Below are 55882 nucleotides of genomic sequence, written 5' to 3'. Positions count from 1 at the left end.
CTTAGCGACATCGCGGCCATTGGCTGACACGCTCCGTCATCTGAAACACGCTCCGTCATCTGAGCTTGAAAGCACGCGTCGCCCGCATCAGCCGGAATGCCTGCTCGGCAGCGTTCGCCAGCAGCGTGTCGGCGTCACGGATCGCGTCTTCGAGGGAACACGGTCGGCACAGAATGCTGAAGAAGGCATCGATGCCGATGTCGTGGGTCGCCTCTGCACCTGCTCCGATCGTTCCGGCCAAGGCGATGACGGGCAGATTGTGACGTTTCGCGCGCCGGGCAATCTCGGCTGGTATCTTTCCAAAGCTCGTCTGACCATCCAGGCCACCCTCGGCTGTCATGACGATGTCGGCGTTTGACAGCCGATGATCGAGATCCATATACCGCAGGATCAGGTCGAAGCGCGGATGCAGCCGGGCTCCAGCAAAGGCGTGAAGTCCGGCGCCGAGTCCCCCGGAAGCTCCTCCGCCGACAAGCGGCGTCACGTCGACGCCGAGGTCGCGGCGAACGACGTGAGCGACATTTTCCATGCCCTGCTCGAGCAAAACCACCTGATCAGGTGTTGCACCCTTTTGCGGGCCGAACACCCGAGCGACGCCTCTCTCGCCGAGCAGCATGTTGTAGGGATTTACCGCGACGTCGACACGAACATTCGAAAGGCGATGATCACGACTGGAAAGATCGACACGAGCTAGCGATGAGAGGGCCGAGCCGCTCCCCGAAATGGGACGGCCGCCGCCATCGAGCAGACGCACGCCTAATGCTTGGGCCATGCCGGTTCCTGCATCGTTGACACCCGAGTCACCGCAGCCGATCAGAATTCTTTCCGCGCCAAGATCGAGCGCAAAACGAATCAACTCACCAACCCCATAACTTGTAGTGCGGGTCGGGTCACGCATGTCAGTGGGGACGAGCCGGAGCCCGGCAGCCGCCGCGATTTCCAGAACTGCAGTCCGTTTCTTTCTTCGCCCGAGAAAACCGACATTGGCCGCCACGGGTTGTCCCACCGGTCCCGTCACTGTGACGGAATGCAGCTCGCCATCAGACAATTCAACAAGGGTCCGCGTAAAATCCTCGCCCCCATCCACCATTGGAAGGCCCAGGATCTTTGCTGTCGGAACGGCATTGCGAACGCCGCGCGCCAATGCAGCGATGACATCACGAACGCCGAGGCTCTCCTTAAAGCCGGAGGGTGCGACCAATACTCGAAGCCGTCTTCGTTTCGTCAATCCTTTCTTTTTCGACATTCTACGGCTCTCCAACAAGTTGCAGATGGAGCGTGTTGAGCAGGGCTCCGGTGGCTGGCCACACGGTGACCGCGAACACGACGATGAGGATGAACTGCATCGGCAGCAGGATTGAGCTGAGCAAGGCGAGGTCTTTCGGGCCGTAGCCTTCCTCGTCGACCCCCGCGAAAAGCGCCACCGGTTTCGCGCAGATCGCGAGGGTTTGGCAAAAGCCGGTCGCCGAGACGAGGACAAACATTGCCAGGAGAGGGTCGAGCCGCGCTGTCGATGCGAGCATCAGCGCCGGGGGCAGCAGCACCGAGACACGCGCCGTGCGACTGTGGATCACGAGATGACTGAAAAGCCCAAGCAAGGCTAATAAGGAGATAAGCGCCAACGGACCCAAGCCGGTGCCGCGCAGCGGATCGACAGTCGTCTCGATCAACCACCGATTGAGGCCTGATGCCGTCAGGCCGTCTGCCAAGCAGATCGTCGCCGCCAGAAACAAGAGCAGCTTCCACTCCGCACTCTTGATTGCATCGCCAAACGCCACGGAGCCTACTCTAGGAAGTGTGGCCAAGAGAGCGCCGCCAAGAGCGACAACGGTGGCATCAAGTCCGTGGACAGGTTCGGTCAGCCACGCGGTGACAACCCCGCCGGCGATCCAGAGTATCGGCTGCCGTGCCAATCCGGCACCGCCACTAGTCACCGTCGTTGGCTGCAAAAGGGTCATCCGCCGTTCGACCGGCGACAGGAAAAGCCGGAGCAGGCATTCGACCGAAAGGAAGGTGCTTACGGCCGCAAACGGCAGGCCGAAAGCGATCCATTCCAGATAGCTTACTTTCACACCCGAGAGGCGGCCGACCATTTCGATCGCCAGCAGATGGGCACCGGCGCCGACGGGCGATGCAATGGCCGAGAGCAGGATAACAGTGGGGAACAGCAGCGCGAAGGCCCTTCGCAACCGGGCGCTTCCACAGCGTCCCGCGATCGCCTGAAAGGCGGGGATCATCAAAGCTGCGCGACCTGAGGTCGACGGAATGACGAAGGCTGTGGCGATCATGACGGCCGTCAAGGAATAGGCGATTGCGCGAACCGATCGCATGCGCCCCGTCACGAGGCCGAGAACGCGATCTGCGACCCCACTCGCCTTGAAGGTGGCCGCCAACATGAAGGAGGCAAGCAATAGCCAGATCAACTCATCGCCGAGCGCATGAAACAGCGCGCCTGGATCACGGTTGACCAGCAGCGCCATTGCCAGCCCGGCGGCGATCGCAACGAAGGTGTCGTCGAACGGCGTCAGGGTCCACCCGATGATCGCGACAAGCAGGATCTCGAGCGCTCGCCGGGCGTCGGACGGGAGCGCGGAGAGGCCGAATTCAATGATGGCCACACACAGGGATACACAGGTTCCGATCAGTGCGGCTCGCCATATCGGCCAGAGCACCGGCGGTGTCCTTTCCCGAAGGGTGGCGTCACTGTCGGTCCGAAAATCTACTTGTGCCAACCGAAACCTCGTCTAGTTCGCCGCCAACGTGGCGATGAGGGCGTCGCACACCCTCCGCTCGAACTTAGGAGGTTCCGATTAGACGCTTGCGAGGGCTCCGGTTAGAATTTGGTGAGAGGCATTATCCGATCGCCGGCAGGATTACCGCATGACCGTTCGAGGCCGCATCTTCCTATTTCAAATCGTCATTCTCGCCCTTGTCGGACTGATTTCAGGACTGGCATTCGCAACACTCCAGCTGACAGAGGAATTCGTCCGCCGAATCGACAGCGTCCACGGGCGGTTCGAGGCGCTCGCCGAACTCAATGGGCAAGCCAACAATTACACCGAGCAACTCGCTGAAGTCTTGCTGCTTGGGCCCGAGCAAATGCCGGATTTCGAAGCGGCACGAGAAGCAGTGAAATCCGGATTCTACAAGCTGGAGGGCGCCACTCGCGAGGAACTCGGTGCTCTCGGATATTGGAGCGATAGACGCCAGGAGGAGGCCGAACTCAGATTCGTCGGTCGCGTCAAGGCGCTGTTTGAGGCGATCGATCGGGCCGCCCAGCGACTGTTCAGCCAGCGAACAAAGGGGGATCCAAAGGGCATCGTAGACGCCTTCCGCAACGATGTGGAGCACCGATTAGAGAACGATCTTGAAGAAATGATTGAAGCCGCTTTGCACGATGAGCGCAGGGAGGTTGGAGAGGAACTCGCCGGCGTCCGTGGCGCACAATGGCGGCTGCTGCTGCTGACCGGCGGCTTCGCTGCGTTGCTCATGCTGGGCAGTCTGGGGTTCGGCCTGGTCCTGCGACGATCAATCGCCACACCTGTGCGTGAACTGAACGAAAGCGCCAAAGCCATCGCTGCAGGCAAGCTCGACCATCGCGTTTCCGCGACCGGACGCGACGAGTTCGCTTCCCTCTCGCGAAGTTTCAACAGCATGGCCGAGGCTCTCGAGATCGAACGTGCTGCTCTGATTTCGGTACAGGACCGCTTGGAGGCGGAGGTTCAGTTGCGCACCCGTGAACTGCGGAAAGCCAATGAGCAACTGAGAGCGATCGATAGCCGACGCACACAATTTTTTGCGGAGGCAAGCCACGAACTCCGCACGCCGTTGACGATTCTCCGCGGAGAGGCCGACGTTGCCCTCCGCGGCCAACCGCGTGTTCGATCTTACCGCGAAGCTCTGAGCCGAATCCGCAATTGCGCTGAAGATATGGCTCGCAACCTGGGGGACCTTCTGGCATTCGCCCGCTCCGAAGCTGAAAATTTCAGGTTCTCCTTGCGCAACATCGATACCGGTGAGGTTGTGAAGGCGGCCGTTCAGGAGGCTTCCGTACTCGCAGGTCCCAAGCAGATATCCGTTGACCTGTCGCTCAACCCAGACCATTGCCTCATTCGGGGTGACGCCCAGCGCCTAAAGCAAGCGCTGCTGATCGGCTTCGACAACGCCATAAAGTACTCAAAGCCGTATCAGACAATAGCAGTCGAGATGGCTGAGCGTCATGGAATGCTTGAGATCGCCATCCGCGACAACGGTTCAGGGATCGATGCCAACGATCTCCCGTTCGTGTTTGACCGATATTATCGCGGGCGTGTCGGCGGGAGGTCCGCAGCCGACGGCCTTGGTGTTGGCCTCGCGATCGCCAAGGAGATTATAGACGGGCACAATGGCACAATCGGCCTTGAAGGAATTGAGCCTTCGGGAACCCTCCTCAGAATCAGACTGCCGCTGGTACATCGCACCCATGATTCGAATCCTGATCGTTGAAGACGACCGGCGTGTCTCCGACTTTCTCCGCCGGGGGTTGGAGGCCGAAGGCTTCCACGTGAGTGTCGCGGAGGACGGTCGCGAGGGACTAGCCATTATTCGTACGGATCCATTCGATCTCGTGATCCTGGACCGTCTGCTTCCCTACCTGGACGGCCTTGAGCTGTGCCGGATCGTGCGATTGGAGCAGTGGCCGGTTCTCATCCTGATGCTGACCGCGAAGGAGACAATTCAGGATCGCGTAGATGGGCTCAAGGGCGGTGCCGACGATTACCTGACGAAACCGTTTGCGTTTGATGAACTGGTGGCCAGGATTGACGCGCTGCGCCGACGCCGTCAGGGTGCAGTGGATCGACAATTGCTTCGAGTGAGCCGCCTCAATCTCGACACGAGCGCTCGTCGTTTTGCGGACGGCGACCGGGAAATCAGCCTTACCCGACGTGAATTCGACCTTCTGCATTTTCTCATGCTCAACGCGGGGAAAGTGGTTAGCCGCGAGCGCATCCTCAACAATGTCTGGTCATACAGCTTCGAACCCGGGACGAAGATCGTGGAGGTATACATTCGCTATCTGCGTGCGAAGCTCGGGCCGGATGCATCGGCCAGCATTCAGACAGTTCGTGGGATCGGCTACATGCTGGTCGAGCGGAAGCCATAGAAGGTAGAGCGAAACTCTTTATCGCACCGTTCTCGCCACTCGCTGGAAACCTCCTCTTTCCGCAACGCCGCTTCCACCGCTTGTTTCCGAATAGGTGTTCATCGGCTCCCTTCCATGCTGCCGGCGCGCGCCGTCCACCCGCCGTGGGCATTGCCCCGCCGCGGTTCCCCTTTCCACCCGCCGCGGTTCCCCTTTCCATTTGTGTTCGGGCTTGGGCGGCGACACCGATTTTGGCGGCCGTTAACCGCTTTCGTAATTCACGGCCTCTACCCCCAGGCCTGCAGCCACCCAGTCGGGGAAGCCGCCTTCGAACCGGCGCGGGGCCCAGCCTCGTGCCCTGAGGATTGCCAAGGCGTCGGGCGAAAGAACGCACTGGACTCCACGACAATAGGCGACACGGGTGAAACAAGAGATGCCAAAATGTTGGAGTTCGTTGTTCGTGCGGCCGTCGTTGGAATCGGCGCGACAGCCCTGATGGACCTCTGCGGATGGTTTCTGAAGCGAATGTTCGCGATTCCACCGCTTGATTACGCCTGGGTCGGCCGCTGGATCGGGCACTTTCCACATGGACGTTTTGCACATGCGAATATCGCACAAGCTGCCCGCGTTCGCGGCGAAACCGCCATTGGATACCGCCATTGGATGGAGTGCGCATTACGCGACCGGCATCGTATTTGCCGCAGCGCTGATTGGAGTGTGGGGCCTCGACTGGGCACGGCACCCGACAGTGCTTCCGGCCCTGTTGGTCGGCGTCTGCACCATCGTCGCCCGTTCTTCGTGATGCAACCGGCTTTTGGGATCATCGCGGCTTCGAAAGTTCCCAACCCGCGCACTGCGCGCCTGCGCAGCCTTATGGCCCATCTGTCTTTCGGGGTTGGGCTGTACGTTGCAGCATCGCTTTCGGCATTGCTACTTCCGGCCTGATGGGCCGCCCGCTTGCACCTCGCGCCGCCTTCCGCTATAGAGCCGCCACCCGCGTAGACACCCTTGGAGGCAACGCGGCGGAAGGCCGCCTTCCCGCATGATCCCGAAAAGTGGATTCCGGTTTTCGGACCAGGTCATGCGTTAGCTATGTCGGCTTTCGACGTTTACGGCCCCGGCACGTTGCCGGCCGCGAACGCTCCAGAACAACGCGAAAGGAAATGCCATGAGCCACGATACTTACGAGCTCAAGGCCGAAGCGCGCGAACAGGTCGGTAAGGGGTCCGCCCGTGCAGTTCGCCGCAACGGTAAAGTGCCTGCAGTGATTTACGGCGACAAGCAGCCTCCCCTGGCGATTGCGCTGACCTACAAGGACATCTACTACAAGATCCATGGCGGCGGGTTTCTGACCACGGTCGCCACGATCGATGTCGACGGCAACAAGATCCAGGTTCTGCCCAAGGATTTTCAGCTCGACCCGGTCAAGGATTTCCCTGTCCATGTCGATTTCCTGCGCATCGGCAAGGATACCGAAGTCAACGTCGATGTGCCCGTGCACTTCATCAATGAAGACAAGTCGCCCGGCATCAAACGCGGCGGCGTGCTCAACATCGTGCGCCACGAGGTCGAGTTCCACTGCCCGGCCAATGCGATCCCGGATTTCATCACCGTCGATCTCACCGGTACCGATATCGGCGATTCGATCCACATTTCGGCCGTCACCTTGCCGGCCGGCGTCAAGCCGGTGATCTCCGACCGCGACTTCACCATCGCGACCATTGCCGGCTCCTCGGCGATGAAGCCGGAGGCTGCGGAAGAGACGACTGAAGCGGCTGCGCCCGAAGCGGCTCCTGCCGCCGAAGAGAAGTAACCCCTTCCCGCCCGGAGGCGACGATGCTTGTCTTTGCAGGCCTCGGCAATCCGGGCGCGAAATACGCCAACAACCGGCACAATGTCGGCTTCATGGCGGCGGACGCGATCGCCCGCCGCCATTCCTTTTCGCCTTGGTCGAAGAAATTCCAGAGTCTGATTGCCGAAGGCACGCTTGCCGGCGAAAAGGTGATCCTGATCAAGCCGCAGACCTTCATGAACCTGTCCGGCCAGGCGGTCCGCGAAGCCTTGCGCTTCTACAAGCTCGGCCCTTCGGCGCTAACTGTCTTTTATGACGAGATCGACCTTGCCGCCGGCAAGGTGCGGGTCAAGGTCGGTGGCGGTTCCGGCGGCCACAACGGCATCCGCTCCCTCGACCAGCACGTCGGCAAGGATTTTCGCCGTGTGCGCATCGGCGTCGGCCATCCCGGCGTCAAGGAAATGGTGCACGGCCATGTGCTTGGCGATTTCGCCAAGGGCGACCGCGAATGGCTGGACGTGCTGCTCGACGCAATCGCCGATGGTGCCGGATTGCTTGCCAAGGGCGACGACAATTCGTTCATGAACCGCGTGACGCTGGCGCTGCGCGACAAGCTCACGCCGACGGACGACGACGATCGCCCGCCGCCCAAGGCGCCAAAGGCGCAAAGCCACGTCCGCCAGGCGCGGCCGCAGCAGCCGGCGGCCAAGCTGCCCGAAACCGGCCCGATGGCGGCCATGCTGAAGAAGCTTTTTGGCGGCAAGGACTGAGCCATGGATCTGGATGACATTCAGGAATTGGTCCGTCTCATCAGACAGAAGTATGTTGATTATTTCGTCACCGCTGCCGGCGAACTTGCTCGCAACAGCCAAGGATCGCATGCGACCGAAATCAAGTTTTCGAACGTCGATTCCTTCTATCGAAATTTCATCGCGGTTGATTTCGTCAGTGATGACGGACAGCCAAATCCGCAATTCATCAACAGCGATTCCTATGTGAAATTCTCTCCGGATATTCACGCCGGGATGGGTGGAATGGATGTCCTCATCTCACCTTTCAGGTGGGATGAGGTTCATTTTAAATTCCCTATAAATGAGCTCGACGGCGATCTCTTCGACGAATGGTTTCGCGGCTGGTTCGATATCGATAGCGAGCGTGAAACATCGGAGACCGTCGGAAACGTCATTCACAGTGCGCAATTGCTCGAGGGGCAACTGACCATCGATTTCGGAACCGCTGAGGTCGACGCGTTCTGGCATCTTCTGCAAATACTGAGCAGGTCCGGCGTTCGTTCGTTGGCGATAGGCACCGATGACATCGCGCAGCGTCTGAATTGAATTGCGCCTTGACGATCATCGGGGCTTTCGCCCATAGCCCTGATTAAATTTCGATTTCCCGATAGGACCAGACAAAAATGGGTTTCAAATGCGGCATCGTTGGCTTGCCCAATGTCGGCAAGTCGACGCTCTTCAATGCGTTGACCAGGACGGCGGCGGCGCAGGCCGCCAATTATCCGTTCTGCACCATCGAACCGAATACCGGCGAGGTGGCGGTGCCCGATCCGCGCCTGCAGAAGATCGCCGCGATCGGCAAGTCGAAGGAGATCATCCCGACCCGCATCTCGTTCGTCGACATTGCCGGCCTGGTGCGTGGCGCCTCCAAAGGCGAAGGGCTTGGCAACCAATTCCTCGCCAACATCCGTGAGGTCGACGCCATCGTCCATGTGCTGCGCTGCTTCGAGGATGACGACGTCACCCATGTCGAGGGCCGCATCGATCCTGTCGCTGATGCCGAGACCGTCGAAACCGAATTGATGCTTGCCGACCTCGACAGCCTTGAGCGCCGCATCGTGCAGATCCGCAAGCGTGCCGCCGGCAAGGACAAGGAAGCAGCGACCGCACTTCCGATGATGGAAGCGGCGCTTGAACTGCTGCAGGCGGGCAAGCCCGCCCGCATCCTGCTCAACGGCATCTCGGCTGAGGATCTACGCATCCTGCAGGGGCTGAATCTCTTGACCTCACACCCGGTGCTTTACGTCTGCAACGTCGCGGAAGCCGATGCCGCCACCGGCAACGCGCATACCAGGGCGGTCGAGAAGATGGCCGCCGCGCAAGGTGCCCGCACCGTTGTGATTTCCGCGGCGATCGAGGCCGAGGTCGCCCAGCTCTCGGACGAAGAGGAAATGGAATTCCTGGCAACGCTCGGTCTGGACGAACCCGGCCTGAACAAGGTCATCCGCGCCGGCTACGAGCTGCTCCAGCTCATCACCTACTTTACCGTTGGCCCCAAGGAGACACGCGCCTGGACCGTGCACAAGGGCGCCAAGGCGCCGCAGGCGGCAGGCGTCATCCACACCGATTTCGAGCGCGGCTTCATCCGCGCCCAGACCATCGCCTATGAGGACTTCGTCAGGCTAGGCGGCGAAGTCGCGGCCAAGGAGGCCGGCAAGGCGCGCGACGAAGGCAAGGAGTATGTCGTCCAGGACGGCGACATCATGCTGTTCAAGTTCAACACCTGAACCGGCGAGGGAGCCCAATGGTCACCATTGCCGTCGCTCGATGACAAACTTCAAAGCAGGGTGTCGCAGTGCCTCTTGCGCTGCTTGACGGGCCATCGTGCGGGGTCTAAGGGGCCTCTGCACCGGCCTCGCGCCTCGCCTGCCCGTGTCCGTGCGATGTGACTGACGCGCCCCCTCCAAACGAACGCTCTTTGGCAACAGCAAGGGAGACCCGGCGATGATCAAGGCCTTCGTCGTCGACAATGATCGCCTGCGCCTGGTCGACGATCTCGTGCAAAACAGCGACACTGTCGTCTGGGTCGACCTCTTCAACCCGACAAAGGAAGAAGAGACGACAATCGAGACCTGGCTCGGCATCGCCGTTCCGACCCGCGAAGAGATGGAAGAGATCGAGATCTCGAGCCGTCTCTACGTCGAGGACGGCGCCTACTTCATGACCGCCATTCTGCCTGCGCAGACCGAGGTGAACGATCCCTTGATGTCGCCGGTCACCTTCGTGCTCGCCGGAAGCAGGCTGATCACCGTGCGTTACCACGAGCCGAAGGCGTTCAAGACCTTTCCGCTGCGCGCCGAGAAGGTGGCGACCGGCTGCACCAGCGGCGACACCATCCTGATCGGACTGCTGGAGGCGATCGTCGACCGCCTCGCCGACATTCTGGAGCGCGCCGGCCGCGACGTCGAGGCGATCTCGCGCGACATCTTCGAGGCACGCTCGACCAAGGTTTCCAAGCGCAACCGCGACTTCCAGGAGCTGTTGAAAGGCATTGGCCGCAAGGAGGACCTCGCCTCCTCGATCCGCGACAGCCTAATCTCGCTGCAGCGCCTTGCCGGCTTTCTCGCCCATGCCTCCACGCAAAGCAGGATGAGCAAGGATACCCGCGCTCGCATCAAGACCTTGTCGCGCGACGTGCTGTCGCTCGCCGACCACGCCACGTTCCTGTCGCAGAAGATCAGCTTCCTGCTCGACGCGACGCTCGGCATGATCTCGATCGAGCAGAACGCCATCATCAAGATCTTCTCCGTCGCCGCTGTCATCTTCCTGCCGCCGACGCTTGTCGCTTCGATCTACGGCATGAATTTCGACATCATCCCTGAGCTCAAATGGCACTTTGGCTATCCCTTCGCCATCGGCATGATGGTGCTTTCGGCAATCCTGCCCTTCTGGTATTTCCGCCGCCGCGGCTGGCTATAGGGTCGTCAATACCGCGCTGCGGCTTGGCGCAGCGGGCTGGCGCAATAGAAATTGCTTGACCAAATGCCGCCCTGCCTGCATCCGGGACCCGGACCCGTAGCGATCGTACAATCCTGAACAGGATTTCCAGACCATGACCGCAAAAACCTGGGCTTATGAGGATTTTGTCGAGGGCGCTTCGCTCGACCTCGGCACCAAGCTGGTAAGCGCCGCCGAAATCATAGAATTCGCCAACGAGTTCGATGCCCAGCCGATGCATCTCGACGAGGCCGCGGGCAAGGCCAGCATCCTCGGCGGGCTGGCGGCTTCGGGCTGGCACACCTGCGCCATGTTCATGCGCATGCTGTGCGATGCCTTCCTGCTCGACTCGACCTCCCAGGGCGCGCCGGGCGTCGACCAGGTCAAATGGAAACGGCCGGTCCTGGCCGGCGACCTGTTGACCGGCAGCACCACCGTCCTTGCCAAGCGAGTGTCCAGATCGAAACCCCGCCTTGGCCTGGTGACCATGCGCAGCGAGTTGTTCAACCAGCGCGGCGAAGGTGTTTTCGAGCTCGAAAACACCGTCATGTTCCTCACCCGCGAGGGCAGTGCGTGAGCCTCGACGAATTCTTCTGCATCGGTATCACCGTCACGCTCGGTTCGCATCGATTCGAACCGGAGGCGATCAAGGCGTTCGCCCGCAAATACGATCCGCAGATATTCCATATCGATGAAGAGGCGGCGAGGAACAGCATATTCGGCGGGCTCTGCGCCTCGGGCTGGCACACCGCCGCCACCTGGATGAAATTGAACCTCCAGGCTGGCATAGAGGCAGAGGTCGCCCGCTGGCCCGGTCCCGGGCCGGTGCCCGAATTCGGTCCCTCGCCCGGCTTCAAGAACCTCAAATGGCCCAAACCTGTCTATGCCGGGGAAACCGTGACTTTCACCCGCACCGCGCTGGCCCATCGCCCCATCGCCTCGCGACCGGGCTGGCGGCTGCTGACGCTCCGCTCGGAGGCCTTCGATTCGAGCGGCGACAAGGTCATCGAATTCGAAAGTGCCGTGCTGGTGAAGGTGGAGTGAGCGGAGTTCTTCCCTTCTCTACAAGAAGGGGAGAAGGAAGAAACGCTCAATGCCCCTCAAACCCGATCAGCGTCCTCACCGGTACGCCGAGCGCCTCTAACCTCTCGCGGCCGCCAAGGTCCGGCAGGTCGATGACGAAGCAGGCGGCGAGGATGTCGGCGCCGATCTGCCGCAATAGCTTGACGGCCGCCTCGGCCGTGCCGCCGGTGGCGATCAAATCGTCGACGAGGATTACCTTCTCGCCTGGAGAAACACCGTCTTTGTGCATCTCCATCTCGTCCAGCCCGTATTCCAGGCTGTAGGCGACGCGCACCGTCTCGGAAGGCAACTTGCCCTTCTTGCGGATCGGCACGAAGCCGGCCGAGAGCTGGTGGGCGATGGCGCCGCCGAGGATGAAGCCGCGCGCCTCGATGCCGGCGATCTTGTCGATCTTGAGGCCGGCATAGGGATGCACCAGTTCGTCGATGGCGCGGCGGAAGGCCCGCGCATTGCCGAGCAGCGTGGTGATGTCGCGAAACAGGATGCCCGGCTTGGGATAATCCGGAATGGTGCGGATCGCGGCAAGCAGCGTCTCTTCGAGCGAGGATTTCATCAAGCGGCTCTCCGGGCCTTTCAGATTCGGCTGAAGACGTGAAGGGAATGGGCCAATCGTAACCCGGTGCAGCTAAGTCCGGCTACCGCCATGTGACGCCTGACGGAAAATTGTCCGGCAAAAGGGCCACTCTGCGCCGGCAGCGATGAATCGACATGCCTGCAATGAGAAGGGCGTCTTTCGACGCCCTCGCATTCTCGTAAATCGCAGGGCTCAGTGCGCCACGCCGGCCCACACCTTGCGCTTGGTCAGGTAGACCAGTGCGCCGAACAGCAGCAGGAAGACCAGTACGCGAAAGCCGGTCTTCTTGCGGTCCTCGAGGTGTGGCTCGGCCGCCCACATCAGGAAGGCCGACACGTCACGCGAATACTGGTCGACCGTCTGCGGCGCGCCGTCATCATAGGTTACCTGGCCGTCAGAGAGCGGCTTCGGCATCTTCAGCGACACGCCGGACAGGAAGTACGGATTGTAGTACGTGCCTTCTGGTATGACCATGCCCGCCGGCGGCTGCTGGTCGTAGCCGGTCAGCAGCGAGTGGATGTAGTCGGGGCCGCCCTGGGCATACTGGGTAAAGATATCGAAGACGAAGCGCGGGAAGCCGCGTTCGACCCCGCGCGCCTTTGCCAGCAGCGACATGTCGGGCGGTGCTGCGCCGCCATTTGCCGCCGCCGCCGCCTCCACATTGGGGAACGGCGCCGGGAAATGGTCGGACGGCTTGCCGGGACGATCGAACATGTCGCCGGCATCGTTCGGTCCGTCATGGATCGTATATTCGGCCGCCAGCGTCTTGATCTGCGCATCCGAATAGCCAAGGCCCACCAGTGTACGGAACGCCACCAAATTCATCGAATGGCAGGCCGAGCAGACTTCCTTGTAGACCTTCAGCCCGCGCTGCAGCTGGGCCTTGTCGTAGGTGCCGAATGGCCCGGCGAAGCTCCAATCCATTTCCTCCGGTTCGTGTATCGGGAAATGCGTCGGCGCCGCCTCATTGTGCGCCTCTTCCTGGGCGCTGGCTCCAGTGCTTGCGGCACCCATGCCCGCGGCCAAAAGGCCAAGCAGCGCCAGCGAGGAGAGAATCTTCTTCATGCCAAATCCCCTTGAGATTCTCTGACGCGCCGTCACCGTCTCGAGCATGACCTTGTCCGAGTACCGGTTTCCACTTTTCGGAATCATGCTCAGCCCTTGGTTTCCGGCGCGGTCGTGGCGCCGGCAGGATGTCCACCGCCGCCCTTGTTCTTCTCGAGCACCGCCTCGGTGATCGAGTTCGGCAGCCGCCGCGGCTTTTCGATCAGCCCGAGCACCGGCAGCGCTACCAGGAAGAAGGCGAAGTAGAACAGCGTCGCCATCTGCGCCATGAATACATAGCTGCCCTCGGCCGGCTGCGAGCCCAGCCAGCCGAGCAGGATGGCGTCGGCCACGAACAGCCAGAAGAACAGCTTGTACCAGGGCCGGTAGACTGCCGAGCGCACCTTCGAGGTGTCGAGCCACGGCACCAGGAACAGCATGACAATCGCGCCGAACATGCAGAGCACGCCGCCGAGCTTGGAGTTGATGGGCCCGATATTGAAGGTGATAGCGCGCAGGATCGCGTAGAACGGCAGGAAGTACCATTCCGGCACAATGTGGGCCGGCGTCTTCAGGGGGTTGGCAACGGTGTAATTGTCCGGATGGCCGAGATAGTTCGGCAGATAAAAGACGAAATAGGCGAAGACGAACAGGAACACGATCATGCCGAACCCATCCTTGATGGTCGCGTAAGGCGTGAAGGCGAGCGTGTCGGTCTTCGATTTGACCTCGATGCCGGTCGGATTGTTCTGGCCGACGACGTGAAGCGCCCAGATGTGCAGCACGACAACGCCGGCGATCATGAACGGCAGCAGGTAATGCAGCGCAAAGAAGCGGTTCAGCGTCGGATTGTCGACCGCGAAGCCGCCGAGCAAAAGCTGCTGGATCCAGTCGCCGACCAGAGGTATGGCGGTGAAGAAACCGGTGATGACGGTGGCGCCCCAGAAGCTCATCTGGCCCCAGGGCAGCACGTAGCCCATGAATCCGGTCGCCATCATCAGCAGGTAGATGATACAGCCGAGGATCCACAGCAGCTCGCGCGGCGCCTTGTAGGAGCCGTAGTAGAGCCCGCGGAAGATATGGATGTAGACGGCGACGAAGAAGAACGACGCGCCGTTCGAATGCAGGTAGCGCAGCAGCCAGCCCGAATTCACGTCGCGCATGATCTTTTCGACCGAATCGAAGGCGAGAGTGCTGTCGGCCGCATAGTGCATGGCCAGCACGATACCGGTCAGGATCTGCGCCGCCAACATAAGCGCAAGGATGCCGCCGAAGGTCCAGGCATAGTTCAGGTTGCGCGGCACCGGATAGGCGATGAAGCTGTCATAGACCAGCCGCGGGAGCGGCATGCGGGAATCGAACCAGCGTCCGATACCGGTCTTGGGCGTATAGGTCGAGTGTCCCTCGCTCATCGAAATATCCCTTGCCTCAGCCGATACGGATCTTGGTGTCGGAAACGAATTGAAACACCGGCACCGCCATGTTCTCCGGCGCCGGTCCCTTTCGGATGCGGCCGGCCGTATCGTATTGCGAACCGTGGCATGGGCAGAACCAGCCGCCGAAATCGCCTTCCTGGCCGAGCGGGATGCAGCCGAGATGGGTGCAGACCTGGACCATCACTATCCAGGCTTCCTTGCCCGGCGTGGTCCGGTTGGCGTCGGTTGCCGGCGCGTCGGCCGGCAGGTTGGCATTGCGGGCAATTGGATCCTTGAGTTCGGCGAGATTGACCGCCTCGGCGTCCTTCATCTCCTTTTCGGTGCGGTTGCGCACGACAACCGGCTTGCCGCGCCACTTCACGACGAGCGACATTCCCGGCGTCAGCGAGGAGACGTCGACCTCGACCGAGGCGAGCGCCAGCGTCGAGGCATCCGGGCGCATCTGGTCGATGAATGGCCAGGCAACGGCGCCCGCGCCGACCACTGCGGCCATGCCGGTGGCGACGTAGAGAAAATCACGACGGTTGGGATCCTGGGTGTCGGTTGCGCTCACGGGTGCCTGATCCTTTCGCCTCTTCCGTGCCGGCGGCCGAGCCTTGTTCCCCGCTCAATCGCGCCGGCCCGACAGCGCATGGCGAACAGGCTAGCGAATTCCTCCGGCATTTGGGACTTGGGTTTATGCGTGAAGCCTGTTTTTGTCCAGACGGGTGAAGGCACAAGGGCAGATTGTCGCGGGGGCGTAATTCGCACGGCGGAACGATTGGAAAACAGCAGCAAAACCAAATGGCTGCGTTCGCCTCGACAGCTGGCGCTGGCCCGGTTTATCCTCGGCCTATGGCGCATGTCATAGACCGCGGCAAATGGGCCGAAGCGCCCGACCGCTGGCCCGACCACTGGCAGGGCGAGCTGCAAGGCGGAGCTTACGGCTCCCGCAGCTGCCTGATCTTCAACTACCTGCCCGAGATCGGCGGCGGCCCCAGGCTGCACAGCCATCCCTATTGCGAGATTTTTATTATCCGGACCGGCACCGGCCTGTTCACCGTCGGCGACCGGCAGATCGAGGCCACCGCCGGCCAGATCCTGGTCGTACCGCCGAACACGCCGCACAAATTCACCAATGTCGGGCCCGGCCCGCTGGAAACCACCGACATACACGAGAACGGCAGCTTCATCACCGAGTGGCTGGAATAACGCTTCTCAAACCAGTTCCGGTTCGGATCATGCGCTGGCGCCGAGCCTGGCCAGCACGGCGTTGGGAATGTTGTATTCCCGGATCACCGCGTCGTGCTTGCGAAGGCCGCAGAGTTCGCGCTGGATGAAATACCCGTGCACCGCTTCGGCTGCATCCCTGAGCAGCCGGGCGCGGTCGACATCGTCGCAATTCTCGCGCAGCCTCGTCAATGTTTCCTCGACGCGCCGGCCGGCGCGGCCGAGCGCGGCCGCCTTCTCGCCGAGGATTTCATGGCCAAGCAGGTCCAACGCGCTCTCCTGCGCGCCGGACCGTCCGAAATTCGATGGCATTCTCACCGCCATGGTCTACTCCGGTCTTTAGAAACTACTCCGCCGGCCGGGTCTCGGCCAGCGCGCTCTCCTCGTTGAACAGGAAACCTCCGGACTGCCGCTTCCACAGCCTGGCATAGAGCCCGTCGAGCCCGACCAGCTCGTCATGCGTGCCTTGCTCGACGATGCGGCCCTCGTCGAGCACCACCAGCCGGTCGAGTGCCGCAATGGTCGACAGCCGATGCGCGATGGCGATGACCGTCTTGCCTTCCATCAGCCTTGCCAGATTTTCCTGGATCGCCGCCTCGATGTCGGAATCGAGCGCCGAGGTCGCCTCATCGAGCACCAGGATCGGCGCATCCTTGAGGAAGACGCGGGCGATCGCCACGCGCTGGCGCTGGCCGCCGGAGAGCTTGACGCCGCGCTCGCCGACATAGGCCTCGTAGCCGATACGATCGCGATTGTCGCGCAGACCGAGGATGAACTCGTGCGCCTCGGCCTTCTTCGCTGCCGCGACCACCTCGGCGTCGGTCGCTTCCGGCATGCCGAGCTTGATGTTGTCGCGCAGCGAGCGGTGGAAAAGTGCCGTATCCTGGCTGACGACGCCGATATTGGCGCGCAGCGAATTCTGCGTGACCCTGGAGACGTCCTGCCCGTCAATGGTGATCTTGCCGCTCTCGAGGTCGTAGAGGCGCAGGATCAGATTGACCAAGGTCGTCTTGCCGGCGCCGGACGGGCCGACCAGGCCGACCTTTTCGCCCGGCCGCACGACGAGGTCGATGCCGTTGAGCACGCCGGACCCCTTGCCGTAGTGGAACTCCACATTGCTGACGTTGATGCGCCCGCCGCCGACGACAAGCTCTTTCGCGTCCGGCGCATCGGTCAGGCCGAGCGGCTGTGAGATCAGCGCCTTGGAATTCTCCAGCACGCCGAGGTTCCGCAAGATGCCGTTGAGCTGCATCATCAGCCGGCCGAGCAGCATGTTCAGCCGCAGCACCAAAGACAGCGTGAAAGCCACGGCGCCGACTGTGATCGCACCCTCGACCCAGAGATAAACGGCAAAGCAGGCGATCGCCGTGATCATAATGCCCGACAGCATCGTCAGCGCCATGCGCACGCCGGTCAGCCTGCGGGTGAACGGGCGCAGCGCGTCGAGATAGATGTCGAAGCCGTTCCTGATGTAGCGGTCGTCGCCATCGGCCGAGAACAGTTTCAACGTCTGCACGTTCGAATAGGAATCGACAAGGCGGCCGGTGATCATCGAGCCGGCTTCGGCGGTGGCTTCGGCATGTTTGCGGATTGCCGGCAAATAGCGCCTGGCCAGAAAGCCGAAGGCGGTAATCCAGATCACCACCAGCACCGCCAGCCGGAGATCGAGCCCGGCGACCAGCGCCAGCGTCGTCACCGTATAGACGACCATGAACCAGACCACCTCGATGAAGCTTTCCATCAGATCGCCGGTCGCCTGTCCCGCCTGCCAGACCTTGGTCGCGATACGCCCGGCAAAGTCGTTCTGGAAGAAGGCGTAGGATTGGCGCGAGACATGGCGATGCGCCTGCCAGCGCACCAGATTATAGAAACCCGGCGTGATCGTCTGCTCGTCGACCAGCGCCGACAGGCCGACGACAATGGTGCGGATGACCAGCACCACCGCGATCATGAAGACAAGTTCCGGGCCGGCGGCAGTCCACAGAGCGTGCCAGCTGCGTTCACCGGGAAGCTGGTCGAGGATGTCGACCAGCCGCCCGACGAAATAGAACAGTCCGGCTTCGACCAGTGGCGCGATGCCGCCGATCACCAGCATGGCGAAGAAGGCGATCTTCGCCTGCCCGACATAATGCCAGAGGAAACCCCTGACGCCGGCAGGTGGGCGAAGGTCCGCAGGCTCGCGGAATGGATAGACCCAGTTCTCGAACCAGCGGTAGATGGCAGTCATCATTCGGCGGCTTCACCCTTGGCGATTGCATCGTTGGCGGCTGCATCGTTGGCGGAGGGGCCGTCGTCGAGCAGGAAGCCGCCCGACTGGCGCTGCCAGAGCTGGGCATAGAGCCCGCCGCTGGCAACCAGTTCCTCATGCGAACCTTCCTCGATGACGCGGCCCTTGTCCATAACGACGAGCCGGTCCATGGCGGCGATCGTCGACAGCCGGTGCGCAATGGCGATGACGGTCTTGCCTTGCATCAGTCTGTAGAGGTTCTCCTGGATGGCCGCCTCGGCCTCGGAATCGAGGGCGGAGGTCGCTTCGTCGAGGATAAGGATTGGTGCGTCCTTCAGCATGACACGGGCTATGGCGATGCGTTGCCGCTGGCCGCCGGACAATTTGACGCCGCGATCACCGACATGCGCGTCGAAACCCTTTCGACCGTTAGAATCCGACAATCCGGCGATGAAATCCAGCGCCTCGGCGCGCCGCGCCGCCTCGATCAGCATCTGGTCGCTGGCGTCCGGCCGGCTATAGAGGATATTCTCGCGCACCGAGCGATGCAGCAGCGAGGTGTCCTGCGTGACCATGCCGATCTGGGCGCGCAGCGAGTCCTGCGTCACCGCCGCAATGTCCTGGCCGTCGATCAGGACCTTGCCGCTTTCGAGGTCATAGAAGCGCAACAGAAGATTGACCAGCGTCGACTTGCCGGCACCCGAACGGCCGACGATGCCGACCTTCTCGCCCGGCTTCACCGTCAGCGACAGGCTTTCGATCACGCCCTTCTGCTTGCCATAGTGGAAGCGGATGTCCTCAAAACGGATCTCCCCCTTGGTCACGGCAATATCGTTGGCGCCAGGCCGGTCTTCGACGAGGCGCGGCAGCGAGATCGAGGCGATGCCGTCCTGCACCGTGCCGATATTCTCGAACAGCGTGGACATCTCCCACATGATCCATTGCGACATGCCCCAGAGCCGAAGCACGAGGCCGATGACCAGGGCGACGGCGCCGATCGTCACGACTTGGCCGAGCCACAGCCATAGCGAGATTGCAGTGACCGAAAACAACAGCAGCGAATTCAGGACGTAGAGCAGGCCGTAGAGCTGCGTCACCAACCGCATCGACCGGTAGACTGTATCGAGAAAGCCGGCCATACCGTCCTTGGCGAAGGATGCCTCGCGCCGCGCATGCGAGAACAGCTTGACCGTCTGGATGTTGGAGTAGCTGTCGACGACACGGCCGGTCATGGTTGAGCGCGCATTAGCCTGCTCCTCGCCGACCTTGCCCAGCCGCGGGATGAAATAGCGCAACAGCAGGACATATCCGGCAAGCCAGACGGCAAGCGGCGCAGCCAGCCGCCAGTCTGCCGAGCCGACAATGAACAGCATGCCGAGAAAATAGACGACGATATAGTTGAGCACATCGATGAGCTTGATGACGCACTCGCGCACCGCGAGCGCGGTCTGCATCAGCTTGGTCGCGATGCGCCCGGCAAACTCGTCCTGATAGAAGCTCATCGACTGCTTGAGCAGGTAACGATGCACCTGCCAGCGGATACGCATCGGATAATTACCCATCAGCGTCTGCTGGTTGAGCAGCGAATGGAACCAGACCGTCGCCGGCAGCGCGAAAACCACGATGAAGGCCATCCCGGCCAGCTTCAAGCCTTCGGTCTGCAGGAACGTCTCGCGATTCTGTCCGGACAGCCAGTCGACGATCCGGCCCATGAAGCCGAACATCCACACCTCGGCAAGGGCGATGGCCGTCACCAGTACCGCATCGAGAGCGATGTAGGGCCACGCGCCGCGCGTATAATGCACGCAGAAGGCGATCAGTGTCCGCGGCGGCTCGACCGGCTCCTTGGCAGGGAACGGATCGAGCCTTTTTTCAAACCAGCTAAACATAGAGATGCTCACAATACCTGTTTCCGCTCACGCGGCACGCGAACGGACGGGGTGCCCAGACCGCATGGCGTCAAGGACCGGCGATACGGAATCGTCCGCCTCGCCGGTCCTGCTTCGCGCTATATAGGTTGTCGCGGGCCTTTCGCCGACAGTCTCGTTTGACGATGCTGACGACGTTTTGACGATCCGGATTTTCGCGCTGGTTTTTGCACCAGGCCGGATCAGCCTGATGATCCGGCGCACCAGCGACGGCCGGCTATAGTCCGGAACGGCGCGCGAGAAATCGACGTCCGGCAGCATACCGCGATGCGGACGCCGGCGGGTCTCGGCGTGAACCGCCGACGAGTAGGTCTCGCCGATCAAAAGCGCCCAGGTCGCAGTCTTCCGCTCGTGCAGGCTTCTTGAGCCGGGTATTCTACAGGGATCGAACATCGGTCCGTCCTCCAGTTGAAGATGCAGGTAGAAGGGTGAACCAACCCAGGCCGCGGGCACGCGCGGCGCGGCAAAGGTGGCATCGGTCGAAGCGTGTTCAGGTGGGGCGTTCAGCCCCTTCCACAGCTTGAAAAACATCGCAGGATTCCTTCAAAGGCCGAAAAAGGTTTCGGCGGGAATCGGTGCGATTGAAGTCTAGAAGGTCAGGAGAATCGTCGTACCGAAACCGCCGTCGGGCTGGTAAGCCCACGAGAGGGGTGGTGGATGTGCATGGCCATCATGAATTACCCCTCCGTCGGTTCGGGTTGACAATGCTGGCCGTATAACCGACTTCGCAGAAAATGACCACCCGCCAGTCCAGGAATTTCCGAAACCGCGAGAGCTCTGTGGCTGATCTGCCACTTATTAGAAAGACGCGGAAATGAACGACCGTCTCCGCATCGCGCTCTACCAGCCTGATATCGCCGGCAACACCGGGACAATCCTGCGCTTCGCCGCTTGCCTCGGTCTCGGCGTCGACATCATCGAACCGGCGGGCTTCCCGCTCGGTGACCGGGCGCTGAAACGGGCCGGCATGGACTACCTCGAAATGGCGGCGCTCACCCGGCACGTCGACTGGCACGCCTTCGAGGACTGGCGCAAGCTTGCCAAGCGGCGGCTGGTGCTGCTGTCGACCAAAGCCACGACCCCTTACACCAGCTTCGCCTTCGGCGATGACGACATTCTTCTGTTCGGCCGCGAATCCGCAGGCGTTCCGGATCTTGTTCATCAAGCGGCGAATGCCCAATTGACCATTCCCATGCAAGACGCTGCGCGCAGCATCAACGTCGCGCTTTCCGTCGCCATGGTGGCGGGTGAAGCCATCCGGCAACTCGGATAACGGCACTCCGTCTCCCGTCATCCTGGCCCAGGCGCACATCACCATCTCCTTGGTTTGCAGATCCCGGGTTTCTTCGCTACAAGCTCAACTTAACTTTAGGTCAAGCGAAAAAATCGGAACGGAAAAAGAGGGATGGCACCGGTAACGGAATTGACGGTCGGCCAAGTGGCCATGCGCAGCGGTGTGGCGGTGTCGGCGCTACATTTCTATGAGGCCCGCGGGCTGATCCGCAGCCACCGGACGTCAGGCAACCAGCGGCGCTACGGCCGCGACGTGCTGCGCCGTGTCGCGATCATCAAGGTAGCGCAGGAGGTCGGTATCTCACTGGCCGAGATCGGCACGGCCCTTGCGTCACTGCCTGAGGGCCGGACGCCGACGCGCGAGGATTGGAACTTGCTTTCGACCGCCTGGCGCGACGGGCTCGACCACAAGATCGCCCAGCTGAAGAAACTGCGCGACGGGCTGACCGACTGCATCGGCTGCGGCTGCATGTCGATCGACAAGTGCCCGTTGAGGAACAAGGGCGACCGGCTGGCAAGGGAGGGGACCGGGGCGCGGCGGCTGATTGTTGCATCCTAAATGGAAGCAGTGCGATTATGGTGCGATACGGAAGGGAACCTCAGTGCTGGGACATCTAATCCAAGCAGAAGAAGAGACACAGCTCATCGTGATCTATCGGATCGATTCCGGCGGCATGCCAACGCCCTATACGTCCTTGAGCTTCGATGAGGCGCAGAAAATGGGCTTCGAAAAATTCGGCAAGCTACTTGGTGAGAACCTAATTCTAGATTCTCCAAAATTGCGCGATCTATTTTTGTCGTGACATCCCTTAATCTGCTGCCGGCAACCGTCGTATCGTGAACTCGATCACGTCGCCCGGCCGCTCGAACCAGCTTTCGATCTCGGTCCAATAGGCCTGCTTGGGAAAGCGCTCGAACCATTCCTTCGCCTTGAGACGAGCGTCGGAGCGCGGCAGCACGAAGGTCTCGCGCAGGAAGCCGTCGCGCGGCATGCGCGCGTTCTCGGCGCGCGAACGGTCGAGCCTCTTCTTCAGGCCATCCAGCGGCGGTCTTGCCGGGGTGCGCACGAAAGAACTCCATTCACACTTGACCCTTGCACCCAAGAGATTAGGGATCGCGGCCGGAAAAGACGAGTCATTTGTCGGGCGCGCCCGCAACCGGAGACAGGATTTGCAACGACCCGAGATACCGGCGGGGCTGCCAGCCGACATCGAACAGAAGAAGACGAAGGCACGGCTGTGGTTCGAGACGTTGCGCGAGCGCATCTGTGCCAGCTTCGAGCAGATCGAGCAGGACCTGCAGGGGCCGCAGGCTAGCTGGTCGCCCGGCCGCTTCGAAAAGACGCCGTGGCAACGCGATGCCGGCAAGGGCGGCGGCGGTATCATGTCGATGATGCACGGCCGCGTCTTCGAGAAGGTCGGCGTCCACACCTCGACCGTCCACGGCGAGTTCTCCCCCGAATTCAGGAAGCAGATGCCGGGCGCCGAAGAGGACCCCTCCTTCTGGGCAAGCGGCATTTCGCTGATCGCCCATCCGTGGAACCCCAACGTGCCGGCCGTGCATATGAACACGCGCATGGTCGTCACCTCGCGCCAGTGGTTCGGCGGCGGCGCCGATCTGACACCGGTGCTCGACCGCCGCCGCAGCCAGGACGACCCCGACACGATCACCTTCCACAGAGCGATGCAATTTGCCTGCGAGAAGAACGCGGCGATCGCCGACTACGTGAAATTCAAAGCCTGGTGCGACGAGTACTTCTACCTGCCGCACCGTGACGAGCCACGCGGTACCGGCGGTATCTTCTTCGACTGGCTGCATTCGGATGAGGACAAAGGCGGCTGGGACGCCGATTTCAACTTCGTCCAGGACGTCGGGCGATCTTTTCTCGTCGTCTACGAACATCTGGTGCGCGCCAACTTCAATGACAACTGGACCGATGGCGACCGTGACGAGCAGCTCATCCGCCGCGGCCGTTATGTCGAATTCAACTTGCTTCACGATCGCGGCACCATCTTCGGGCTAAAGACCGGCGGCAATGTCGCCTCGATCCTGTCCAGCCTGCCGCCAGAAGCGAAATGGCCGTAAAATCTCGGTGAGCACGACGTGAGCCGCAATCGGGTCCAAATCCCCAGAATTTGACGGCGAATGTGGCGCAAGACGCGCCAGAAAATATCTTTTTCGTCTAATATATCATTGTAAAGATTGGGCTATTTGTCGCGTCGGGCCGGGAAACGCCGGCGGTTCTTTACTCCCGAGAGCCGCGACCCGACGTGACCGGACGGCCCATGATTGAATCGGGCACCTTTCCCAAGCGGTGCCCGTATTTTCCAGGAGAGCATGCCATGCGCAAGCTTATTATGACCGCAGCCGCCACTGCCGTTCTCGCCTCTGGTACTGCCGCATTCGCTGCGGTCAAGCACACCACCGGCACGATCAAAAGCTTTGATGGAACGGCGATGAGCCTAGTTCTGGATAACGGAGCCACCTTTACGTTGCCCCAGACCTTCAAGGATCCTGGCCTGAAGGTCGGCGAAAAGGTCCGCGTCACGTGGGATATGAGCGGCAAGGATAAAATTGCCGAGGCAGTCAAGATCGTGAAGTGATGTCCTGCCCGCTGGAGCAAGACGAGGTCTTACTCCTGGGTGGCGTAAGAGGGCGGAGCAGCGATGCTCCGCCTTTTCGCAACCCGATCACCAGAGGGCCGCGTGTCGGCTTGGACGCACGGCACTCTAAGGCAACCAAAACCGTTCGATCGTGTTATGCTTAGCTGGCCAGCGTGTAGCCCGGATACCGTACGCGGTTTCCGGATCGCGCAATCAAAGGTCTGGAGCTTCCGTGTCAGTGCGCTGCGCGGCGCTCCAAGGAGGAGATGAGGAGAAGCCGATGAAGGAATTCCATTGCGGGTCGCTCGTACCCGGCTGCGAGTGGCACACACGCGCCGAGGAGGAGGCTGAGGTCATGCGCCGTGCCGTCGAGCATCTGCGCGAGACGCACGGCGAGACGGTGATCCGCGAGACGATGATCGAGGCGATCCGCTCGCGCATCGAAAAGGTCCGCGACGCAGCGTGACGGTCAGGATTCGAGTGCCTCCGCGGCGCGCTTGAGCAGCGCGCCGCGATCAAGCGCAAAACCGGACTCGACCCATTCCTTTTCGAGATTCTTCAACGTTGCACCAAGCTTCGGCCCCGGTGATGCGCCAAGCGTCGTCAGATCGGCGCCCTTGACCGGAAAAACAGGGTTTTGCCATTTTGCAGCGAAGGCAAGCAGGCGCGAGAAGCCGCCGGCTTCGAGCAGTGCGTCATTGTCTTCGACCGCGCGGGCTCGAGCGGAAGCGAGCAACAGCCGCAACCGGTCGACAAAGCCTTGGCGGTCGCCAAAATAAAGCCTTTTCGCCAACTCTCCTTCAGTCGTTTTCGGATCGACGGCAGCCGTGATCGCCCAATTCCGCAGCCGGCTTGCTTCGCTCACGGAAAGCCTCAATCTCTCGGCAAGCGTTTTCATGCGCGCGGCATCCGGCGGCACGATGGATTCCAGCCTGAGCAGCGGGTCCGGCGCCCAGGCCAGGTCCTTCTCGGTCTTGGTCAGCCCGTGGATGGCATCGATGCCCCATTTCTCGCTTTCCGGCAAAACGGCGGTCAGAACGCCGGCCTGGCGCATCCACAGCAGCGCCCGCGACGGATCTGGCGCCGACAGCAATTTCTTCAATTCCCACCAGACGCGCTCGACCGAAAGCTGGTCGAGCCCCTGCTTCAGCCGAGCACAAGCCTTCAACCCTTCGGCATCCGGCCTACCGTCGCCATACCATGCGAAGAAACGGAAGAAACGCAGGATGCGCAGATAATCCTCGCGGATACGGGCTTCCGGATCGCCGATGAATCGCAGCCTCCGCGCTTCGATATCGGCGATACCGCCGACCAGATCGACGACCGTTCCATCGGCTTCGGCATAGAGTGCATTGATGGTGAAATCACGCCGCTCAGCGTCGGCTTTCCAGTCGCGGCCGAACGACACTTTGGCGCGCCGGCCGTCGGTTTCGATATCGGCACGCAGCGTGGTGACCTCATAGGCCTTGCCGTGGCCGACCGCGGTGACTGTGCCATGCTCGATGCCGGTCGGTACCGTCTTGAAGCCTGCCGCCTCGGCGCGCCGGATGGTTTCCTCGGGCACCGTGGTGGTGGCGATGTCGATGTCGGCGACCGGCTGGCCGATGAGCGTGTTGCGCACCGCACCGCCGGCGACACGCGCCTCCTCGCCGCCATCAGTCAGCGCCGCGAGCAGGCGCTGCAGGTGGCGTTCGCCGAGCCACCCGGCCTTGCCCGCGATCGACACTGGATCGCTCACGAATAGAGCCTTTCATAAAGCGTACGGATGATGCCCGCGGTGACGCCCCAGATGCGCTGGCCGCCATAGGGCATCTCGTAATAGAACCATTCGAGGTCGTTCCACATGCGACTGTCTCTGGTGTGGTTGGCGGGGTCCATCAGAAAGCCCAGCGGCACCTCGAAGACGGCATGGACTTCGTCGGAATTCAGCGTCAGGCTGAAACCGGGCCGCACAATCCCGAGCACCGGGGCGATGCGATAGCCGCTGCCGGAAACGTAGTCCGGCAGACGGCCGACGATCTCGATGTAATCCCTATCGAGACCGATCTCCTCGAATGTCTCGCGCAACGCCGCCGCTTCCGGGCTCGCATCGGTTTGATCGATGGTACCACCGGGGAAAGCCACCTGCCCCGAATGGTTGCGCAGCTTTTCGGCCCGCCTGGTCAAAAGGACCGTGGCTTCATGGCCATGATCGACCACCGGGATCAGCACGGCGGCATCGCGCAGCGCCTTGGCCAGCTTCAGCCTGGGATGGCCCGGATTGAAGCGGTGGTCGCCAAAATCGTCGCCGGCATGCGCCAGCGGCTGCGCCGCGACGCGCTGGCGAAACCCGGCAACGGAAAACGGCAACGGCATCACCTGATCCATCATAGGCGGTCCATCATGCGCTCAGCCGTTTCAGTTTCTCAGCCGGCATGATTGGATAGACCTCGCCTTTGGAACGGACGGCAAACATCCTCTTGCCACCGATGTCGATCTCTTCGCCGTGCTCGACCAGCTCGTACATCACCGGCCGTGCCACCAGCGCCTCCAGCCGCCCGCGCACCAGCACATAAGGCTTCAGGCCACCTGTCTCGTCCTCATCGACGAAGCGCAGCGGGTGTCCCGCCCCAGCCTCGACCACGTCGCCGACATTGGTGCGAAAGGTGATGATTTGTCCGTCGCCGGCGCCCGACACGTCCATCTCGACGGCAATGAAGGGCGCGTCGGCGACGCGGATGCCGACCTTTTCCACCGGCGTCACCAGGTAAGTCCTGCCGTCCACGTCCTTGCGCAGCACTGAGGAAAAAAGCTGCACCAGCGGCATCCGGCCGATCGGCGTTCCCAGATAGAACCAGGTGCCGTCCTGCTTGATTTCCATGTCGAGATCGCCGCAAAATGCCGGATTCCAGCGTTCCACCGGCGCCGGCCCCTTACCGGCGCGCGTCGCGCGCGAGACCAGCGCTTCCAGCCCCCGCGCCTCGGTCGCGGCCGTCAGGCTCTCTTCACGATGGTCGGCGGCTTCCGTCATGGTCACGAAATAGTCACTGTTGTTCCGCTTGTCAGCCTAAGTCTGTGATTTAAGTTCATTGCAGGCGCATGCGAAGCCGAATCGCGGCATTCTCTGCGGCACCAAGGTGCCAAGCGGTGTTTCCAACAGAAGGATCGATGCTGCATGAGCGTTATGATCAAGGAAAGCCCAATCAGCGAAAAGGACATGGTGGCGCAGGCCGAGAAAGCGCTGGCCGACATTTCGAGGGTCCGTGACGGCGTCGGCCGGGTCATTTTCGGCCAGGAAAGCGTCGTCGAGCGCACGCTCGTCGCATTGCTGGCCGGCGGCCATGCACTGCTGGTCGGCGTGCCCGGCCTCGCCAAGACCAAGCTGGTCGAAACGCTGGGCATCGTGCTCGGCCTCGATTCGCGCCGCATCCAGTTCACGCCCGACCTGATGCCATCCGACATTCTCGGCTCCGAAGTGATGGAGCAGGATGAATTCGGCAAGCGCTCCTTCCGCTTCATTTCCGGGCCGATCTTTGCGCAACTGCTGATGGCCGACGAGATCAACCGCGCCTCGCCACGCACCCAGTCGGCGCTGCTGCAGTCGATGCAGGAATACCACGTCACCATTGCCGGCGTGCGCCATGATCTGCCGTCACCGTTCCACGTTCTGGCGACGCAGAACCCGCTGGAGCAGGAAGGCACCTATCCGCTGCCGGAAGCGCAGCTCGACCGCTTCCTGATGCAGGTCGATATCCTCTACCCCGAGATCGAGGCGGAGCGCCGCATCCTGCTGGAAACCACCGGTATCGAGGATGCCAAGGCTGAAAACGTGCTGCAGCCGGCGCGGCTGAAGGACATCCAGACGCTCATCCGCCGTATGCCGGTGCCGGAAAGCGTCGTCGAGGCGATCCTCAAGCTGGTGCGCTCAGCGCGCCCCGGCCAGGGCAACGCCGATACCGACAAGCACGTCGCCTGGGGCCCAGGCCCGCGCGCCAGCCAGGCGCTGACGCTGTGCACCCGCGCCCGCGCCCTCTATGACGGCCGGCTGGCGCCGTCGGTCGACGACGTCCGCGCGCTGGCCGAGCCGGTGCTGCAGCACCGCATGGCGCTTACCTTCGCCGCCCGCGCCGAGGGCACCACGGTTCGCGATGTTGTGGCGAAGCTCGCGAAAGGGATTTGATGGCGCGCATCGGTGAAGCGCAGGCACCGGCAGCGACGCGCGATGCGCTCGCCAGAGGCCGGTTGCGGGCTTCGTTGGTGCCGGACCTGCTGGTCGAGGCGCGCCGCATCGTCAACACGGTAATTGCCGGCTGGCATGGCCGCCGCAAGCGCGGTATCGGCGAGAATTTCTGGCAGTTCCGGCCCTATGTCGAAGGCGATTCCTCGCGCATTGACTGGCGCCGTTCCGCTCGCGACGACCACACCTATGTCCGCGACCGTGAATGGGAGGCTGCCCACACGGTGTGGCTGTGGGCCGATCCCTCGCCTTCCATGCTCTACAAATCGACCGGGGCCAGCGTTTCCAAGGAATCGCGCGCCCTGGTGCTGACGTTGGCCATGGCCGAGCTTTTGTCGCGCAGCGGCGAGCGCATTGCCTGGCCGGGCCTGACCGACCCGTTCACCGCCCGCAATGGCGCCGAGCGCATCGCGGCGCAACTGATGCACGCCGGCGACCTGCCGGCAAAGCCCGATCTATCCGGCATTCGCCGGTTCTGCGACATCGTCCTCGTCAGCGATTTCCTCGACCCCGTCGAGGACACTATTGCGTGGCTGGACGTTCCCGCCCGCCACGGCGTGCGCGCCCATCTGGTCGAGGTCGCCGATCCGGCCGAGGAAAGCTTCCCCTATGCCGGGCGCACCGAATTCACCGATCCTGAGACCGGCGACAAGCTGACCGCCGGCCGCGCCGAAATGCTGGGCGAGGAATATCGCCTGCTTTATGCCGCCCGCCGCCAGGAACTGGCCGCCTGGTGCAAACGGCTTGGCTGGAGCTTTACCGTCAATCATACCGATCGCCTTGCCTCCGAGGCGCTGGTGCGCATCCACATGGCGATGACCGCCGAAGGCAGCTTTGCCGGGAGGGCCCGCGCATGAGTTGGCTGCCGCTCTCCTTCGGGGCGCCGATGGTGCTGTGGGGCCTGCTGGCGCTGCCGGTGATCTGGTGGCTTCTGCGGCTGACCCCGCCCAGGCCGCAAGCCGAGGTGTTTCCGCCGCTCAGGATTCTCGCCCGCGTGCTGAGGCGCGAAGAAACGCCGCAGCAGAGCCCTTGGTGGCTGACGCTGCTCAGGCTGCTGATGGCCGCGCTTGTCGTGGCAGCACTTGCCGAACCCGTCTTCAACCCGCGCGAAAAGCTGCCGGCCGAAGGCGCCGCCCTGGCGCTGGTGATCGACAATGACTGGGCAAGTGCCGCCGACTGGGGCAAGCGGGTCGCCACCGCCGAGCGGCTGATCGCCGATGCCAATTCGAACGGCGTGCCGGTGCTCATCGCTTTCACCGCCGAGAAGCCGAATGCCGAGATCGGTCCCTTCGATGCCGCTGCCGCGCTCGACCGGCTGCGCGCGGCAAAGCCGCGGCCGATCCCGACCGACCGCCCCGCCGTCTACGCCCGCGTCGCGTCAGCCCTGGAGTCGCTGCCGGGCGCAAGCGTCGCAGTGCTCGCCGATGGCTTGGCGGCGCAAGGCGACGAAGCCGCCTTCAACACGTTGTTGTCAAAGAACGCGGCACGTGTCGTCTGGGCCGTCTCCGACCGGCTGTCGCTGACCGGCCTGACCGGCGCCGACAACCAGGTCGACGGCTTCGCCCTGACCGCCATCCGCGCACCGGGCGATCCGGCACCTGCACAGGTGACGGCCGGCGCGTTCGACGACAAGGGGCGCCGCATTGCCGACGCGACGCTGACCTTTGCCCCGGGCGGAACCACCGCAACCGGCACGATGGCGGTGCCGTTCGAACTGCGCAACGACTTCGCCTACATCGCGCTCGATGGCGAGCGCCAGGCCGGTGCCGTCCGCGTGCTCGATGAGAGCTCAAAACGCCGCCGCGTCGGGCTGCTGTCGCAGTCCGAGGCTGATCAGGCGCAACCGCTGCTGTCGCCGCTCTACTACATTCGCCGCGCCCTGCAGCCCTTCGCCGATCTCGTCGAGCCGTCGAGCGTCGATCTCGCCGACGCCATCCCGCAACTGCTCGACCAGAAACCGGCGATGATCGTCATGGCTGATGTCGGCACCATTCCGGAACAGGCGCGGCAGAGGCTGGTCGACTGGGTCGACAAGGGCGGCACGCTGGTGCGTTTTGCCGGTTCGCGGCTGGCCGCTGCCGGCAATGACGACGATCTGCTGCCGGTCCGGCTGCGCACCGGCGAGCGATCGCTTGGCGGCGCGCTGTCATGGACGGCGCCGCAGCCGGTCACCGAATTCCCGAAAACCGGTCCCTTCGCCGACCTCGCGCCGCCGACCGAGGTCACCGTTACCAGGCAGGTGCTGGCCGAGCCGACGCCCGACATTGTCGAGCGCACCTGGGCCACGCTTGCCGACGGTACGCCGCTGGTGACCGGGATGAAGAAGGACAAGGGCACCCTCGTACTGTTCCACGTCACCCCCGAGGCGACGTGGTCCAACCTGCCGATCTCCGGCAGCTTCGTCGAGATGCTGCGGCGCATCGTGCAATTGTCGCGCAACCAGGGCTCGGCGGTCGCCAATGCCGAGGCAGCCGCCACGTCGCTGGCACCCTATCGCATGATCGCTGCCGACGGCACGCTGGTGCCGCCGACGCCGGATGCCAGGCCGCTGGTGCCCGGCGCCGGCCCGCTGCCGGTGACGCTGGAAAACCCGCCCGGCCTCTACGGCTCGGAGACGGGAGTGTTCGCTCACAATCTGCTCGGTGGCGACAGCGCATTCACGCCGCTGACCCGGCCTGAAATCACGGTACCGGTCACCACCATCCAGTATGCCTTCGACGAGCAGCACAACCTCAAAGGTCCGCTTGTCACGGCCGCTCTGGTGCTGATGGTGCTCGACACGCTTGCCGTATTCTGGATGGGCGGCCTGTTGTCGCGCCGGCCGCGCCGTGCCGGCGCTGCGGCCACGGCAGCCGTCCTGCTGATTGCGCTCGGCGCTTTGATTGGCCACGCGGACGTCGCGCGCGCCGACGACGCCAAACCGGGAGATACGGAGGCGATCGGGGACATTTCAAAGACCCGGATCGCCTATGTGCTGACCGGCGAGCCGGGTGTCGATTCGATCAGCCGCGCCGGGCTCGAAGGCCTGACCCGCTTTCTTATCGAAAAAACCGCGCTCGAACCCGGAGCACCGGCCGGCGTCGACATCTCGAAGGACGAACTTTCCTTCTATCCGCTGATCTACTGGCCGATCGATCCCTCGGCCCCGATGCCCAGCGAGGCCGCCATCGCCCGCATCGACGCCTACATGCAGCAGGGCGGAACGGTCTTGTTCGACACCCGCGACCAGTTCGCCAATGGCATTGGTGCGGATTCGACCAGCCCGGCGACGGAGCGGCTGCGCGACATCCTCGGCAACCTCAACGTGCCACCGCTGGAGCCGGTGCCGTCGGACCACGTGCTGACCAAATCCTTCTATATCCTTCCGGAGTTTCCTGGCCGTTTTGCCGGCAGCCCGCTTTGGGTCGAGGCATCGCTCGAAGCCAGCAACACCGAGAACCGCCCGGTGCGCACCGGCGACGGCGTTTCTCCGATCATGATCACCGCCAATGATTTCGCCGGCGCTTGGGCCGTCGACGAGAATGGCGACCCGCTATTGCCGACGGTGCCTTCGGATCCGATGCAGCGCATCTATGCGCTGCGTGCCGGCGTCAACATTATGATGTACATGCTGACCGGCAACTACAAATCCGATCAGGTGCACGTCCCGGTGCTGCTCGAACGGCTGGGGCAATAGACCATGAACTGGTCGCTCGCCTTCGAACCGCTCATCACCTGGCCGCTGCTCGCCGTGGTTCTGGTGCCGCTGCTGCTGCTGTCCCTCGCCGGCCTTTGGTTTCGCCAGCGCGGCGCGGTCTTCCGCCTGGCAGCCCTGATTGCGCTGGCTGCGGCGCTGCTCAATCCGGTGTTCCTCGACGAAGAGCGCGAGCCGCTGAAAAGCATCGTCGCCGTCGTCGTCGATCGCAGCCAGAGCCAGGATATCGGCGACCGCACCAAGCAGACTGACGCGGCGTTGGCCGGGCTTCAGCAGCGTCTCGGCCGCTTCAAGCAGTTCGACGTCCGTGTCGTCGAAGCCGGCAAGTCCGAAGCCGCTGACGAGCGCACCGAGACGCGGTTGTTTTCCTCGCTCGAAAATGCTTTCCGCGACGTGCCGCCATCGCGCATCGGCGGCGCCATCATGATCACCGATGGCGAGGTGCATGACGCGCCGTCCGGCGCACCCGACTTCAATGCCCCGCTGCACGCGCTGATTACCGGCAACGAGCATGAGAAGGACCGCCGCATCCGCTTCGAGAATGCGCCGCGCTTCGGCCTCGTTGGCAAGCCGCTCGACATGACCTATCGCGTCATCGCCACCAACAACGAAACCGGCCCGGTCGATGTCCGCGTATCGGTCAACGGCGAGCAGGTATCGGTCGAGCACGCCAACATCGGCCAGGCGATGCCGCTGCAGGTGACCATTCCCAGCGCCGGGCGCAACATTGTCGAACTCGCCATCAACCACGAGCCGGGCGAACTCACCGACACCAACAACCGCGCCATCGCGCTGATCGACGGCATCCGCGAAAATCTGCGCGTGCTGCTTGTTTCCGGCGAACCGCATGCCGGCGAGCGCACCTGGCGCAATTTGCTGAAATCCGACGCTTCGGTCGACCTCGTGCACTTCACCATCCTGCGCCCGCCGGAAAAGCAGGACGGCACGCCGATCAACGAATTGTCGCTGATCGCCTTCCCGACGCGCGAGCTGTTCGTCGAGAAGATCAAGGATTTCGACCTGATCATCTTCGACCGCTATCAGCACCGCGACGTGCTGCCGATCCTCTATTACGACTACATCTCCGAGTATGTCGAAAAGGGCGGCGCGCTACTGATCGCGGCAGGCCCCGAATATGCCGGCGAAAGCTCGATCGCCCGCACGCCGCTGATGTCGGCGCTGCCGGCAATGCCGACCGGCGAGGTCATCGACAAGGCCTTCTATCCGCGCCTCACCGATACCGGCCAGCGTCATCCGGTAACGCGTGGGCTCGACGGCTCCGCGACCGAGCCGCCGCACTGGAGCCGCTGGTTCCGCACCATCGGCGTCGAGAACCCCGAGGGCGAGGTGGTGATGAAGGGCGCCGACAACCGGCCGCTGCTGCTGCTCGACCGCAAGGGCGAAGGCCGCGTCGGCATGCTTCTGTCCGACCAAGGCTGGCTGTGGGCGCGCGGCTTCGAGGGCGGCGGCCCCCATGTCCAGCTCTACCGGCGCATCGCCCACTGGCTGATGAAGGAGCCCGAACTCGAGGAAGAGCGGCTGACCGCCGACGGCCGCGGCATGGTGCTTGAAATCCGCCGCCAGACGATGAGCGACGACCCCGGCCCGGCGCAAGTCATCACGCCGTCCGGCAAGGCACTGATCGTCAGGCTCGAGAAATCCGAACCAGGCGTCTTCCTCGGCAGCGTCGAGACCAACGAAATCGGTCTCTATCAGGTCGGCAATGGCGACCTGACGGCATTGGCCCATGTCGGGCCGGTCAACGCCCCGGAATTCACCGACGTCGTCTCCACCGAGAACCGGCTGGAACCACCGGCTGAGGCAACCGGCGGCAGCGTTCGCCGGCTGGCGCCGGCCTCAGCACTTGGCACTCTCACCAGCACCGTCACGCTGCCATCCGTAGTCCCGGTCCGTTCCTCGGGCGCTGCCTCCGGCGATGATTGGATCGGCCTGCGCACCACCGACGACAGCGTACTCAAGGCCGTCTCGCGCGTGCCGCTGTTCGGCGGCTTCCTCGGCCTCGGCCTGCTGCTTCTGGCGATGGGCTCGATGTGGTACCGCGAAGGGCGGTAACGCGGTTTATCCTTCTCCCCTTGTGGGAGAAGGTTGATTGGCGCGCAGCGCCAAGACGGTTGAGGGGTGTTGGACGGAGTGCCGTCGTTGCCAAGCTGGAACACCCCTCATCCGACCGCGCTTCGCGCGGCCACCTTCTCCCACAAGGGGAGAAGGAAGAAAGCGAACCGCCCTACTCCTCCGGCTCCGTCGTGAACATCAGCGGGTAGCCCTTGGCCTTGCCGGCATCGGTTGCCCGCGCCGCCTTGGTCTCGGCGACATCCCTGGTGAAGACGGCGACAACGCAGACGCCGCGCCGGTGCGCGGTGATCATTATCCTATGCGCCTGGTCTTCGCTGAGCTTGAACTCGGACTTCAGCACCGTCACGACGAACTCGCGCGGCGTGAAATCGTCGTTGACCAGGATGACCTTGTAGAGCTTCGGCCGTTCGACCTTCGGCTTCGTGCTGGTACGGGGTTTTGTCGTGATTTCAGGCATTGGACCGGCAATTGCGTACGACAGCTTTGCGGTCATTTTGACATGGACAAAAGCGGTCGTCCATTCAACCGCGCGCGATCGGCTTCCCGGCAGGCGCAGTTCAAAGTCCGTGCCTATGTGGGAACTGCCGTCTGGCGTTCAACCGGGGGTGTGGGCCGGGCCTGGCCCTATTGTATGCACGCAACAAAAAAGACGACCGCTCCAGGCAAATCGCAACTGGAGCGGTCTTCTCGTAGGGTAGAAAGATGTCGCTTGATCAGGCCTTCGGGGCTGCCTTGACCGCGTGCTTCTTGTGCTTCTTGACGGTCTTCTTGGCAGCGACCTTCTTCACGGCCTTGGCCGGCGCAGCGGTCGTCGTTGTCGTCGCAGCCGGGGTGGTGGTCGCGGCATTGGCGCTGCTGGCGCCGAGAACCGGCATCGAGACGGCCAGCGCGATGGCGAGACCGAGGGCGGAGAGGAGGGACTTTTTCATGGCTTCACTTCCTTTTTGTGCAGATCGGATTGAGTGTCACTGAACGGGATCGATCGGTGTCACTCCAAGCAGCTTCAAAGCGTTCGCGAGCATCCGGATTCCCTGTGCCTGTTTCTTGTTGGCGCAGAACCGGTTTCCCTTTCTTTGAAGTGCTTTCGCCGCGGTGACCTGCGTTGCCGCGGCATGGGTTTCGAGGGCTTCGTCAAACTGGCGGTTCAGATCGATGCAACGCTCGCTGCGGGTGGTCGCCACCTTTGCATCGGCCGCCTTTGCATTGGCCACCTTCGCATCGGCCAGTTTTGCATCGGCATGTTCGACCGCGACCGTGACGAGCGAAATGGAAAGCAACGCACCCATCAGACTGATCGAGAACCTTTGCATTGGTCTGTCCGTAATCCCGTAACGCGTGTCGCAGCCGATGACCTGACCGCCACGGCACCACTTATGCCTTTGATTTTTTTCGGCAGTTTTTCCGGATTGTAGAATTTTGTTTCTGGATTGTTTCTGGGCAGCCCGGATCGGGCCGCCGATCTCCACTGGCCAACTTATGGCCTGAATTCTATCGTCTGGCTGACAGCCGAAGCAGCGCTTGGGCGATCCACAAATGACAGGTTCCCTGTGAAATCCGACCCCCACATACTGATCGTCGACGACGACAAGGGCATTCGCGACCTGCTTCAGGAATTTTTCCAGAAGCGAGGGCTGCATACATCGGTCGCCGCCGACGGCACCGAGATGGAGACCATCCTACGCCGCGCCCAGGTCGACCTGATCGTCCTGGACGTCATGCTGCCCGGCAAGAGCGGGCTGGAGCTCTGCCGCGAGTTGCGCGCCAATTATTCGACGCCGATCATCATGCTGACCGCGGTTACCGAAACTACCGACCGCGTGGTTGGGCTGGAGATGGGTGCCGACGACTACGTGCCGAAACCCTTCGATCCGCGCGAGCTGCTCGCACGCATTCGTGCCGTCTTGAGACGCAATGGCGCCGCCGAACCGCGACGCGCGGCCTCGCGGCAGATCTACCATTTCGCCGGCTGGACGATGGACTGTTCGCGCCGCCGGCTGATGGCGCCCGGCGACGTCAGGATCGAGCTGACGATGGCCGAATTCAATCTACTGCAGACCTTCGTCAAGAGCGCGCAACGCGTACTGAGCCGCGAGCAGCTGATCGAGCTGTCCGGCGGCGACAGCGGCTACAGTTTCGACCGCAGCGTCGACATTCTGGTCAGCCGGCTGCGGCGCAAGATGGAGGATGACCCGAAAACGCCGAAGCTGATCTTGACTGTGCGCAGCGGCGGCTACCAGTTCCTGCCTGAGACGACCGCCGAATGAGACGTATTCTGCCACAAACACTGCCGGTCTGGGTGCTGCTCATCGTCATAGCCGGCCTGCTGATCAGCCAGATCGCGACCCTCTACATCGTTTCGCGCGACCGTGCCGCCGCCAATGACGTCGTCGATCTCTACCGGCTGAACGACCGCGCCTTCTCGCTGGTACAGCTGATGCATGACGCCACCCCCGAACAGCGCAAGGCGACGGCGTCCGGCCTGTTCAACGCCACTTATGCGCTCACCGTTTCCAACACGCCTGCCGTTACTTCCTCGATAGCCGGCGACGACGAGCTGGCCGAATTGGAGGACATATTGGTCGGCCGGCTATCGAAGTTCGGCATCACCGACGCGCGGGTCCGCCGCGACCCGGCAACGCACGAAGCCGACGCTCCCGGCGGGACGGTCGCCGGTCCCGATATTGGCCAGGTCGAGCGCGACCTGCTGGTGCTGGCGGCCGATTTCGCCCAGAGCGACAAGCTGACCGCTTCGCTTCGCTTTGCCGACGGCCAATGGCTGAACTTCACCGAGCCGAACACGCCGGCCGGGCCGATATTGAGCTTCGATAGCCTGCCACTCTATGCCTTGATCGCCGGGCTGGTGGTGGCTTCCTCGATCTGGTCGCTGCGCCGGCTGACGGCGCCCTACCGGATGATGGAGACCGCGGTGAAGCGGATCGGCGAGGACCTGAAGAGCCCGCCGATCGCCGAGAGCGGCAGCCGCGAGGTGCGTACCGCGGCAAAGGCGGTCAATGCCATGCAGGCAAGACTGCGCGCCTACGTCGAGGACCGCGAGCATCTTGCCGCCGCACTGGCGCACGACCTGCGCACGCCGTTGACCAGGATGCGGCTGCGCCTCGAACTGCTGAGGAATTCGTCCGTGCGCGCCGCACTGGCGCACGACCTCGCCGACATCGAAGGCATTGCCAGCTCGGTCATCGACTTCGCCACTTTCGAGGTGACCGAGGAGAAGAGCGAGAGGATCGATTTCTGGTCGCTGGTAGAATCGATCGCCGACGGCTTCGACGAGGTCTCCTTCGACAATGAGGACGCGCGCTCGCGCGGCCTGATCTGCGTCGCGCAGCCGGTCGCGCTACGGCGCTGTGTCACCAACCTCGTCCAGAACGCGGTGACCTATGGCAAGAGGGCGCATCTCAGCCTGCGTCAATCAGGCAAGACAATCACGCTGGCGATCCATGACGAGGGTCCGGGCATCCCGCAAGCCGAGCTCGACGCCGTGTTCGGCTCGTTCGTGCGCCTGGAACAGTCGCGCAGCCGTCAGACCGGCGGCCTCGGCCTCGGCTTGACCATCGCCCGCAACATCGCCCGTAGCGCCGGCGGCGAAGTCAGCCTGTCCAACCATCCCGATAGCGGCCTGATGACGGAGCTGCGCCTGCCGCTGGCGGTTTAGCTTGCGTATCGGGCTAAGCCGGCGTTCCTTCGCGCCCCCCTCTGTTCTGCTGGACACCTCCTCCACAGGTGGGGAGATTGGCCGTCATCGCCGATTTCGCCAATTACAAACGTTGGAATGTGAGAGCCGTCCGCGAAGCCGCCGATCTCCCCCCAAGTGGGAGAGATGTCCGACAGGACAGAGGGGGGCGCGACAGAACTCGGCGTTTGGTCTTGGTTCTCTCCCCAAGGAGAAAAACTATCTTCGCAACACCGCGCTCAACACATCCCTGACGCCGATGGCGCCGACGAAGCGCGACTGCTCGTCGAATAGCGCGACGGGTGCGGTCTGCGAGCGATGCATGGCCAGCATCACGGTCTTCAGCGAGGTGCCGGGATTGGCCCAGAATACCTGAGCCGTCTCCTCCGGCTGGGCTTCGACATCGGCGCAGGACACCCAGACCGCCGGCTTGCCGTCGCGCTCGGCCGCCGCCACCAGCCCATGCTCGTCGATCTTGAAACGTGTCGTCCTGCGCCGGTCGAGCCACACCCAGCCGTTCTCGCCATGTTCGAGGTCGCGTCGGTCGCGCATGACGTTCCACGCGGTCAGCACCGAGAGCGGGTTCACATTGGCGATGAAGTCGCGGACATAGTCGTTGGCGGGCCGCAGCACGATGTCTTCCGGCGCGCCTGTTTGCACGATGCGCCCGCCTTCCATGATGGTGATATGGGTGCCGATCTTCAGCGCCTCCTCGAGGTCGTGGCTGACGAAGATGATGGTCTTCTTCAGCTCGGCCTGGAGCTGCAGCAACTCGTCCTGCAGCTTGGTCCGGATCAGCGGATCGAGCGCCGAGAACGGCTCGTCCATGAGCAGGATCGGCGCCTCGGTGGCAAAGGCGCGCGCCAGGCCGACGCGCTGCTGCATGCCGCCGGACAGCTCATGCGCATATTTCTTCGACCACTGGTCGAGATGAACCAGCTTCAGTTGCCTGTTCACCCGCTCCTTGCGCTCGGCTTCGGGTACGCCGGCGAGCTCGAGGCCAAGGCCGACATTCTCCTCCACCGTGCGCCACGGCAGCAGGCCGAACTGCTGGAACACCATCGCCACCTGCTTCTGCCGCAGCCGCCGAAGCGTCGCCTCGTCGCAGGTGACGACGTCGACCGTACCGTCGCCGTCCTTGACCAGCACCTGGCCGCGCGAGACGACGTTCAGCCGGTTGACGGCTCTGAGCAGCGTCGATTTGCCGGAGCCGGAAAGCCCCATCAGCACCGAGATCTCGCCCTCGTTCACGGTGAGGCTGGCGCCGGCGCAGCCCAGCACGTTGCCGGTCTGTTCGAGGATCTCGGCGCGGGTGGCGCCGCTGTCGATCAGCGCCAGCGAGCCGGCCTGGTCGGCGCCGAAGACGATGTCGACATTCCTGAAATCGACGGCGACGGTCATTTCTTGCCTCCCACGCCGATGCGCGTCATCCGGTCGAGCACGATGGCGAGCACGACGATCGCCAGCCCTGCCTCAAGCCCGAGGTCGATCCTGCGCGAACCGAGCGCCCGGTTGATTTCCGTACCGAGGCCGCCGGCGCCGATCAGGGCGGCGAACACCACCATCGACAGCGACAGCATGATCGACTGGGTCAGCCCAGCCATGATGGTCGGCAGCGCCGAAGGCAGCTCGACCTTCCACAGCAGCTGGCGCTTGGTGGCGCCGAACGCCTCGCCCGCCTCGACGATCGATTTCGGCACTGAGGTGACGCCGAGATGGGTGAGCCGAACCGAGGTCGGGATGACGAAGATGATGGTGACGATCAGGCCGGGCGCGTTGCCGAGGCCGAACAGGGTCAGCACCGGGATCAGGTAGACGAAGGTCGGCAATGTCTGCATCAGGTCGAGCACCGGCAGCATGACGCGATACACCTTCGGCTTGTGCGCGGCCCAGATGCCGAGCGGCACGCCGATGGCCATCGACACGGCGGCGGCGGCGACCACCAGCACCAGCGTCTCCACCGTCTGCTTCCACAGGTTCTGGTTGAGGATGAACAGCAATCCGATGAATACCGCCAAAGCCAGGCCTTTCGAGCGCTGCAGGAAATAGGCGAGCAGAGCGATCAGCGCGATCAGCAGAACCGGCGGCAGCAACAGCAGCCCGTCGACGATGCCGTCGAGCAGGAAGTTGAGGCTGTTGGAAAAAGCCCTGAAGATGGTGTCGAAATTGTCGGTGAGAAAGCCGAAAAACGCCTTCCCCCATGCCCCGATGGGAATCTTGTAACTGACCAGGAATTTGGAGATCGGATCCATCTAGCCCCTCTTCTGCCGGCGCCGTCCTTCGCCGGACGGTCATCTTGTCACAGGATACGAAAAAGGGCAGCCATTTCTACCGTGGCTGCCCCTTGTCTCGTCATGCCAGATGGTCGGGTCAGCTTCCGAGCGCCGTTTTCACCGCAGCCGCCGCATCGCCGCCGTCGAAGGTGGTGACGCCGGCGATCCAGGGAGCGACCGCGTCCGGGTGCTTCTTCAGCCAGTCGGTCGCGACCGTATTGGCATCGCCGCCCTTCAGGATCGCGTCCATCATCTCGCCTTCCATGTCCAGGTTGAACTTCAGATTGGCGATGAACTTGCCGGCGTTCGGGCATTCGCTCATGTAGCCCTTGCGTACATTGGTATGCACGGTGGCAGCACCAAAGCCGCTATCGCCCATCCCCTCGAGATAGGTGATCTTCATGGCGCCCATCACCGGATGCGGCGTCCAGCCGAGGAAGGCGATCCATTCATTGTTCTTCATCGACTGCTCGGCCTGGGTGAGCATGCCGGCCTCGGAAGATTCGACCAGTTCGAAGCCTTCGAGATTGGTCTTCGGATCCTTGATCATGTCGAGGATGATGCGGTTGCCGTCATTGCCGGCCTCGATGCCGTAGATCTTGCCGTCAAACTTGTCCTTGAACTTGCCGAGATCGGTCAGCGTCTTGACACCGGCATCGGCGACATAGGTCGGAACGACGATGCCGTAGCCGGCACCGCTGAGATTTTCGCTGACGGTCTCGACCGAGCCTTCGGCGGCATAGTCCTTGATGTCGTTGGTCATCGACGGCATCCAGTTTCCGAGGAACACGTCGAGGTCTTTGTTCTTCAGCGACGCATAGGTCACCGGCACCGAAAGCTGGATCACCTGCGGCTCGTAGCCCAGCGCCGTGAGCAGCACCGAGGCGACGCCGGTGGTCGCCTGGATGTCGGTCCAGCCGACATCGGACAGCCGCACCGTCTTGCAGCTTTCCGGATCGCCGGCGAAGGCCCCAGTCGTGGATAGAAAAGCCGCCAGGCCGAGGCCGGCGACGAATGAACTCATACGCGACATGAAAATTCTCCCATTTCAGTTCTCGGTGAAGCGACGCGACGGTTTTATCTCCGCCTTTGTTCCGTCAGCCAAACATCATTCTGCTGCGGTTTCAAGCACTAAGGCAATCACGAACAACGGCGCAGGCTGGCCGATCAGCGACACGCCCGCCGCTTTCCGGATGGAAGTCGTCTTTTCCCGGTGGAATGTAGGCGCTCCCCCTCCCCGCTTTGTTGCAACTCGGCTTAAAAGGACGGCATGGCCAAGCTGTACTTCCATTATGCGACGATGAATGCCGGCAAGACGACGATGCTGTTGCAGGCCTCGTACAATTACCGCGAGCGCGGCATGACGACGATGCTGTTCATCGCCGGCCACTACCGCAAGGGCGATACCGGGCTGATCTCGTCGCGCATCGGCCTGGAGACGGAAGCCGAGATGTTCCGCGACGGCGACGACCTGTTCGCCCGGGTCGCCGAGCATCACGACCACGCCACGGTCCATTGCGTCTTCGTCGATGAGGCGCAGTTCCTCGAAGAGGAGCAAGTCTGGCAACTCGCCCGCATCGCCGACCGGCTGAACATCCCGGTCATGTGCTACGGCCTGCGCACCGATTTCCAAGGCAAGCTGTTTTCCGGATCGCGCACCCTGCTGGCAATCGCCGACGACCTGCGCGAGGTGCGCACCATCTGCCGTTGCGGCCGCAAGGCGACGATGGTGGTGCGCCTCGGCGCCGACGGCAAGGTGGCGAAACAGGGCGAACAGGTGGCGATCGGCAAGGATGTCTATGTCTCGCTCTGCCGCCGCCATTGGGAAGAGGAAATGGGCCGCGCCGTGCCCGACGATTTCATCGGCTTCACCAGAACCTGACTAGCGCTATTGCCTTCATCCGACCTCCCGGCCGACATTCGTTCGCCAATCGCGCCATCGTGCGGCGCTTATTTAAGGCCTGCTTGCTATTTCAGAACCTCTCAGCCAGAGCCGTCGGGGAGTTCCCATGCTTCGAGCCATCTCATCTGCAACTGCTTTCCTCATCGCCGGCGCTCTTGCCGCGCATGCCGACGGCGATGCCGCTCTCGGCAAGAAAGTCTTCAACAGATGCATGGCCTGTCATGAGCCCACGAGCGACCACGACAAGGTCGGCCCGCATCTGCTGGGTGTCGTCGGCCGCAGCGCCGGCACCGCGGACAGTTATCTCAGCCGCTACTCGCAGGGGATGAAGGACGCCGGCGCCGCCGGCCTGGTCTGGGACGAAGCAAACCTCGCCGAATACCTGCGCGCGCCGCGGCAGAAGGTCCCCGGCAACAAAATGGCCTTCTCCGGCCTGACCAGCGACGACGACATCGCCAATGTCATCGCCTACCTCAAGGCCGATCCCAAGCCCTGAGCGTCGCTCCCGACCTAAAGTCCAGCCGCGGTTGAAGCGGTGTCTGATTGGACGGCAGTTACACCGTAATCATTGCCTGACTATCCTGCGGTCGGCCTCCTGAAATTCTTTTGTTTTCCTGTAATCCCATGTCTTCCGTCTTTCATTCGCCAAACCCGGCACATATATTCGCGGCGGTTTGCGAAACGAAACCGATGCCGAAGCGGGAGGCCCCAATGGCGACATTGCAGAATTTCGACGCCGAGATTGCCAAGACCAAGCAGGTCGTTGAGGACATGCGCACCAAGATCGAGCAGTCCGGTACTGTGCTCGACACGCTCGCCACCGCCGACAAGAAGATCGGCGACGCCAATTTCGACATCGAGAATGCCCGCATCGAGGACGTGCTGAAGCAGCAGAAGGTGATGGAAGGCAATATCGCCGACCTGATTATCGGCCTCGAGGACGCCACCAACGTCTTCGGCGCCGAATTCGAGAGCATGAAGAACTACACCGGCTGGGAAAATTTCGTCGGTGTCTTCTCCAGCCAGCGCAAGCAGCGCCTGCGCACCGACCGCGTCCGCAACATGTCGCTGGCCGGCAATCTGCAGGAGCTGCTGGCGAAATCCGACACCATCGTCGGCATCCTCAAGGCGCAGAAGCAGGTTCTCGACACGCGCTACAAGACCTCCGAGGCCAGCCTGTCGCAGGTGATCGAGCGCCGCAAGACCACCATGTCCAATCTCGAGACCGTGCAGAAACGCATCGAAGAACTCAACCCGATGCTGCTCGACATCGAGAACAAGATCGCCGCCTCGACCAGCCAGAAGGAGCGCACCCAGCTGGAAGGCGAACGCTCGAAACTAGCCACGGAATACAACGAGAAGCAGGCCAAGGAGCAGGAATTGCTGGCCGAAAGCCAGACGCTGGAGCGCTACACCTCGATGTTCCAGACCTTCGTCGATTCCCTCAACAACCAGATCGCGGCGCAATCGACGCTGATCAACAAACTGACCATCGATACCGAGCAGCGCATCGTTCTGTACAAGGCGCTGGAAGATTCGCTGAAGACCGCCGCCCAACAGGATGTCGCCCACAAGATCAACACGCTGGGCAGCCAGGTCGACAATACCGCCGAAGAGACCATGGCCGGCATTGGTGCCGCCTCGCAAAAGCACATCGGCGATCTGCTTGAAATGCACGAGAAAAACATGGTCGCCACCGCCGACATCCAGCGCCGCAAGAAGCTCGCCGACGATGCCTTCGCCCGCCGCTTCGACGATGTGATGAAGAAGCACAATTCGGCAAATTACGTGCAGTCGTAATTGCTGCACGTGCACTGCTCCCAAGGGCTGGCAGCATGACCCCCGAAAACGAAGCTGCGGCGCGTTATTTCTCGGCGATCGCGGCGGCACTTGGCGGCCTCGAAGTGTTCATGCGCGACGATCGCTCGCCGCTCTACCGGCACGGCATCGTCGCCAAGGTCGTCGCCGAATATATTGCGCGGCTCGACAAGTCGTTCTCGTGCTGGCGCAACCGGCTGGGCTTCACCGAGACGTTCCGCATCTCGCGCGCCGAAAGCGGTTTTCCGGTCTTCCAGAACCTGCTCGAGTTGGAGAACGACCGGCTCCAGGCCGATGCGCGACTCGCCAACCTTCCGCTGGCCGATGAGCTGCGCGAGGAAATGGCGGACTTCATCCTGCGCCACAAGGAATTTCCCGAAGCACTGCAGAAGTCGATGGCCGAGCGGCTTTACCTCGAGGACGTCAAGAGCGAGACTACCTTCGGCCCGTTCACGCTGGCCCAGACGGTCAAGGTGTCGGTCAATCCGAAGACGTTGCGCCCCTATTATCTGGTCCACTGGGCCTGCTTCGACGGCAGCGCCAACCTGCCGCTTGTCTATATGGTGACGGTCGAGGATTCCTCGGACGACATGATCCGGCAGCTTGTCGACTCCAGCGGCAAACTTAATGAGAGGATCGACATTCCGCTGCCGGTCGACGGCTTGCTCAATCCCGAGCTTGCCCACCGTTTCGACGATTTCACCGAAAAGAATTCCGCCTACGCGCTGTCGCCGGCGACCATCGCGGTCAACCTCGACAAGGATTTCGAGCCGCTGCATCCCAAGCAACTGCGTCGCGTCGTGCTCGGCCCGTTCTATTCTGCAGGGATTACCGACAACAATTCGACGGTGAGCGAAGTGCTGGCCAAGGTGCGCAAGCCGGAAAACGCCTGGCTGCTGACCTGGACCATCCAGGAGGTCTTTTCCAAGGCCGAAAAGCCAGGCCGCAAGGGGCTGTTTTCGAGCGAAAAGACGACACAGGAATTCTTCATCAATACCGACGATCTCGAGGCCGCGCGGCAAGGCGTGTCGAGCTATGAGAACCATGCGCTGATTCCGCACGAGGCCTATCAGGCGCTCTATGCCGCCGGCGAGGCGCAGAAGATCTTTTCGGGCTACAAGGTCCACATCCTGTCCAAAGGGCAGGTCATCAGCGACGTCTGACCGTCAAATCGCGGAGCATCCTCCATGGACACCGGCCTGACCACCATCCCGGAAGCGGCAATTGAAAAGCACCGTGCCACTGCGCAAAGTTTCATCACTCGCATCGTCGTGCTGGAGGACCCATCGCGCGAGTCCGGCACCGCGCTTGCCGGCACCAACCGCCGCTTCGTCTCTACCGTCTCGGTCGGCTCGGTGCGCCGCACGCGCGAGGTCGAGCTCTCCAAAACCGTCGCCGCCGTCCATTCCGACGACCAGTTGCTGACCATCCCGCAGCACACGCTGTTGTTTCGCGCCCGGCGCGGCACAGCGATAGCGCTGGCCATATCGGATGTCTTCGCCGAGGGCTCGGACCTCGAAAGTCTGCAGGCGAAAAACGCCCGCTCGCCGCTCGAAGGCGATGAAGCTGCCACCTTCAAGAAGCTGCTGTCGGCCTCTGCCTACATCTCCGCCTTCAGCCTTGCCTCCTATTTGTTCCAGCTGATCGACAGCGACGGCGAGGCGCCGAACGACACGCCCGAGCCGGACTTTCTGTTCGACACGCCACAGGATGCGGTGAAGTCGATCGTGGCCGGGCTCGACAGGGCGATAGCAGGTTCGAAGGACGATGCCGACCTGATGACCCGCGCCCGCGCCTTTGCCCGCGTCGCCATCGACGGGCTGTTGGCGCGAAAGGGCCGCTTCGACGGCATCGGTCCGTTCGAGAACGCGCATATCCGCATCGACGTCGACGATTTTACCCTTGACGGCTTCGACGTCGCGCCGGGTAAGCGGGCAAAGCCGCTGGTGATGACCTTCAAAAAACCGGAAGAGGTCGTCGGCAACCACATCGCCAAATACCAGTCAGTCAAGCTTGCCAAGATGCTGATGGCCTACGACTTCGAGCGCGAGCTGAACCCGTTCGTCGAGCTCGGCGGCTTCCTGTTCACCTTTATCGGCGATGGCGCGCCCGGCACCGGCAAGACAACCTTGATCCAGATGATCGCCGGTCTTCTCAATGGTTATTGCCAGGTCGCCGGCTATCCCTTCGCTTACGAGAATTTCGGCGTCGACCAGATCTCCTCCTACCAGGGCAAGTCGGGCCAGAACTGCCGACAGTTCATCAACAATGTGCTGAACCCGCGCGTCATCGGCTTCGGCACCATCGACGATATCGACCAGGTGGCGGCACGCCGGTCCGACGACCGCGCCTCGGCCGGCCAGCAGGAAATCACCGGCGTCCTGATGGACGCCTTTGGAGGTGCGGCGACCGTGGTGCGCGGCAATTGCTCGTTCGGCATGTTTTCCAACTATCCCGAGAACGTCGACGACGCATTGCGCCAGCGCGCCGGCGCGCGCTGGCTGGTCGATGGCCCGCAGAGCCGCGACGACTACATCGACATCTTCGTTCTGCTCGCCGGCAAGAACCACAAGATCCCGCTCGGCGAGCACAAGCTCTACGCTGCCCAGGAAATCCAGCGCGCGGTGATGGAAGCCTACGAGGAGCATGAAAAGCCGCAGGAAGACGGGCTGATAAAGGTCTATGAGCGCTACATGAAGGAAAACGGCGCGCCGAAGACGATGGCTGACATCGGCACCTATCTGCACTTGATCAAGGATGCCGAGCCGCGCTTTACCGGCCGCGCCATCAAGAACGTTACCGATGCCATCAAGATGCGCGCCATGGACATCGAATTGCCGGACGAGTGGTTCGAAAAGCCGGAAGCCTTCATGCACAAGGGTTACGACGACAAGAAAGCGATGATCGAGGAGCTGCGCGGGCCATTCTCGATGGACATGGTCATGCAGGAGATCAACCGCTATGCGGATTCCGAATTCCGCTATTCCGACAAGTCCGATGATGCGGCGGTGACCAAGATGATCCGCGACACCCGTCTGCGGGAGCGTGCCGTCCGCGAGATCGAGGGGTTGAAGAAAAAGGGGCTGTGGAATGCGTGAGATGCGCCGACGCCACCTTCTCCCCTTGTGGGAGAAGGTGGCGTCGAAGGCGACGGATGAGGGGTATTCGTCAAGCTGGAACACCCCTCATCCGACCGAGCTTCGCTCGGCCACCTTCTCCCACAAGGGGAGAAGGAGCGTTCGCGCCCCTCATCCGCCCTTCGGGCACCGTCTCCCCGTGAACGCGGAGAAGGAATAATGGCCAAGAAACCCGATCTGTTGCGCGACAACGAGCTGATCTACGGCCGGCTGCTGACGATCGACGAGCCGCACCTGATCCAGCGCTACAACAAGGCGATGGTCGCGTTCGGCTTGAAGCCGACCAAGTTGAGAAGCTTCGAGATCGACCGCACTGGCTTCTCGCCGCAGGTCGCCGAGGAATGCGGCGACTACAGCTACCTCGATCCGAACGAGGTCAACCGCCGCTTCATCATCCTGACGCCGTCGCAGATCGACCTGCCGGTGGTGCACACGGCGTTCTCCAACACCTCGCTGCTGATGTACGAGTTCATGTCCAAGAACCAGCGCGCCATCGATGCGCTGACGATCAAGGACGTCATCTACGGCGAGATCGAGGATTCGGTCCCCAAGGTCGACGACATCGAGGACCTGCTGTCGATCAACCAGGTCGAGTTCAAGGTGCTGTCGGCCGAGGATGTGCTCGGCAAGGCCGCCGAGCTCGGCAAGCTGGTCGACCGGCTGAAGCAGGAGCCGGATGCCTGGCGCGACAACGCCATGCTGGCCCACATGGTCGAGCTGGCGAAGGTCTGCGGCGACATCCGCGAGAATGCGCTGGTGCCGGACCAGGTGATCTTCCGTCACAATGCCTATTGGACCAGCCATTTCGGCGGGCTCTATGTGTTCGTCGATCCCGACGTGACGACGGTGATCAGCGACCCCGCAGCGCCCGGTTTCCGCCGCTCGCGGCCGTGGCAGGTGAGTTACCTTTCGATCCACGATGCCGACAAGGTGTTCAAGTTCCTCGCCTCGACCGGCCGCATCGAGCTGCCGCGCGCCTCATGGATCGAAACCTCCGGTTATCTCGAGCATCGCGCCGAAATGGTGGTGCGCGCGCTGATCCGCGACGCCGATCCCGACCGCAATCTGACCGACGTCGACAAGGTCTGGCTGCAGACCTGGATCCACGGCCATACCGATCTGATCACCAGGGACGGCAATTTTCCCTTCCTCAACGCCGCCAAGCGCGAGATCGCCCAGCTCGGCCATCTCAAGATCGAGGACGTGTTCCCGCAGCAGCGCTTCCTGGTCATCCGCGCCAAGCCGGACCATGCCGACGCCTGGCTGACCAACCAGCTGATCTCGGACTTCGTGCCGCAGGACTTCGTTTCGCGTTACGTCTTCAACAAGCCGGGCTTCTACAGGGACTATGAGGGCTTCAGCGACGCCTGGCGATCGCATGTTGTGGACGTTCTGAAAACCACATATCTGAAGGACAAGGTGGCGTTTCGCACACGCCTCTACGGCTTGACTGACTGAGGGGTGACATCGCCATGCTTGATCCGATCGTGAGTTTCTTCACCCGGATTTTCCAGTGGATTGGCCGCGGCATCGGCCTGCTCATCGGCGCGATCCTGTGGCCGTTCCTGTGGGCGGGGCGCTGGTACACGCAACGCGGCTGGATCCTGAAGGCGGTGCTCGGCCTGGCTGTGCTCGTGCTGATCGGTCTCTATGTCAACTTCTTCTACGCCACCCAGTGGTGGAACAATTTCGACCCGAATTACGTCGACAAATACACGTTCGAAAAACGCAACAGCTCCGCCGGTGAACAGGTTTCCGCCGGCGCCGGCACCGACACGGCCAAGACCTGCGGAAATTCAGCCATTGCCCAGGTTGCGGCCGACCTGACCGACTTCAACGTCAACCAGAATGCCTGGGTGTCGTCGATGATTCTTTACAAGCTCGGCCTGTTCGGCATCGACTGGGATCACACGCCGTTCATGGACAACAAGGCTTCGTTCCAGCGCGGCATCAACCAGGCGGTGCGGCGCACGGCGACCGAGCTTGCCGATAATCTCGGCCGCGTCCGCACCACCTCGCAGATCGACGCCGACCTGCAGGATGCCCGCGGCAATCTGCAGTTCGACGAGGAAACCTGGTATTTCGGCTTGAACCCGTTCGGCCCCAAGACGCCGACGCCGAGCTACTATCGCGACGCGGTGCGCAAGCTGCGTTCCTTCAACGCCCGCCTCGCAGCCTGCCAGGCGACGTTCGATGCCCGCGCTGACAATCTCAAGCAGTATATCGACCGCATCTCGTCCGACATCGGTTCGACCTCGGCGATCCTCAAGGAGCGTGCCGAAAACCACAATAATGGCTGGTTCGACACTCGCGCCGACGACCGCTTCTGGTTCGCCTATGGCCAGCTCTATGCCTATTACGGGCTGATGAAGGGCGCACAGGCCGACTTCGAGGACGTCATCAAGGAAAAGCACCTGCAGAACCTGTGGGATACGATGGACGCGCAGTTCGTCTCGGCACTGCGCATCCAGCCCTTCATCATCGCCAATGGCCGCGAGGACGGCTGGCTGTTGCCGACACATCTGACGACGATGGGTTTTTACATACTCAGGGTGCGCTCGAACATGGTCGAGATCAGCAACGTGCTGACGCAGTAGCGGATCGTCCCGCACAGCCGGCGCTGGTGAATTTGCGCCGTTGCTTCTGTCGCTTTTCGCGTATTACGCGGCTGTTTTGAGACGGCGGAACCGCGCCTGCTCTGGCTTCTATACGGCGCGGCAACCGGCGCGAAAAGAACCTGTGGCAGGGCAGCCGGCCGCAGAGGCATTTTCTTCGTAGGAAACATAGTTGCATGAAAGTTGACGCCGCGGCAGCGACAGGGGTAGAACATGCCCGCGCCTGCAATGCCGGGCTATTCTTGCGACCACACTAGTCAAATCCGTCCAATTCAGAGGGAAGTCGTCCATGGCCGAAGTGAAGTCCGACATCGAGATCGCGCGCGGCGCCAGGAAGAAGCAGATCCAGGAGATCGGCCAGAAGATCGGCATTCCGAGCGAACATCTTCTGCCCTACGGCCACGACAAGGCGAAGATCTCGGCCGAGTTCATCAAGTCGGTGAAGGGCAACAAGGATGGCAAGCTGATCCTCGTCACCGCCATCAACCCGACACCGGCCGGCGAAGGCAAGACGACGACGACGGTGGGCTTGGGCGATGGCCTCAACCGCATCGGCAAGAAGGCCATCGTCTGCATCCGTGAGGCTTCACTCGGACCGAATTTCGGCGTCAAGGGCGGTGCCGCCGGCGGTGGCTACGCGCAGGTTGTGCCGATGGAGGACATGAACCTCCACTTCACCGGCGATTTCCACGCCATCACCACCGCCCATAATCTGCTGTCGGCGCTGATCGACAACCACATCTACTGGGGCAACGAGCTCGGCATCGATACCCGCCGCGTCGTCTGGCGCCGCGTCATGGACATGAACGACCGGTCGCTGCGCGAGATCATCTGTTCGCTCGGCGGCGTCGCCAACGGTTTCCCGCGCGAGGCCGGTTTCGACATCACAGTCGCCTCGGAAGTCATGGCCATCCTGTGCCTGTCGACCGACCTGAAGGACCTGGAAAGGCGCCTCGGCGACATCATCGTCGCCTATCGCCGCGACAAGTCGGCCGTCTATGCGCGCGACCTCAAGGCCGACGGTGCGATGGCCGTACTCTTGAAGGACGCCATGCAGCCCAATCTCGTGCAGACGCTGGAGAACAACCCGGCTTTCGTCCATGGCGGCCCCTTCGCCAACATCGCGCATGGCTGCAACTCAGTCGTTGCCACGACGACGGCGCTGAAGCTTGCCGACTACGTCGTCACCGAAGCCGGTTTCGGCGCCGATCTCGGTGCCGAAAAGTTCTTCGACATCAAATGCCGCAAGGCCGGCCTGAGGCCCGCCGCGGCGGTCATCGTCGCCACGGTTCGCGCCATGAAGATGAATGGCGGCGTCAAGAAGGAGGACCTCGGCAAGGAGAACGTCGAGGCGGTCAAGAAGGGATGTGCGAATCTCGGCCGCCACATCGAGAACATCCGCCAGTTCGGTGTGCCGGCTGTGGTCGCCATCAACCATTTCTACTCCGACACAGAGGCCGAGATCCAGGCGATGAAGGACTACGTCGCCTCGATGGGCGAAGAGGCGATCCTGTGCAAGCACTGGGCCCAGGGATCGGCCGGTATCGAGGAACTGGCCAAAAGAGTCGTGGCGTTGGCCGAATCCGGCGCGTCGCAATTTGCCCCGCTGTATCCCGACGCCATGCCGCTGTTCGAGAAGATCAACACCATCGTCCAGCGCATCTATCGCGGTTCCGAAGCGATCGCCGACAAATCGGTGCGCGACCAGCTCCACGCCTGGGAGCACGCCGGCTACGGTCATTTGCCGGTCTGCATGGCCAAGACGCAATATTCCTTCTCCACCGATCCGAATCTGCGCGGCGCGCCGACCGGCCACACCGTGCCGGTGCGCGAGGTCAGGCTGTCTGCCGGCGCCGGCTTCGTCGTCATCATCTGCGGCGAGGTGATGACCATGCCCGGCCTGCCCAAAGCGCCATCCTCGGAAAAGATTTTCCTGAACGAAATGGGCCAGATCGAAGGCCTGTTTTAGGGATAATCAACGCTTGAACGGCAAAGGGCGCCGCAACGCTGCGGCGTCCTTCTGCCTGTTCGCGACAGTCTCCTACGCCGCGCTTCGCGCCAGCGCGCGCTGGTTGGAGGCATAGGGTGTGTCGTGCTGGGGTACCACGCCGGTCTTCAGGCAATCGATCCACTCGGCGGTTTTGAGAACGGCCGCGAAGCGCGACTGCAGGATGATCGTCACGACGCGATGGATTTCCTCCCCCGAAGCGTAACCGGCGCTGTTGGCGTACGGCAACGACCCCGTTGCGTCCGACAGGAACTCGACCTCGAAGCCCGTATGCACGGCGTGGATGACCGTCGACAGGTCGCAATTGTGAGTCATGTAGCCGATGACTGTGATCGTATCGATAGAGTTGGCGCGCAGCCACTCCTCGAGGTCCGTGCCGGTGAAGGCGCTGGGCAAGTTCTTTTCGATGTAGTGGTCGCGGTCTCGCCTGGCGATTTCCGGGTGCAACTCGGCGCCATGGCTGCCCTTGGCGAAGACCGGTGAGGTTTCCGGCGCCAACTGTTTGATGACCACCACCTTGACGCCTGCCTCGGTGGCCGCGTCCATCGCTCGCGCGACATTGACGACGCTGTCGCGGAAGGGCGGATGCTGGATGGCGAGGTTGCCGCCATCATAGTCGTTTTGAACATCGATGACGATGAGGGCGCGGCGCGGAGCTTTGCCTTTGGCTGGTTGCGACATGGGGTTTTCCTTTCCCGTTGGACATTGATGGGTGGACGATAAGCTCGGCACCGGATTGCAAAAAGTGTCCGATTGACATTATTCGAAAGAATTGGGACAATCGGCCTCACCCGTTGCTGGAGCTCCCATGACCGATCCTGCCGTTGCCGCCATCGCCTTCGATGGCATCAGCCCGTTTCATCTCTCCGTGCCGTGTCTCGTGTTCGGCGCTGATCGCACGGAGCTCGGCCTGCCGCGCTTCGACTTCCGGGTCTGCGCGATTGAGGACGGGCCGATCCGCACCGATGCCGGGCTGACCATCAGCGTCCCGCACGGGCTTTCCGCGCTCAATGACGCCGACATCGTCATCGTGCCAAGCTGGAAGGATCTCGGGAGCTCGCCTCCAGCCGCATTGATCGACGCGTTGCTTGGCGCGCACGAGCGCGGCGCGCTGATCGTCGGACTGTGCTTGGGAACGTTCGCTGTTGCGGCGACCGGACTGCTTTCGGGGCGGCGAGCGGCGACGCACTGGGCCTACGCGGATCAGCTGCAGGAACTCTATCCCGACATTCTCGTCGAACCGGAAGTGCTCTACATCGACAATGGCGATGTCGTGACATCCGCCGGCGTCGCCGCCGGGCTCGACTGCTGCCTGCACGTCGTACGGGCTCGTTACGGCGCGGAGGCGGCGCTTCGCCTTGCCCGGCAGATCGTGCTTTCTCCGCACAGGCAGGGCGGGCAGGCGCAATTCATCGAACGTCCCATCGCCAGGACCGGCAATGCGGACCGCTTCACCCAGGCTCTCGAAGCGGTGCGCAAAACCCTGGGTGGGCCGCACAGTTTGGACAGCGTTGCCGGTCACGCCGGCCTCACCCGCCGGACGTTCACGCGCCGTTTCCAGAAAACGATCGGCACCAGTTTCGGTGACTGGCTGACCGACCAGCGCGTCCAGCTGGCGCAACGGCTGCTGGAAGCAACGGAAAAATCGATGGACACGGTTGCGTTCGAGGCCGGCTTCGGCAGCGCTACCTCGCTGCGCCAGCATTTCGCAGCGCGCCTCAGAACCTCGCCGGCGCAGTACCGGCGCGAATTCTCGAGGAGTGCTCAGGAGGAGCGCGTGGCGCACATGCCGAGGTGAAATTCGGCTCGCGCTCGATTCCAGGGCAATCGCTTCAGTGCCGACCTTGGACTGCCATCTGGCCCGAGTAGGCTATCTTTTCTCTCGAAGCGATTGCCCTGCTCTCGATCCTGTCGTGCTTGAAAGGCTCTGCGTCATCTGTCACATATTAAAGCGACAGATGACGCGAAGAGGGCTCGCCGTGGCGAGGGCATTGGAAAAGGCTGCGCCAGCAGCAAAAAACAATGAACTTCAGAAGGTGGCGAAATTGCTAGGCGGCAGCCGCATTCTGGCAAGGCGCCTCAGCAGCGCTTTGGATGCCCACGAGTTGCTTCTGCACGGCCTGCCGGCTTCAGCGCTGGACCATCTTATCGGGCAACTCGTCTTCATCCAGAAGACCGATTCGCTGGAGAAGGCCGTCGGCATGAGCCTGCGCACCTACCAGCGCCGCAAGGATGCTCCGTCCAAGCCTCTCAGTCAGGACCAGAGCGGACGAACCTGGAAGTTCGCGGAGATCCTGTCGAAAGCGACCGACGTGTTCGGTTCGCAGGCGGAGGCAGAGCAATGGCTGGAGCGCCCGGCGATTGGGCTCGACCAGCGTCGTCCAATCGACCTTCTGGCGACGCCGGCGGGGATCGAGCTTGTAGAAGACTATCTGGAACGGCTTGAATATGGCGTTTATGCATGACGCCGCTGCCGGCGGCGCTTGGTGGCTCCGACCTCATCGGATGGCGCCTCGATCAAGCCGCGTTTGCGCCTACATGGGATAGTGGCGAGGGCGCATACAGGGTGGGCGGACGCTGGAACAGCAAGGGCGTGCGCGCCGTCTACTGCTCGATCGATCCGTCGACTGCGATCCTCGAGGTTGCGGTCCATAAGGGCTTCAGGGCGCTCGACACGATTGCGCATGTCATGACGGCAGCAATCGTCAGCGATGTCGCGGATGTGCATATCGTCGACCCCGCCGCCGTGCCCAACCCCAACTGGTTGCGCCCGGGCATTCCGAGCTCCGGGCAACAGGCGTTTGGCGACGATCTTCTGCAACGGCACCGGTTCGTTGTGATTCCGAGCGCCGTATCGCAGCATAGCTGGAACCTGATCTTCGACGCGAGCCTCGCCAGAGGGGCATACGCCATGAAGACCCAGGAGGCGTTTGCGCTCGACACACGGTTGCATCCACCTCCGGCCAAGTGACATAGCCGCCCCCATGTCCATCAGAACGAGGACGTGACCGGCGACAGAAGCACGGTGCTCAGTTGTTGCTGATTACCCGTGCCGGATTGCCGACCACCGTGGTGTTCGCCGCGACGTCGCGCGTCACCACAGCACCGGCGCCGACGACGGCGCCATCGCCGATCCTGACTCCGCCGAGGATGACGGCACTGCCGCCGATCCAGGCATTGTCGCCGATCTCGACCGGCTTGGCGATCTCCAGCCCTGCCCGTCGCCCGGCAGCCTCCTTGTGGTGCTCGGCACAATAGATCTGCACATTGGGGCCGAGCAGCGTTCCCTTGCCGATGCGCACTGGCGCCGTATCGAGAATGGTGCAGCCGGCATTGAGAAAAACGCGGTCGCCGAGAAAGATGTTGAAGCCATAGGCGCAGTGGAACTGCGCCTCGATCCGGGCGCCCTCGCCCGCAGCGCCGAGCAGCGTCCGCAATCCAGGCCCGATGTCGCGACGCTGCCGGGGCGGCAGGCTGTTGTGCTCGAACACCGCGTCTCGCGCCGTGATGCGCAACGCCTCCAGTTCCGGATCGAGGCAGCAATACCACTCGCCCGCCGCCATTTTCGTGCGTTCGCTTTCGGCCATGGCCGCAACTCCAGTCTCAATCTTTGCCAAAGCACAAGTGCTGCAAATGCGGAAGCGCCGGCGGCGACACCACCTCTGGTCAAATACCGGACCTATGGTAGCTTGCTCTCTCGGACCTGTCCCAAGCCGGCCATCGAGGGGATCAATCATGCTGTACATTTTTGCACTCCTGATTGGCATCGTTGCCGGGCTTCGCGCCATGACCGCGCCCGCCGCCGTCGCCTGGGGCGCCTGGCTTGGCTGGTTGCCGGTCGCGGACACCTGGGCGAGCTTCATGGGCCACTGGATCGCCGTCGGCATCTTCACCATCCTGGCCATCGCCGAACTGGTCACCGACCAGCTGCCCTCGGCGCCGAGCCGCAAGGTGCCGCAGCAATTCGGCACGCGCATCGTCTTGGGCGCTTTCACCGGCGCGGTGATCGGCGCGACCGGCGGCGCCACCATCGGCGGCCTGATCGCCGGCGCCATCGGCGCGGTGATCGGCACGCTGGGCGGCGCCGAGGCGCGTAAACGCCTGGCCGCCGCCTTCGGCAAGGACCCGCCGGCCGCCTTCATCGAGGACGCGGTGGCGATCGTCGGCGGGCTTCTGATCGCGGCGGCGGCGGCATGACGGCAAAGACATTCGACGCCATCATCGTCGGTGCCGGGCAGGCCGGCCCACCGCTCGCCGGCCGGCTGAATGCGGCCGGCATGAGCGTGGCGCTGATCGAGCGAAAGCTGGTCGGCGGCACTTGCGTCAACACCGGCTGCACGCCGACCAAAACGATGGTGGCAAGCGCCTATGCCGCGCATCTCGCCCGCTCGGCCGCG

General features: G+C 62.6%; 58 protein-coding genes (1 of these 58 cut by a window edge). 36 read left to right on the top strand and 22 right to left on the bottom strand.

Going from position 1 to position 55882, the window contains the following annotated elements; translation table 11 throughout:
- Positions 1-55: 55 nt before the first annotated feature.
- Complete coding sequence (locus NKH93_RS02430) at positions 56-1246, bottom strand: glycerate kinase family protein (protein ID WP_352819922.1); 1191 nt, start codon at positions 1244-1246, stop codon at positions 56-58.
- A gap of 1 nt (position 1247) precedes the next feature.
- The gene (locus NKH93_RS02425; protein ID WP_352819921.1) at positions 1248-2618 is read right to left on the bottom strand and encodes an SLC13 family permease; all 1371 of its coding nucleotides are present in this window, start codon (positions 2616-2618) and stop codon (positions 1248-1250) included.
- Between the two features lie 262 nt (positions 2619-2880).
- Between NKH93_RS02425 and NKH93_RS02420 the strand changes: the two genes are divergently transcribed.
- From NKH93_RS02420 to NKH93_RS02375, 10 genes are all read left to right on the top strand, one after another.
- Positions 2881-4485 carry a sensor histidine kinase gene (locus NKH93_RS02420; protein ID WP_352469745.1) on the top strand — a complete coding sequence of 535 codons (1605 nt, stop codon included), beginning with the start codon at positions 2881-2883 and terminating at the stop codon, positions 4483-4485.
- Positions 4463-5143, top strand: coding sequence for a response regulator transcription factor (locus NKH93_RS02415; protein WP_352450507.1), 681 nt, complete (start codon positions 4463-4465; stop codon positions 5141-5143). Before NKH93_RS02420 ends, NKH93_RS02415 begins: the two co-directional genes overlap by 23 nt.
- A gap of 420 nt (positions 5144-5563) precedes the next feature.
- Positions 5564-6067, top strand: a complete 504-nt coding sequence (locus NKH93_RS02410) for a DUF2938 family protein (RefSeq protein ID WP_352968985.1) — start codon at positions 5564-5566, stop codon at positions 6065-6067.
- 223 nt (positions 6068-6290) lie between these two features.
- On the top strand, positions 6291-6935 hold the full coding sequence (locus NKH93_RS02405; RefSeq protein WP_352469743.1) for a 50S ribosomal protein L25/general stress protein Ctc: 645 nt from the start codon (positions 6291-6293) through the stop codon (positions 6933-6935).
- A gap of 23 nt (positions 6936-6958) precedes the next feature.
- Positions 6959-7684, top strand: coding sequence for an aminoacyl-tRNA hydrolase (pth, locus tag NKH93_RS02400; RefSeq protein ID WP_352921120.1), 726 nt, complete (start codon positions 6959-6961; stop codon positions 7682-7684).
- Positions 7685-7687: 3 nt separating this feature from the next.
- Positions 7688-8251 (top strand): hypothetical protein, encoded by a 564-nt coding sequence (locus NKH93_RS02395; RefSeq protein WP_352968982.1) that lies wholly within the window; start codon positions 7688-7690, stop codon positions 8249-8251.
- 77 nt (positions 8252-8328) lie between these two features.
- Positions 8329-9432 carry a redox-regulated ATPase YchF gene (gene ychF, locus NKH93_RS02390; protein ID WP_352469740.1) on the top strand — a complete coding sequence of 368 codons (1104 nt, stop codon included), beginning with the start codon at positions 8329-8331 and terminating at the stop codon, positions 9430-9432.
- A gap of 217 nt (positions 9433-9649) precedes the next feature.
- Positions 9650-10624 (top strand): magnesium/cobalt transporter CorA, encoded by a 975-nt coding sequence (gene corA, locus NKH93_RS02385; protein WP_352469737.1) that lies wholly within the window; start codon positions 9650-9652, stop codon positions 10622-10624.
- Positions 10625-10757: 133 nt separating this feature from the next.
- Positions 10758-11219 carry a MaoC family dehydratase gene (locus tag NKH93_RS02380; protein ID WP_352921116.1) on the top strand — a complete coding sequence of 154 codons (462 nt, stop codon included), beginning with the start codon at positions 10758-10760 and terminating at the stop codon, positions 11217-11219.
- On the top strand, positions 11216-11686 hold the full coding sequence (locus NKH93_RS02375) for a MaoC family dehydratase (protein WP_352921114.1): 471 nt from the start codon (positions 11216-11218) through the stop codon (positions 11684-11686). The genes NKH93_RS02380 and NKH93_RS02375 overlap by 4 nt, the downstream gene beginning before the upstream one ends.
- A gap of 46 nt (positions 11687-11732) precedes the next feature.
- On the opposite strand, the gene NKH93_RS02370 is transcribed toward NKH93_RS02375, so the two are convergent.
- The 4 genes from NKH93_RS02370 to petA form a co-directional block, all read right to left on the bottom strand.
- Positions 11733-12278 carry an adenine phosphoribosyltransferase gene (locus NKH93_RS02370; protein WP_352469734.1) on the bottom strand — a complete coding sequence of 182 codons (546 nt, stop codon included), beginning with the start codon at positions 12276-12278 and terminating at the stop codon, positions 11733-11735.
- A gap of 213 nt (positions 12279-12491) precedes the next feature.
- Positions 12492-13364, bottom strand: a complete 873-nt coding sequence (locus NKH93_RS02365) for a cytochrome c1 (RefSeq protein WP_352541009.1) — start codon at positions 13362-13364, stop codon at positions 12492-12494.
- A gap of 89 nt (positions 13365-13453) precedes the next feature.
- Entirely contained in the window at positions 13454-14755 is a 1302-nt protein-coding gene (locus NKH93_RS02360) for a cytochrome b (RefSeq protein WP_352541008.1), read from the bottom strand.
- Between the two features lie 16 nt (positions 14756-14771).
- Positions 14772-15332: a ubiquinol-cytochrome c reductase iron-sulfur subunit gene (gene petA / locus NKH93_RS02355; RefSeq protein ID WP_352921111.1), complete on the bottom strand. Its 561-nt coding sequence runs from the start codon at positions 15330-15332 to the stop codon at positions 14772-14774.
- Between the two features lie 281 nt (positions 15333-15613).
- Between petA and NKH93_RS02350 the strand changes: the two genes are divergently transcribed.
- Positions 15614-15970, top strand: coding sequence for a cupin domain-containing protein (locus NKH93_RS02350; protein ID WP_352819963.1), 357 nt, complete (start codon positions 15614-15616; stop codon positions 15968-15970).
- Positions 15971-15997: 27 nt separating this feature from the next.
- Here the strand turns inward: NKH93_RS02350 and NKH93_RS02345 are convergent, their stop codons facing one another.
- From NKH93_RS02345 to NKH93_RS02330, 4 genes are read right to left on the bottom strand one after another with little or no spacing between them, the layout of a single operon-like run.
- Entirely contained in the window at positions 15998-16312 is a 315-nt protein-coding gene (locus NKH93_RS02345) for a DUF6665 family protein (protein ID WP_352819916.1), read from the bottom strand.
- A 22-nt stretch (positions 16313-16334) separates the two neighbouring features.
- Complete coding sequence (locus NKH93_RS02340; protein WP_352819915.1) at positions 16335-18218, bottom strand: ABC transporter ATP-binding protein; 1884 nt, start codon at positions 18216-18218, stop codon at positions 16335-16337.
- Positions 18215-20104, bottom strand: coding sequence for an ABC transporter ATP-binding protein (locus NKH93_RS02335; protein WP_352921109.1), 1890 nt, complete (start codon positions 20102-20104; stop codon positions 18215-18217). Before NKH93_RS02335 ends, NKH93_RS02340 begins: the two co-directional genes overlap by 4 nt.
- Before the next feature lie 27 nt (positions 20105-20131).
- On the bottom strand, positions 20132-20674 hold the full coding sequence (locus NKH93_RS02330; RefSeq protein WP_352469727.1) for a hypothetical protein: 543 nt from the start codon (positions 20672-20674) through the stop codon (positions 20132-20134).
- 283 nt (positions 20675-20957) lie between these two features.
- Here NKH93_RS02330 and NKH93_RS02325 point away from each other — a divergent pair, with 283 nt between their 5' ends.
- From NKH93_RS02325 to NKH93_RS02315, 3 genes are all read left to right on the top strand, one after another.
- Positions 20958-21416 carry a tRNA (cytidine(34)-2'-O)-methyltransferase gene (locus NKH93_RS02325; RefSeq protein ID WP_352541004.1) on the top strand — a complete coding sequence of 153 codons (459 nt, stop codon included), beginning with the start codon at positions 20958-20960 and terminating at the stop codon, positions 21414-21416.
- 132 nt (positions 21417-21548) lie between these two features.
- Positions 21549-21995, top strand: coding sequence for a redox-sensitive transcriptional activator SoxR (gene soxR / locus NKH93_RS02320; protein ID WP_352541003.1), 447 nt, complete (start codon positions 21549-21551; stop codon positions 21993-21995).
- Positions 21996-22038: 43 nt separating this feature from the next.
- Entirely contained in the window at positions 22039-22239 is a 201-nt protein-coding gene (locus NKH93_RS02315) for a hypothetical protein (protein WP_352819913.1), read from the top strand.
- 6 nt (positions 22240-22245) lie between these two features.
- On the opposite strand, the gene NKH93_RS02310 is transcribed toward NKH93_RS02315, so the two are convergent.
- The gene (locus NKH93_RS02310; protein ID WP_023679487.1) at positions 22246-22503 is read right to left on the bottom strand and encodes a hypothetical protein; all 258 of its coding nucleotides are present in this window, start codon (positions 22501-22503) and stop codon (positions 22246-22248) included.
- Between the two features lie 103 nt (positions 22504-22606).
- Here NKH93_RS02310 and hemF point away from each other — a divergent pair, with 103 nt between their 5' ends.
- The 3 genes from hemF (at position 22607) to NKH93_RS02295 (ending at position 24505) form a co-directional block, all read left to right on the top strand.
- Positions 22607-23521: an oxygen-dependent coproporphyrinogen oxidase gene (hemF, locus tag NKH93_RS02305; RefSeq protein ID WP_352819912.1), complete on the top strand. Its 915-nt coding sequence runs from the start codon at positions 22607-22609 to the stop codon at positions 23519-23521.
- Positions 23522-23778: 257 nt separating this feature from the next.
- Positions 23779-24039, top strand: a complete 261-nt coding sequence (locus NKH93_RS02300; RefSeq protein WP_352541000.1) for a DUF1344 domain-containing protein — start codon at positions 23779-23781, stop codon at positions 24037-24039.
- 280 nt (positions 24040-24319) lie between these two features.
- Positions 24320-24505, top strand: a complete 186-nt coding sequence (locus NKH93_RS02295; RefSeq protein ID WP_023679490.1) for a DUF1059 domain-containing protein — start codon at positions 24320-24322, stop codon at positions 24503-24505.
- 3 nt (positions 24506-24508) lie between these two features.
- On the opposite strand, the gene NKH93_RS02290 is transcribed toward NKH93_RS02295, so the two are convergent.
- The 3 genes from NKH93_RS02290 to NKH93_RS02280 are packed head-to-tail and all read right to left on the bottom strand — an operon-like array spanning position 24509 to position 27049.
- Entirely contained in the window at positions 24509-25777 is a 1269-nt protein-coding gene (locus NKH93_RS02290; protein ID WP_352819911.1) for a CCA tRNA nucleotidyltransferase, read from the bottom strand.
- A complete protein-coding gene (locus tag NKH93_RS02285) occupies positions 25774-26406 on the bottom strand; it encodes a CoA pyrophosphatase (protein WP_352541101.1) in 633 nt (210 codons plus the stop codon). The genes NKH93_RS02290 and NKH93_RS02285 overlap by 4 nt, the downstream gene beginning before the upstream one ends.
- Positions 26407-26419: 13 nt before the next feature.
- Entirely contained in the window at positions 26420-27049 is a 630-nt protein-coding gene (locus tag NKH93_RS02280; RefSeq protein ID WP_352683969.1) for a DUF1285 domain-containing protein, read from the bottom strand.
- Between the two features lie 144 nt (positions 27050-27193).
- Here NKH93_RS02280 and NKH93_RS02275 point away from each other — a divergent pair, with 144 nt between their 5' ends.
- The 4 genes from NKH93_RS02275 to NKH93_RS02260 are packed head-to-tail and all read left to right on the top strand — an operon-like array spanning position 27194 to position 34022.
- Positions 27194-28198 carry an AAA family ATPase gene (locus NKH93_RS02275; protein ID WP_352450525.1) on the top strand — a complete coding sequence of 335 codons (1005 nt, stop codon included), beginning with the start codon at positions 27194-27196 and terminating at the stop codon, positions 28196-28198.
- On the top strand, positions 28198-29112 hold the full coding sequence (locus NKH93_RS02270; RefSeq protein WP_352540998.1) for a DUF58 domain-containing protein: 915 nt from the start codon (positions 28198-28200) through the stop codon (positions 29110-29112). The genes NKH93_RS02275 and NKH93_RS02270 overlap by 1 nt, the downstream gene beginning before the upstream one ends.
- Entirely contained in the window at positions 29109-31931 is a 2823-nt protein-coding gene (locus NKH93_RS02265) for a DUF4159 domain-containing protein (RefSeq protein ID WP_352819910.1), read from the top strand. The genes NKH93_RS02270 and NKH93_RS02265 overlap by 4 nt, the downstream gene beginning before the upstream one ends.
- A 3-nt stretch (positions 31932-31934) precedes the next feature.
- Positions 31935-34022 carry a hypothetical protein gene (locus NKH93_RS02260; protein WP_352968978.1) on the top strand — a complete coding sequence of 696 codons (2088 nt, stop codon included), beginning with the start codon at positions 31935-31937 and terminating at the stop codon, positions 34020-34022.
- Positions 34023-34194: 172 nt separating this feature from the next.
- Here the strand turns inward: NKH93_RS02260 and clpS are convergent, their stop codons facing one another.
- From clpS to NKH93_RS02245, 3 genes are all read right to left on the bottom strand, one after another.
- Entirely contained in the window at positions 34195-34500 is a 306-nt protein-coding gene (clpS, locus tag NKH93_RS02255) for an ATP-dependent Clp protease adapter ClpS (RefSeq protein ID WP_352540995.1), read from the bottom strand.
- Between the two features lie 256 nt (positions 34501-34756).
- Entirely contained in the window at positions 34757-34972 is a 216-nt protein-coding gene (locus tag NKH93_RS02250; RefSeq protein WP_352450529.1) for a hypothetical protein, read from the bottom strand.
- Positions 34973-35008: 36 nt separating this feature from the next.
- Positions 35009-35353 carry a hypothetical protein gene (locus NKH93_RS02245; protein WP_352469825.1) on the bottom strand — a complete coding sequence of 115 codons (345 nt, stop codon included), beginning with the start codon at positions 35351-35353 and terminating at the stop codon, positions 35009-35011.
- Between the two features lie 237 nt (positions 35354-35590).
- On the opposite strand from NKH93_RS02245, the gene NKH93_RS02240 reads away from it, so the two are divergent.
- A complete protein-coding gene (locus tag NKH93_RS02240) occupies positions 35591-36307 on the top strand; it encodes a response regulator (protein WP_352469721.1) in 717 nt (238 codons plus the stop codon).
- A complete protein-coding gene (locus NKH93_RS02235) occupies positions 36304-37713 on the top strand; it encodes an ATP-binding protein (protein ID WP_352819909.1) in 1410 nt (469 codons plus the stop codon). The genes NKH93_RS02240 and NKH93_RS02235 overlap by 4 nt, the downstream gene beginning before the upstream one ends.
- Before the next feature lie 237 nt (positions 37714-37950).
- Here NKH93_RS02235 and choV read toward each other — a convergent pair whose 3' ends face one another.
- The 3 genes from choV to NKH93_RS02220 all read right to left on the bottom strand — a co-directional run bounded on the left by choV (position 37951) and on the right by NKH93_RS02220 (position 41037).
- Complete coding sequence (gene choV / locus NKH93_RS02230; protein ID WP_352450532.1) at positions 37951-39132, bottom strand: choline ABC transporter ATP-binding protein; 1182 nt, start codon at positions 39130-39132, stop codon at positions 37951-37953.
- Complete coding sequence (choW, locus tag NKH93_RS02225; RefSeq protein ID WP_254819158.1) at positions 39129-39983, bottom strand: choline ABC transporter permease subunit; 855 nt, start codon at positions 39981-39983, stop codon at positions 39129-39131. The genes choV and choW overlap by 4 nt, the downstream gene beginning before the upstream one ends.
- A gap of 118 nt (positions 39984-40101) precedes the next feature.
- On the bottom strand, positions 40102-41037 hold the full coding sequence (locus tag NKH93_RS02220; RefSeq protein WP_292660734.1) for a choline ABC transporter substrate-binding protein: 936 nt from the start codon (positions 41035-41037) through the stop codon (positions 40102-40104).
- 237 nt (positions 41038-41274) lie between these two features.
- Here NKH93_RS02220 and NKH93_RS02215 point away from each other — a divergent pair, with 237 nt between their 5' ends.
- The 8 genes from NKH93_RS02215 to NKH93_RS02180 all read left to right on the top strand — a co-directional run bounded on the left by NKH93_RS02215 (position 41275) and on the right by NKH93_RS02180 (position 51446).
- Positions 41275-41886, top strand: a complete 612-nt coding sequence (locus tag NKH93_RS02215) for a thymidine kinase (RefSeq protein WP_352680866.1) — start codon at positions 41275-41277, stop codon at positions 41884-41886.
- A gap of 127 nt (positions 41887-42013) precedes the next feature.
- A complete protein-coding gene (locus NKH93_RS02210) occupies positions 42014-42403 on the top strand; it encodes a c-type cytochrome (RefSeq protein ID WP_352968976.1) in 390 nt (129 codons plus the stop codon).
- Positions 42404-42618: 215 nt separating this feature from the next.
- Positions 42619-43707: a hypothetical protein gene (locus NKH93_RS02205; protein ID WP_352450536.1), complete on the top strand. Its 1089-nt coding sequence runs from the start codon at positions 42619-42621 to the stop codon at positions 43705-43707.
- A gap of 35 nt (positions 43708-43742) precedes the next feature.
- Entirely contained in the window at positions 43743-44888 is a 1146-nt protein-coding gene (locus NKH93_RS02200) for a hypothetical protein (protein WP_352488971.1), read from the top strand.
- A gap of 24 nt (positions 44889-44912) precedes the next feature.
- Positions 44913-46823 (top strand): AAA family ATPase, encoded by a 1911-nt coding sequence (locus tag NKH93_RS02195; RefSeq protein WP_352770900.1) that lies wholly within the window; start codon positions 44913-44915, stop codon positions 46821-46823.
- Between the two features lie 198 nt (positions 46824-47021).
- The gene (locus NKH93_RS02190) at positions 47022-48320 is read left to right on the top strand and encodes a DUF6638 family protein (RefSeq protein ID WP_352683898.1); all 1299 of its coding nucleotides are present in this window, start codon (positions 47022-47024) and stop codon (positions 48318-48320) included.
- A gap of 14 nt (positions 48321-48334) precedes the next feature.
- Positions 48335-49459, top strand: a complete 1125-nt coding sequence (locus NKH93_RS02185) for a DUF2333 family protein (protein WP_352450540.1) — start codon at positions 48335-48337, stop codon at positions 49457-49459.
- Between the two features lie 307 nt (positions 49460-49766).
- The gene (locus tag NKH93_RS02180) at positions 49767-51446 is read left to right on the top strand and encodes a formate--tetrahydrofolate ligase (RefSeq protein WP_352772531.1); all 1680 of its coding nucleotides are present in this window, start codon (positions 49767-49769) and stop codon (positions 51444-51446) included.
- Positions 51447-51518: 72 nt separating this feature from the next.
- Here NKH93_RS02180 and NKH93_RS02175 read toward each other — a convergent pair whose 3' ends face one another.
- Positions 51519-52166 carry a cysteine hydrolase family protein gene (locus tag NKH93_RS02175; RefSeq protein WP_352918105.1) on the bottom strand — a complete coding sequence of 216 codons (648 nt, stop codon included), beginning with the start codon at positions 52164-52166 and terminating at the stop codon, positions 51519-51521.
- Positions 52167-52293: 127 nt separating this feature from the next.
- On the opposite strand from NKH93_RS02175, the gene NKH93_RS02170 reads away from it, so the two are divergent.
- The 3 genes from NKH93_RS02170 to NKH93_RS02160 all read left to right on the top strand — a co-directional run bounded on the left by NKH93_RS02170 (position 52294) and on the right by NKH93_RS02160 (position 54456).
- Positions 52294-53283, top strand: coding sequence for a helix-turn-helix domain-containing protein (locus tag NKH93_RS02170; RefSeq protein WP_352918106.1), 990 nt, complete (start codon positions 52294-52296; stop codon positions 53281-53283).
- A gap of 160 nt (positions 53284-53443) precedes the next feature.
- Positions 53444-53950, top strand: a complete 507-nt coding sequence (gene parS, locus NKH93_RS02165) for a type II RES/Xre toxin-antitoxin system antitoxin (RefSeq protein ID WP_352918107.1) — start codon at positions 53444-53446, stop codon at positions 53948-53950.
- A complete protein-coding gene (locus NKH93_RS02160; RefSeq protein WP_352466798.1) occupies positions 53947-54456 on the top strand; it encodes an RES family NAD+ phosphorylase in 510 nt (169 codons plus the stop codon). The genes parS and NKH93_RS02160 overlap by 4 nt, the downstream gene beginning before the upstream one ends.
- 58 nt (positions 54457-54514) lie before the next feature.
- Here the strand turns inward: NKH93_RS02160 and NKH93_RS02155 are convergent, their stop codons facing one another.
- A complete protein-coding gene (locus NKH93_RS02155) occupies positions 54515-55072 on the bottom strand; it encodes a sugar O-acetyltransferase (protein WP_352918108.1) in 558 nt (185 codons plus the stop codon).
- A gap of 148 nt (positions 55073-55220) precedes the next feature.
- On the opposite strand from NKH93_RS02155, the gene NKH93_RS02150 reads away from it, so the two are divergent.
- Together NKH93_RS02150 and NKH93_RS02145 are read left to right on the top strand one after the other, a co-directional pair.
- A complete protein-coding gene (locus NKH93_RS02150) occupies positions 55221-55682 on the top strand; it encodes a DUF4126 domain-containing protein (RefSeq protein WP_352450545.1) in 462 nt (153 codons plus the stop codon).
- Positions 55679-55882 carry the beginning of an FAD-containing oxidoreductase gene (locus NKH93_RS02145; RefSeq protein ID WP_352743322.1) on the top strand. Its footprint extends 1173 nt past the window's final position, so 204 of the gene's 1377 nt are visible here — the first part of the coding sequence; the start codon lies at positions 55679-55681; its stop codon lies beyond the right edge, outside the window. Before NKH93_RS02150 ends, NKH93_RS02145 begins: the two co-directional genes overlap by 4 nt.

The sequence above is a fragment of the Mesorhizobium sp. M0954 genome (genome assembly GCF_040319155.1).
Classification (GTDB): Bacteria; Pseudomonadota; Alphaproteobacteria; order Rhizobiales; family Rhizobiaceae; genus Mesorhizobium.
The sequence above is the reverse complement of the archived record's forward strand: the minus strand, read 5'-3'. Positions and strand labels throughout refer to the sequence as shown.

Excerpts from the sequence above, each read along its gene's own strand:
- NKH93_RS02430 (WP_352819922.1), bottom strand. The coding sequence starts at position 1,246 with ATGTCGAAAAAGAAAGGATTGACGAAACGAAGACGGCTTCGAGTATTG.
- NKH93_RS02420 (WP_352469745.1), top strand. The coding sequence starts at position 2,881 with ATGACCGTTCGAGGCCGCATCTTCCTATTTCAAATCGTCATTCTCGCC.
- NKH93_RS02415 (WP_352450507.1), top strand. The coding sequence starts at position 4,463 with ATGATTCGAATCCTGATCGTTGAAGACGACCGGCGTGTCTCCGACTTT.
- NKH93_RS02410 (WP_352968985.1), top strand. The coding sequence starts at position 5,564 with ATGTTGGAGTTCGTTGTTCGTGCGGCCGTCGTTGGAATCGGCGCGACA.
- NKH93_RS02405 (WP_352469743.1), top strand. The coding sequence starts at position 6,291 with ATGAGCCACGATACTTACGAGCTCAAGGCCGAAGCGCGCGAACAGGTC.
- pth (WP_352921120.1), top strand. The coding sequence starts at position 6,959 with ATGCTTGTCTTTGCAGGCCTCGGCAATCCGGGCGCGAAATACGCCAAC.
- NKH93_RS02395 (WP_352968982.1), top strand. The coding sequence starts at position 7,688 with ATGGATCTGGATGACATTCAGGAATTGGTCCGTCTCATCAGACAGAAG.
- ychF (WP_352469740.1), top strand. The coding sequence starts at position 8,329 with ATGGGTTTCAAATGCGGCATCGTTGGCTTGCCCAATGTCGGCAAGTCG.
- corA (WP_352469737.1), top strand. The coding sequence starts at position 9,650 with ATGATCAAGGCCTTCGTCGTCGACAATGATCGCCTGCGCCTGGTCGAC.
- NKH93_RS02380 (WP_352921116.1), top strand. The coding sequence starts at position 10,758 with ATGACCGCAAAAACCTGGGCTTATGAGGATTTTGTCGAGGGCGCTTCG.
- NKH93_RS02370 (WP_352469734.1), bottom strand. The coding sequence starts at position 12,278 with ATGAAATCCTCGCTCGAAGAGACGCTGCTTGCCGCGATCCGCACCATT.
- NKH93_RS02365 (WP_352541009.1), bottom strand. The coding sequence starts at position 13,364 with ATGAAGAAGATTCTCTCCTCGCTGGCGCTGCTTGGCCTTTTGGCCGCG.
- NKH93_RS02360 (WP_352541008.1), bottom strand. The coding sequence starts at position 14,755 with ATGAGCGAGGGACACTCGACCTATACGCCCAAGACCGGTATCGGACGC.
- NKH93_RS02350 (WP_352819963.1), top strand. The coding sequence starts at position 15,614 with ATGGCGCATGTCATAGACCGCGGCAAATGGGCCGAAGCGCCCGACCGC.
- NKH93_RS02345 (WP_352819916.1), bottom strand. The coding sequence starts at position 16,312 with ATGGCGGTGAGAATGCCATCGAATTTCGGACGGTCCGGCGCGCAGGAG.
- NKH93_RS02340 (WP_352819915.1), bottom strand. The coding sequence starts at position 18,218 with ATGATGACTGCCATCTACCGCTGGTTCGAGAACTGGGTCTATCCATTC.
- NKH93_RS02335 (WP_352921109.1), bottom strand. The coding sequence starts at position 20,104 with ATGTTTAGCTGGTTTGAAAAAAGGCTCGATCCGTTCCCTGCCAAGGAG.
- NKH93_RS02330 (WP_352469727.1), bottom strand. The coding sequence starts at position 20,674 with ATGTTTTTCAAGCTGTGGAAGGGGCTGAACGCCCCACCTGAACACGCT.
- NKH93_RS02325 (WP_352541004.1), top strand. The coding sequence starts at position 20,958 with ATGAACGACCGTCTCCGCATCGCGCTCTACCAGCCTGATATCGCCGGC.
- soxR (WP_352541003.1), top strand. The coding sequence starts at position 21,549 with ATGGCACCGGTAACGGAATTGACGGTCGGCCAAGTGGCCATGCGCAGC.
- NKH93_RS02300 (WP_352541000.1), top strand. The coding sequence starts at position 23,779 with ATGCGCAAGCTTATTATGACCGCAGCCGCCACTGCCGTTCTCGCCTCT.
- NKH93_RS02295 (WP_023679490.1), top strand. The coding sequence starts at position 24,320 with ATGAAGGAATTCCATTGCGGGTCGCTCGTACCCGGCTGCGAGTGGCAC.
- NKH93_RS02285 (WP_352541101.1), bottom strand. The coding sequence starts at position 26,406 with ATGGATCAGGTGATGCCGTTGCCGTTTTCCGTTGCCGGGTTTCGCCAG.
- NKH93_RS02280 (WP_352683969.1), bottom strand. The coding sequence starts at position 27,049 with ATGACGGAAGCCGCCGACCATCGTGAAGAGAGCCTGACGGCCGCGACC.
- NKH93_RS02275 (WP_352450525.1), top strand. The coding sequence starts at position 27,194 with ATGAGCGTTATGATCAAGGAAAGCCCAATCAGCGAAAAGGACATGGTG.
- NKH93_RS02270 (WP_352540998.1), top strand. The coding sequence starts at position 28,198 with ATGGCGCGCATCGGTGAAGCGCAGGCACCGGCAGCGACGCGCGATGCG.
- NKH93_RS02265 (WP_352819910.1), top strand. The coding sequence starts at position 29,109 with ATGAGTTGGCTGCCGCTCTCCTTCGGGGCGCCGATGGTGCTGTGGGGC.
- NKH93_RS02260 (WP_352968978.1), top strand. The coding sequence starts at position 31,935 with ATGAACTGGTCGCTCGCCTTCGAACCGCTCATCACCTGGCCGCTGCTC.
- clpS (WP_352540995.1), bottom strand. The coding sequence starts at position 34,500 with ATGCCTGAAATCACGACAAAACCCCGTACCAGCACGAAGCCGAAGGTC.
- NKH93_RS02250 (WP_352450529.1), bottom strand. The coding sequence starts at position 34,972 with ATGAAAAAGTCCCTCCTCTCCGCCCTCGGTCTCGCCATCGCGCTGGCC.
- NKH93_RS02245 (WP_352469825.1), bottom strand. The coding sequence starts at position 35,353 with ATGCAAAGGTTCTCGATCAGTCTGATGGGTGCGTTGCTTTCCATTTCG.
- NKH93_RS02235 (WP_352819909.1), top strand. The coding sequence starts at position 36,304 with ATGAGACGTATTCTGCCACAAACACTGCCGGTCTGGGTGCTGCTCATC.
- choV (WP_352450532.1), bottom strand. The coding sequence starts at position 39,132 with ATGACCGTCGCCGTCGATTTCAGGAATGTCGACATCGTCTTCGGCGCC.
- choW (WP_254819158.1), bottom strand. The coding sequence starts at position 39,983 with ATGGATCCGATCTCCAAATTCCTGGTCAGTTACAAGATTCCCATCGGG.
- NKH93_RS02220 (WP_292660734.1), bottom strand. The coding sequence starts at position 41,037 with ATGTCGCGTATGAGTTCATTCGTCGCCGGCCTCGGCCTGGCGGCTTTT.
- NKH93_RS02215 (WP_352680866.1), top strand. The coding sequence starts at position 41,275 with ATGGCCAAGCTGTACTTCCATTATGCGACGATGAATGCCGGCAAGACG.
- NKH93_RS02210 (WP_352968976.1), top strand. The coding sequence starts at position 42,014 with ATGCTTCGAGCCATCTCATCTGCAACTGCTTTCCTCATCGCCGGCGCT.
- NKH93_RS02205 (WP_352450536.1), top strand. The coding sequence starts at position 42,619 with ATGGCGACATTGCAGAATTTCGACGCCGAGATTGCCAAGACCAAGCAG.
- NKH93_RS02200 (WP_352488971.1), top strand. The coding sequence starts at position 43,743 with ATGACCCCCGAAAACGAAGCTGCGGCGCGTTATTTCTCGGCGATCGCG.
- NKH93_RS02195 (WP_352770900.1), top strand. The coding sequence starts at position 44,913 with ATGGACACCGGCCTGACCACCATCCCGGAAGCGGCAATTGAAAAGCAC.
- NKH93_RS02190 (WP_352683898.1), top strand. The coding sequence starts at position 47,022 with ATGGCCAAGAAACCCGATCTGTTGCGCGACAACGAGCTGATCTACGGC.
- NKH93_RS02185 (WP_352450540.1), top strand. The coding sequence starts at position 48,335 with ATGCTTGATCCGATCGTGAGTTTCTTCACCCGGATTTTCCAGTGGATT.
- NKH93_RS02180 (WP_352772531.1), top strand. The coding sequence starts at position 49,767 with ATGGCCGAAGTGAAGTCCGACATCGAGATCGCGCGCGGCGCCAGGAAG.
- NKH93_RS02175 (WP_352918105.1), bottom strand. The coding sequence starts at position 52,166 with ATGTCGCAACCAGCCAAAGGCAAAGCTCCGCGCCGCGCCCTCATCGTC.
- NKH93_RS02170 (WP_352918106.1), top strand. The coding sequence starts at position 52,294 with ATGACCGATCCTGCCGTTGCCGCCATCGCCTTCGATGGCATCAGCCCG.
- parS (WP_352918107.1), top strand. The coding sequence starts at position 53,444 with ATGACGCGAAGAGGGCTCGCCGTGGCGAGGGCATTGGAAAAGGCTGCG.
- NKH93_RS02160 (WP_352466798.1), top strand. The coding sequence starts at position 53,947 with ATGACGCCGCTGCCGGCGGCGCTTGGTGGCTCCGACCTCATCGGATGG.
- NKH93_RS02155 (WP_352918108.1), bottom strand. The coding sequence starts at position 55,072 with ATGGCCGAAAGCGAACGCACGAAAATGGCGGCGGGCGAGTGGTATTGC.
- NKH93_RS02150 (WP_352450545.1), top strand. The coding sequence starts at position 55,221 with ATGCTGTACATTTTTGCACTCCTGATTGGCATCGTTGCCGGGCTTCGC.